The sequence below is a fragment of the Streptomyces sp. NPDC001351 genome (assembly GCF_042896045.1).
GTDB lineage: Bacteria > Actinomycetota > Actinomycetes > Streptomycetales > Streptomycetaceae > Streptomyces.
Genome location: NZ_JBIAWS010000018.1, coordinates 171,539 through 220,691 on the forward strand (window position 1 = coordinate 171,539; position 49,153 = coordinate 220,691).

Sequence of the window (49,153 nt, forward strand, 5' to 3'; positions counted from 1 at the left end):
TTCTCCCCGGAGGACCGCGACGAACTCCTCGCCACCGCCGACGAGTCCATGGCCAAGCTCAATCGGCTGGTCGAGAACCTCCTCGACCTCAGCCGACTGGAAGCCGGAGCGCTCACCCTCAATCTCCGGGCCACCACGCTGGAGGAGGTCCTCCCGATGGCACTCGCGGACACGCCCGGCGTCGAGATGACGGACGCGGAGGAGATCCCGGCCGTACGGGCCGACCCGCCGCTGCTGGAGCGGGTGATCGCCAACCTGGTCACCAACGCCGCACGCCACACCCCTCCGGGAGAGAAGGTGCTGGTGACCGCCAGCACCCTGGCCGGCCGGGTGGAGCTGCGCGTCGTCGACCGGGGGCCGGGCCTTCCTGCCGACGGCCGGGACCGGCTCTTCGAGCCGTTCCAGCGGCTCGGCGACACCGACAACACCACCGGCCTCGGCCTCGGACTGGCCCTCGCCCGCGGCCTGACCGAGGCGATGGACGGGACCCTCACCCCCGAGGACACCCCCGGCGGCGGTCTGACCATGGTCGTGTCGCTGCCCTTCGCGGAACCGGACGACGAACAGGCGACGTGCCTGCACCCCCGTGGTGCGCAGAGCGTAGGAGGGGTCTGATGAGCACCGAGACCGGCACATGGCGTCTGCCACACCGCACGAAGGGGCCGCGTCCCGCGCCCGTGTGGCCACTGCGGGACCAACTCGCCCTGGCGGCGGGTCTGGTCGCTCCTCTCCTGGTGGCGCCGGCGCTGGTGCCGTTCCGCGCGGACCTCTCCCACACCACTGCCGGGCTCGTCCTGGTCGTGGTGGTTGTCGCGGTCGCCGCGCTGGGCAGCCGTACGGCGGGGGTGCTCGCGGTGCTGTCGGCGGCGGCCTGGTTCGACTTCTTTTTGACGCGGCCGTACGAGACGTTCGACATCAGCGCGTCGGCCGACGTCGAGACGGCGGTCCTGCTGCTGGTCGTCGGCGTCATCGTCTCCCAACTGGCCGCACGGGCCCGCCATTTGGAGGTCATCACGGTGACCGACGCGGCTCACCTCTCCCGCATCCACCGCACGGCTGCCCTCGCCCGTCGGCCAACTCCGCCGACACCGTGGTCGACCAAGTCCGCCGCGAACTGACCGACCTGCTCGGCCTCAGTGCCTGCCGCTTCGAGTACGGCACCCTCATCGGCCGGCCACCCAGGCTGCAGAAGGACGGCAGCGTGACGGCCGGCCGACGCCCCTGGGACGTGGACGGCGACGGCTGGCCCGAGGGAGAGATCGAGCTGCGCGCCTACGGCAACGGGCACTACCTCGGCCGCTTCATGCTCACCCCCGGACCGGGGCCCGTAGCGCCGCTGCAGGCCCGTCTCGTCGCGGTGACGCCGGCTGACCAGACGGGTGCGGCTCTGGACACGGCCGGGCCCGTAAGGGAGGGATGGTCCACAGTCCGGTCCACCCCGCCCCTCACTCAAGGCCGGAGGCTTTGAATACGGCGCGGGCGGTCTCCTGCTCGATGCGCAGGGAGATCAGGTGCAATGCGGTCCCGCCGCACAGCAGCACGCCGTCGGCCGCGGACTTCCCGTCCAGGCAGCGAACGGATACCAGCGCATCGGTACGGACCCGGCGGGTACGCAGCAGCCGACGGGACGACAGCCAGCCCTCTCCGGCAGACACGCGGGCGGGGTAGAGCGCGACGAACAGCAGCCCCGCCAGGGCGAGCCAGAGCGTGGTGCGCCAGAGGGAGAGCCGGCCGGTTCCCCAGTCGACGACGAGCAGCAGGGCGAGCAGTACCGCCGCGCAGCGAACGGAGCCCGTCAATTCCTGTGCCCACTGCAGGTCGTTCGCCGCCTCAGCGGGTGGCCCTTCCTGCGCCTCTTCGTGGCGTGCCATGAGAACGACGGTAGGGAGCCGGAGAACCCCAGCCAGTCACCTTGACGAGGCTCTGACGCATCTCTGTTGCTGTCCTGACCGGGGCCGACCGCAGTTACCGGGATCACACAGGCGTCAAGGTCCCGTCAAGGTCGGGCCCTTCGGCGCGAAGATGCCGCAAGGAGCCGTCGGAGAGAACGGGAAACGGACAGAACCTGAGTGCACCGCGCACTCCGCAGCCCTCGTGCGCGGCTTGGATGAAGGAGCACGCACCATGTCCGTCCTGACCACCGAAGCCGGCGCCGTCCCCGTCGGCGAGGAGCCGCCTGATACCGGCGAGCGTCACCGCCTGACCGCTGTCACCGGCCTGGCGGCTCTGTCGCTGGACGCGATGGCGTCGGTGGCTTATGGGCCCGAGGCGATCGTACTGGTGCTGGCGACAGCGGGAGTGCACGGGCTGGGCTTCACGGTGCCGGTGACGCTGGCGATCGCGGGTCTGCTGGCGGTGCTGGTCGCCTCGTACCGGCACGTGATCGCGGCCTTCCCGGACGGCGGCGGTTCGTACGCCGTCGCGAAGACGCATCTGGGCGCGCGTACGAGCCTGGTGGCGGCGGCCTCTCTGGTGCTGGACTACGTGCTCAATGTCGCCGTGGCCGTGACGGCGGGCGTGGCCGCTCTGACGTCCGCCTTCCCCGCCCTGTACGGGGAGCGGCTGTGGCTGTGCCTGGTGGTGCTGGCGCTGATCACAGCCGTGAACCTGCGCGGCATCGTCGAGTCGGCGAAGGTCTTCATCGTGCCGACCGTCGTGTTCGTCGGCTCGATCTTCGTGCTGATCGTCGTCGGGCTCTTCCGCTCCGGGCCGGTGAGCGCTGCGGCCGCGGCCGGGCACGCCTCCGCCCTCGCCGGCAACGCCACGACAGTCGGCGCCCTGCTGTTGCTGAAAGCTTTCGCTTCCGGGTGCAGCGCGCTGACCGGCGTGGAGGCCATTGCCAACGCCGTGCCCTCCTTCCGCGTCCCGCGCGCCAAGCGCGCCCAGCGGGCGGAGGTCGCGCTCGGCGCGGTCCTCGGGGTGATGCTGATCGGCCTGTCGGTGCTGATCTCCCGCTTCCATCTTCAGCCGGTCCAGGGCGTCACGGTCCTCGCCCAATTGGCCGATGCCTCACTCGGTCACAACTGGGCTTTCTACGTCATCCAGTTCGCCACGATGATCCTCCTGGCACTGTCCGCGAACACCTCCTTCGGCGGCCTGCCCGTGCTGCTGAAGCTGCTGGCCCGCGACAACTACGCGCCCCACGTGTTCGCCCTGAAGGCCGACCGGCAGGTCCACCGCCACGGCGTGCTGGCCCTGGCCGCGGTCTCCGGCGCGCTGCTGGTCTTCTCCGGCGGCGACACCAACACCCTGGTGCCGCTGTTCGCGATCGGCGTCTTCGTCGGGTTCACGGTCGCCCAGGTGGGCATGGTCCGGCACTGGCGGCTGGAGGGCGGGCCGGGCCGGCGGGGCAAGGCACTGCTCAACGGGTTCGGTGCCGTCCTCACCGGCATCTCGGCGGTCGTCGTCACGGCGTCGAAGTTCGAGGAGGGCGCCTGGCTGATCGTGATCGCCCTGCCGCTGCTGGTGGCAGCCTTCGAGACCGTCCACCGCGCGTACGCCCGGATCGGCGAGCGGTTGGGCCTCGGCCGCGTCCCGGAACCCCCGCACCGCGACCGCTCGATCGTGATCGTCCCGGTGTCGTCGCTTTCCCGCCTCACGTCCGAGGCGCTGACGGCCGCCGTCTCCCTCGGCGACGAGGTCCGCGCGGTCACCGTCTGCCACCCCGACCCCGAGGACCGCGCCCACAGCCTCACCCTGGCCCGCGACTGGGCGGCCTGGAACCCCGGGGTACCGCTGATCCCGCTGGCCTCCGAGCATCGCTCGCTGGGCCGCCCGATCGCGACGTACGTTCGCGAGACGGCCGCCGCCGAACGGGACGCCAGGGTCACCGTGCTCATTCCCGAGGTGGAGCCGGAGCGGCTGTGGCAGCGACTGCTGCAGAACCAGCGCGGGGCGCTCGTGGCGCACGCAGTGCGACGCGACACGGACGCGGTGATCTGTCGACTGCGCTTCCGGCTTTCATGATCGTCTGACGCGGCCGACGGCCGGTTCTGACCCAGGTCGGCTCAGGTGCCGTCAGAGTTCCGTCAAAGGCGTGCGGGCCGCCGTATGGGACCCGTCAACGGCGCTCGAATCCGGCCAAAGACGGGGTTTCCTCTACTCGTCCGATCCGTTCGCGGATTCCCGAATCTCCTCCAGGAGCTCACGATGGCCGACCTGGCCTTCGTCGTCACCACGATCGCGGTCTTCGCGCTGGTGGCCCTCGTCGCCAAGGGGGTGACGAAGCTGTGACCGCCGAGAACATCGTCGGCCTCGTCGTCGCCGTCGCCCTGCTGGGTTATCTCGTCCTCGCCCTGATCTTCCCGGAGAGGTTCTGAGCCACGACATGGGTCCCGTACTCGCAGGCTTCCTCCAGCTGCTCGCCCTCATAGGCGCACTGGCACTCGCCTACATCCCCCTCGGCAACTACATGGCCAAGGTCTACTCCTCCGACAAGCACTGGCGCGTCGAGAAGTGGATCTACAAGGGCATCGGTGCCAACCCTGATGCCGAGATGCGCTGGTCGGCGTACCTGCGCGGTGTGCTCGCCTTCTCCGCCGTCAGCGTCCTCTTCCTCTACCTGCTGCAGCGGCTCCAGGGCATCCTGCCCGGCTCGATGGGCTTCTCCTCGGTCAACCCGGCGCAGGCGTTCAACACCGCCGCGTCCTTCGTGACGAACACCAACTGGCAGTCGTACTACGGCGAGCAGACCATGGGCCACGTCGTGCAGACCGTCGGTCTGGCAGTGCAGAACTTCGTCTCGGCGGCCGTAGGAATCGCCGTCGCAGTGGCGCTCGTGCGCGGCTTCGCGCGCTCGCGCACCGGTGAACTGGGCAACTTCTGGTCCGACCTGGTGCGCGGCACCATCCGGATCCTGGTGCCCGGCGCCGCGATCGCTGCGATCGTGCTGGTCGCGTGCGGCGCGATCCAGAACTTCTCCGGTATCCACGAGGTCGGCCAGTTCATGGGCGGCCACCAGCAGTGGAACGGCGGGGCGGTCGCCTCGCAGGAAGCCATCAAGGAGTTCGGTACGAACGGTGGCGGCTACTTCAACGCCAACTCGGCCCACCCGTTCGAGAACCCCGGCCCGTTCACCAACCTCTTCGAGATCTTCCTGCTGCTGGTCATCCCGTTCGCCTTGACGCGGACGTTCGGTGTGATGGTCGGGAGCGTGAAGCAGGGTTACGCGATCCTCGCCACGATGGCCACCATCTGGCTCGGCTTCACGGTCCTGATGATGTGGACCGAGTTTGCCCACCACGGACCGGCGTTGCAGCTGGCGGGCGGGGCGATGGAGGGCAAGGAGACCCGGTTCGGTGTCGGCTCCTCGTCGATCTTCGCGGTGTCGACCACGCTCACCTCGACCGGTGCGGTGGACTCCTTCCACTCCTCCTTCACCGGCCTCGGCGGTGGTATCACCATGCTCGGCATGATGCTGGGCGAGATCGCGCCCGGCGGTACCGGCTCCGGCCTCTACGGCATGCTGATCATGGCGGTCATCGCGGTGTTCATCGCCGGTCTGATGGTCGGCCGTACACCCGAGTACCTGGGCAAGAAGATCGGTTCCCGCGAGATCAAGCTCGCGGCCTGCTACATCCTGATCACCCCGGCGCTGGTGCTCATCTTCACCGCGGCCTCCATGGCCCTGCCGACGCCGCCGCACTCGATGCTCAACTCCGGCGCGCACGGCTTCTCCGAGGTGCTGTACGCCTTCACATCCGCCTCGAACAACAACGGCTCCGCCTTCGCGGGCCTGAACGCGAACACCGACTGGTTCAACACCATGACCGGTCTGGCGATGATCCTCGGCCGCTTCCTGCCGATGGTGTTCGTGCTGGCGCTGGCCGGCTCGCTCGCCGAGCAGAAGCCGGTCCCGGTCACCGCGGGCACCCTGCGCACGGAAAAGCCGCTGTTCACCGGCCTACTGGTGGGCGCGATCCTGATCATCACCGGTCTGACGTATTTCCCGGCCCTCGCGCTGGGTCCGCTGGCCGAGGGGCTGGCGTCATGAGCACCCGAACGGAACCCCAAGAGGACTCGATGTCCACAGTCACTCCCACCCGGGCGCCGCACAGCGACGTACCCACCGGGCACAAGCCCGCCGAAGGACGTGTCGGCGCGGGTCTCTTCGACCCCAAGCAGCTGCTCAAGTCGCTGCCGGACGCCTTCCGCAAGCTCGATCCGCGGGTGATGGTCAAGTCCCCCGTGATGTTCGTGGTCCTTGTCGGCTCGGTCCTGACGACGATCTTCTCCTTCAAGGACCCGGGCGACTGGTTCGGCTGGGCGATCAGCGCCTGGCTGTGGCTGACCGTGATCTTCGCGAACCTCGCGGAGGCCGTCGCCGAGGGCCGCGGCAAGGCGCAGGCCGACACCCTGCGCAAGGCCAAGACCGACACAGTGGCACGGCGGCTGTCCAAGGAAGGCAGGACCGAGGAGCAGGTGCCGGGCACCGAGCTGACCATCGGTGACCTGGTGGTCTGCGAGGCGGGGGACATCATCCCCGGTGACGGGGACGTCGTCGAGGGCGTCGCCTCGGTCGACGAGTCGGCGATCACCGGCGAGTCGGCGCCCGTCATCCGCGAATCCGGTGGCGACCGCAGTGCCGTCACCGGCGGCACGAAGGTGCTCTCCGACCGCATTGTCATCAAGATCACGACGAAGCCCGGCGAGACCTTCATCGACCGGATGATCAACCTCGTCGAGGGCGCCGCCCGGCAGAAGACACCCAACGAGATCGCGCTGAACATCCTCCTCGCCTCGCTGACGATCGTCTTCCTGCTGGCCGTTGCCACCCTGCCGCCCTTCGCCAACTACGCCGGCACCCATCTGACGATGGTCGTGCTGGTGGCGCTACTGGTCTGCCTGATCCCGACCACCATCGGTGCGCTGCTCTCCGCGATCGGCATCGCGGGCATGGACCGCCTCGTGCAGCGCAACGTCCTGGCCATGTCCGGCCGGGCGGTCGAGGCGGCGGGTGACGTGTCGACGTTGCTGCTCGACAAGACCGGCACCATCACCCTCGGCAACCGTCAGGCGTCCGAGTTCGTGCCGGTGTCCGGCACCACCGAGGCCGAGGTCGCCGACGCCGCCCAGCTGTCCTCGCTGGCCGACGAGACGCCCGAGGGCCGCTCCATCGTCGTACTGGCGAAGGAGAAGTACGGGCTGCGGGAGCGCCACCAAGGAGAGCTGGCCGGCGCGGAGTGGATCGCCTTCACCGCCCAGACCCGTATGTCGGGTGTGGACGTGGACGGCAAGAAGATCCGCAAGGGCGCGGCCGGTTCGGTCATCGCCTGGGTGCAGGAGCAGGGCGGCACCGTCGCGGAGGACGCGGACACGCTCTCCAACCGCATCTCCGAGGCCGGCGGCACGCCTCTGCTGGTGGCCGTCGAGGACGACCGGGGCGCCCGGGTTCTGGGTGTCATCCATCTCAAGGACGTCGTCAAGGAGGGCATGCGGGAGCGGTTCGACGAGCTGCGGCGCATGGGCATCAAGACCGTCATGATCACGGGGGACAACCCGCTGACGGCCAAGGCGATCGCCGAGGAGGCGGGGGTCGACGACTTCCTCGCGGAGGCGACTCCCGAGGACAAGATGGCGCTGATCAAGCGGGAGCAGGCGGGCGGCAAGCTCGTCGCGATGACCGGTGACGGTACGAACGACGCACCGGCCCTCGCCCAGGCGGACGTCGGGGTGGCGATGAACACGGGGACGTCGGCCGCGAAGGAGGCCGGCAACATGGTCGACCTCGACTCCAACCCGACCAAGCTCATCGAGATCGTCGAGATCGGTAAGCAACTCCTCATCACCCGGGGCGCGTTGACGACGTTCTCCATCGCCAACGACGTCGCGAAGTACTTCGCGATCATCCCGGCGCTGTTCGCGGCCGTCTACCCGGGCCTGGACAAGCTCAACATCATGAGCCTGTCCTCACCGGACTCCGCGATCCTCTCGGCGGTCATCTTCAACGCCCTGATCATCATCGCGCTGGTGCCGCTCTCCCTGAAGGGCGTGCAGTACCGGCCGGTCAGCGCCGACAAGATGCTGCGCCGCAACCTGACGATCTACGGCATCGGCGGACTGATCGCCCCGTTCATCGGCATCAAGCTCATCGACCTCCTCATCTCTCTGATCCCCGGAATCGGTTGATCGCCATGAACAACTCCGTTACGAACACAGCCCGGTTGCTCGGGGCGGGCCTGCGCGCCCTCCTGGTGCTGACCCTGGTGACCGGCGTCATCTACCCCTTGGTGGTCACCGGCGTCGCCCAGGCGCTGTTCCACAACAAGGCGAACGGCTCGGAGATCAAGTCGGACGGCAAGGTCGTCGGCTCGTCCCTGATCGGGCAGTCGTACAACCTGCCGCTGAAGAAGGGCCAGGAGACCCCCGATCCCGACCTGAAGTGGTTCCAGGGCCGCCCGCAGAACGGCCTGGGCAGCAACAGCGTCAACACGCAGTACAAGCTGCTGCTGTCCGGGGCCACGAACCTGTCCGCCGACAACAAGGTCCTGATCAAGCAGGTCGAGGACGCCAAGGCTGCGGTCATCAAGGACAACTCGGTGGCCGGCTACACGGTCAGGGCGTCCGAGGTGCCCGCCGACGCGGTCACGTCCTCCGCTTCCGGCCTGGACCCGGACATCTCCCCGGCCTACGCCGAGATCCAGGTCCACCGGATCGCGGCCAAGAACGGCCTTTCGGTCGCCCAGGTCGAGAAGCTGGTCAAGGACCACACCGAGGGCCGCACCCTCGGCTTCATGGGCGAACCCCGGGTGAACGTCCTCGAACTCAACATCGCCCTCAAGGACCTCGTGGCGAAGACGAGCTGATGGCGTTAGCCACGAAGACACACGGGAGTCGGCGACCGGGAAGGAATCCCGGCTCCGCCGACTCCCGCCGCCATGAGGCCGGTCGGACCGTTCACGGTCCGCACATCCGCCCGTACGACACGAAAGGCGTACACCCATGACCAGGGTGTTGGTGGTCGAGGACGACCCGCAGCTCGTCCGGGCCCTCGTGATCAACATGCAGGCACGCCAGTACGGCGTGGACGCCGCGCCGGACGGCGCGACAGCCCTCCGGCTCGCGGCCGCCCGCCAGCCCGACGTGGTGATGCTCGACCTCGGCCTGCCCGACATGGACGGGGTCGACGTCATCAGGGCGCTGCGCGGCTGGACCCGGGTGCCCATCCTGGTGCTGTCGGCGCGTCAGGCATCGGAGGAGAAGGTCGCCGCGCTCGACGCCGGCGCCGACGACTACATCACCAAGCCCTTCAACATGAACGAACTCCTGGCCCGCCTACGGGCCGCCGTACGGCGCACCGAGGATGTGCCGCTCGTCCCCGAGGCGACCGTGGTGGAGACCGACGAGTTCAGCGTCGATCTGTTCGCCAAGAAGGTCGTACGGGGCGGACATGACGTACGGCTGACCCCGACCGAATGGCACCTGCTGGAGATCCTCATCACCAACCCCGGCAAGCTGATCACCCAGAAGCACCTGCTCCAGGAGGTCTGGGGGGTCAGCCAGTCCAACAAGACCAACTACCTGCGGGTCTACATGGCCCAGCTGCGGCGCAAGCTGGAGACGGACCCCGCCCACCCCCGCTATCTGATCACCGAGCCCGGCATGGGCTACCGCTTCGAGGGATGACATGGCACGCGGAAGCTTCCGGATCTACCTCGGCGCGGCACCGGGCGTCGGCAAGACCTACGCGATGCTCTCCGAGGCGCACCGCCGCCTCGAGCGGGGCACCGACTGCGTGGTGGCCTTCGTGGAGCACCATGGCCGGCCGCGTACCGAGGTGATGCTGCACGGACTGGAAGAGGTACCGCGCAAGGAACTGGAGTACCGGGGCACCACCTTCACCGAGATGGACATCGACGCCGTCCTGGCCCGGCGCCCCCAGGTGGCGATGGTCGACGAACTGCCGCACACCAACATCCCCGGCTCCCGCAACGCCAAGCGCTGGCAGGACGTGGAGGAACTGCTCGCGGCCGGCATCGACGTCGTCTCCACCGTCAACATCCAGCATCTGGAGTCGCTCAGCGACGTCGTCGAGTCCATCACCGGCATCCGCCAGCAGGAGACCGTGCCGGACGAGGTCGTACGGCGCGCGGACCAGATCGAGCTGGTCGACATGGCGCCGGAGGCGCTGCGCCGCCGTATGGCGCACGGCAACATCTACAAGCCGGACAAGGTCGACGCGGCCCTGTCCAACTACTTCCGCCCCGGGAACCTGACAGCCCTGCGCGAGCTGGCGCTGCTGTGGGTGGCCGACCGGGTCGACGCCTACCTGACCGAGTACCGCAGCGCGCACAACGTCTCGACCATCTGGGGCTCGCGCGAGAGGATCGTCGTCGGCCTGACCGGCGGGCCCGAGGGGCGCACGCTGATCCGCCGGGCCGCGCGGCTCGCGGAGAAGGGCGCCGGCGGCGAGGTCCTGGCCCTGTACATCTCCCGCAGCGACGGCCTCACCGCCGCCTCGCCGAAGGAACTGGCGGTGCAGAGGGCCCTGGTTGAGGACCTCGGCGGCACCTTCCACCAAGTCGTCGGCGACGACATCCCGGTGGCTCTGCTGGACTTCGCCCGCGGGGTCAACGCCACTCAGATCGTGCTCGGCGTCTCCCGGCGCAAGAGCTGGCAGTACGCCTTCGGGCCGGGTGTCGGCGCCACCGTCGCCCGGGACTCCGGCCCGGATCTCGACGTCCACCTCATCACGCACGACGAGGCAGGCAAGGGCCGCGGACTGCCCGTCGCCAAGGGAGCGCGACTCGGCCGGTCCCGGCTCATCTGGGGCTGGCTCGTCGGCGTGCTCGGCCCGGTCCTGTTCACCTTCCTGCTGACCAGCGCGATCCCGCACGTCGGACTCGCCAACGACATGCTGTTGTTCCTCACCCTGACGGTGGCAGCGGCTCTCCTCGGCGGGCTCTACCCGGCGCTCGCCTCCGCGGTCGTGGGTTCCCTGCTGCTCAACTGGTACTTCACCCCACCCGTCCACACCCTCACGATCGCCGACCCCGAGAACATCGTCGCCATCGCGATCTTCATCGGGGTCGCCGTGTCCGTGGCCTCCGTGGTGGACCTGGCCGCCCGGCGCACCGACCAGGCGGCCCGGCTGCGCGCCGAGTCCGAGATCCTGTCCTACCTCGCGGGCAACGTGCTGCGCGGCGAGACCAGCCTGGAGGAGCTGCTGGAGCGGGTGCGCGAGACGTTCGGCATGGAGTCCGCGGCGTTGCTGGAGCGGGCCGGCGAGACGGATCCGTGGACCTGTGCGGGCAGCGTCGGCCCCCGGCCCTGCCAGGACCCCGACGATGCGGACGTCGACGTACCGGTCGGCGACCACATGTCCCTGGTACTGACGGGGCGGGTCCTGCCGGCCGCCGACCGCCGTGTGCTCGCCGCCTTCGCCGCCCAGGCCGCCGTCGTACTGGAGCGCCAACGCCTGCAGCACAAGGCCGACCAGGCCAAGGAACTGGCCGAGGGCAACCGCATCCGCACCGCGCTGCTCGCAGCCGTCAGCCACGACCTGCGCACCCCGCTGGCCGGGATAAAAGCGGCGGTCACCTCCCTGCGCTCCGACGACGTCGAATGGTCCGAAGACGACCAGGCGGAGCTCCTCGAAGCCATAGAAGAGGGGGCGGACCGCCTCGACCACCTCGTGGGCAACCTCCTCGACATGTCCCGGCTCCAGACCGGCACCGTCACCCCGATCATCCGCGAGACCGACCTCGACGAAGTCGTCCCCATGGCCCTCGGCGGCGTGCCCGAGGACAGCGTGGAGCTGGACATCCCGGAGACGCTGCCCATGGTCCACGTGGACCGGGGGCTGCTGGAGCGGGCCGTCGCCAATGTCGTCGAGAACGCGGTCAAGTACAGCGCGTCGGAGGAGAAAGTCCTCGTGTCCGCGAGCGCCATCGCGGAACGGGTCGAGGTCCGGGTCGTGGACCGTGGGCCAGGCGTACCCGACGAGGCCAAGGACCGCATCTTCGAACCCTTCCAGCGCTACGGCGACTCCCCGCGCGGCGCTGGAGTCGGACTGGGCCTGGCCGTGGCCCGTGGCTTCGTCGAGGCCATGTGCGGCACCCTGAGCGCGGAGGACACACCCGGCGGCGGCCTCACGATGGTCCTCAGCGTGCCGACGGCACCGGAGCGTCACATGGACCTTCCGGCCGCGGCCAAGTCCTGATGGCTGGTGCTCGAAGAGCTCAGGTACAGGGCGGCGGCGATGACCGTGGCGGTGCGCGGCTGGGAGTCCAACACCGCCAGCTCGCCGGGTAACTCACCGGCGCCGCGCACGGCAAGAAGCGTCCTTTCTCCGGAGGCCCCGGCCAGGGTGATCAACGTTGACCCGGACTCCAGCACGATCACGTGAGTTGCTGGGTCTCCCTGTCGTAGCAGCACACTCCGAGCGGGCCTGACGCGCTGCGGTGCGAGCGCCTTCAGACGCGCCCATAACGTGTCGCCGATCACCGTGGCATGCGGCTGATACACGCGTCCCCCTGTTGTGCGGCCCCAACACACTTAGGTGATCGTCTCAACTAACCAGAATGTTGCTCAATAGACACATTTCAGCCATGAAGAGTGCTGCTAGGGCAAAGTCGACTGCCAGGCGGGCCGCTCGCAGCTTCCTGTCCGCCAGCCAGGCCAGAACCTGTAGTCGGCGGCCCTCGGGAGAAGGCTCCGATTGGGGGCATGCCGTGTGCACTCGACAGCACGGCAACCCCCGCAGCCAGCAAACCACCGGCTATTCCGCACAACGCAGTTGCTTTTGTATCGGCCCTCTGCACCTCGACGAAGGCGCGTTCAGCGTGCCCTTGCAGCCGGTCCATCTCCGTCGGAGTACTGCCTGGCTCGTGCATGCCGTCCCACACCCCTCCGTGGTCGTCGCCTGCTCGTCGTGGCAGTTGCCAGCCTGCGCTCAGCTGGCGAGGATCGATGCCTATCGCAGGGCATGAGGAGCGGTAGGTTCCTCACGCCACGGCCTTCCATGGGTCGTAGTCATGGGGACGTGGGTCGACGCCTGCGGGGCGGCGCGAGAGCCTGCCGCTGGCTGGGCCTCGTTGGGCGGAGGTCAGCTCATGCCTCGGCCGTGACGCTCGTTTGACGCTCCGGGCGTCCGTGGGGTCCTTCGGTGGGGCTACAAATGGCGGCTGACCTGCGAATATGTCAGGTCCTCCCCCCTCTGACGTCTTTCCGATGACGCATCACGTGGAGTGCGTGGCGATCCTCGAACCGGCCGCGAAGGGCTCCTGACCTGCGGTTTTGGGGAATTGTCCCTCAGTTCGACGACCTGGTTCCGGGAGTTGCAACGGGTGGACGTGGGGGGCGTGCCTGAGCTGCGGTTTCCGGGGCTTCGGCAGCGGTCCGCGCGTCGGCGGCGCCGGGCCATGGCGATTTCTTGACGCACGAATGGCGCATGTTCATGCCGAGGAGTTCGTGCAGCTCACGGGATCGGAGCTCCTGGGCGGGGTGCTGGTTGAAGGCGTTCACGATGGCCTGGTAAATGCTGGTCGTCTCCGGCGCTTCGGAGTCTTCTTGGGTCGGTGCGAGTTCGGCGATGACTTGCCGGGTGGTCGCCAGGTCCGTGGGTCGTGCTTCGATCACGGCCGAGGCGGCGGTCAAGTGGTCGATCTGGTCGCGTAGTTCACCGGCCCGGGCCGTGGCCTTCTCGTGCTGCGCCTGGAGGTCTGCCAGGAGCTCGAGGACGTTCACGCAGCCAGCTCGAGGGTGTCGCGCCGGGCCGGACTCGGGGTGGTGAGGCGGCGGGTCATGTTCGCGATGGAGGCCCAGTAGACCCGTGAGGCAGAGGTGTCGGACCGGTGGTCGTATTCACGGGCCAGACGCCGGTGCAACATCAACGACACCAAAGCAACAGCACTGGAGTCAGGGGATGCCTGTCGTTGCTTGCTCGTGGATGTGTAATTATGGGGGATGTTCCGGTGTCCGGTTTGTGTTCTGCTGGTGGTGGTCCGGGGTGTGTTGGGTGAGGGGTGGTCCCGGTGTGTTGGGGGTGCTCCTTTCTTGGCTGGGGGTGGGCGGTCTCCGTGAGCGGGTGTCTGGTTTTCGGCCGGTGCGGCCCGGGTCCGGGGTCTGGCGGGATGGCTGGATCGGCGGGTCCGGGACGCCTGGACTGGCTGTGCCTGTCGGCCAGTGCTGGGCGCGACACGATGACGTCCACTGCGCGGACGGCTGGGGTCGGCTCGGCCCACACCTGGCCCAAGAGATCACCGCACTGCTCGCCACCAAGCCGACCACCGCCACCAAGCCGGCCGCCTGACGTGCCAACGCCAACCAACACCACGCCCGTCGTTCCCTTGCTCGCCACACGCGCATGACACGACCCGATGCCGCCAATCCCCCCAAGACCTGGCCGCGCTGAGCACGGTCGATGACGAAAACGTTCTCAAGACTGCCGCCTCGCGGGCACCGAAGGCGCGTGAGGCGAACCGGTGTCCAGGGGTGGCGTACGAGAGCGCCGCCGCCACCCGTGACCTGCATCGTCGGCTGTGACGGCACGAGAAGCCGCGGACATGAGCTTCTCGCATCAGCAGTCAGACGGTGGCCCGGAGAGCTGGATGGCCCCTCCGTTCGAGCCGCCTCAGACATACAAAGATCAGCCGTATCCGGTTCTCCCACCCCCAACACCATATGGAGACACCATGAGCCTGCGCGACATGCCCGAAACGCAGCGACGACACGCGCTTGAACTGCTCACCGTCAGCGCCATCGGGCTTGTCCCCTGGACCTTCCTGCTGGCTGTGACCCTGCCGACCGACTACCACGTGCATGAATGGCGGGCGGCTTGGGTCGGGTTCGACATCCTGCTGATCGCGGCCATGGCATCCACGGCCTACTTCGGCTGGCGGCAGCGGCCTCGCGTCCTCGCCGTCTCCGCAACGGCCACCGGAGTTCTGCTGATCTGCGACGCCTGGTTCGATGTGTCGCTCGCCATCAACACATCGGATATCTGGCTGTCGTCGGCCCTGGCGGTGTTCGCGGAACTGCCCATGGCGGCCTTCCTCATCCATCGGACGTACTCACTGCTCCCAGCTGCCGTCGCCGCTGATCTCGTCGAGACCGAAGCTGAGACATGACTCCGAGGCTTGTAGTTTGAACATTGGCGCGGTCGGTGCAGTGGGAGCTGCGGTGCTGAGTGGACGTCAAGTCTGATCTTCCTCGGTTCGTGATCGCTCGATCGTGGTGCTGATCGCCAGGTCGACCACTTACTGGGCATGTCCATGCTGTGATGCGGGGCGTGGAGCGAGAGCCATCCCCAGCGACTTGTCGGACGAGCAGTGGATGTTGACCGAGCCGGTGATCACGGCCTGGAAGCAGGACCGGGTGGCCTGGTCGGCGACCGGCGCCCCCGGGGCCTGTGATCTGAGGGAGGTCGTGAACGCGATCTTCTGCCAGAACCGGACGGGCTGTCAGTGGCGCTACCTGCCCCACGATCTACCGGCCTGGTCGGCGGTCCGGCCTGCTGCCGGTCGTTGAGGCCCCTGTGCATACGGTGCTTCCGTGGTCCCCTGGGCGTGCTACCCCGGACACAATGCCCGTCGCGACGATGTCGCGCCGCAGGATAGAAGAGACTGAGCACCATGAACGTCCTGGGTCGTTTGGCGAGGCTGCCGACGAAGCAGTGAACGACGTGGTCCGGTGCGAGCGTCCGGGTGAACCAGCGCTCGCGCAGCTCGCTTTCAGCACGTCGACGACAAGGCCGGCGCGGTGGTGGTCGGCCATCGAGTAGCGACGATCCATCGGGTAGCAGACCCCTGCTCATCTCAACCGTGCTGGATTCGTGCTGGGAAGGACGAGAGCGCCCGTGCTGGGGCTTGCACTGTCCAGAGTCTCGCGGCGGCAGGCCTCATGCCTCCTCGGCGCCGCGGGTCGGCATTGAGTCGTACTGGCTGCGCAGGCGGGCCTTGAGGATCTTGCCGGTGGCGTTGCGGGGCAGGGCGGCGACTAGGACGACCGACTTGGGGAGCTTGTACTTGGCGAGTCGGCCGGACAGGGAGTCCATGATGTCGTCGGGCGACACCTCGGCGCCCGCGCGGGGCACGATCAGCGCTCTGCCGACCTCGCCCCATCGTTCGTCGGGTACGCCGATCACCGCGCATTCGGCGACCGCGGGATGCTGGTAGAGGAGTTGCTCGACCTCTGCGGGGTAGACGTTCTCCCCGCCGGAGATGTACATGTCCTTGATCCGGTCGACGATCGTGACGTACCCCTCCTCGTCGACGGTGGCCGCGTCTCCGGAGCGGAACCAACTTCCTTCGACGAAGGCGTCCTTGGTCGCTTCGGGCCACTGCCAGTAGCCCTTCATCACGTTGAGGCCCTCGATGATCACCTCGCCGACCTCGCCCGGCGCGACATCGGTGAGGTCGGGCCGCACCACGCGTACGTCGGTGAAGAAGCAGGGTGTGCCGGCCGAGCCGGCCTTGCGGATGCCGTCCTGTGCGCGCAGGCCCAGCGCGGCGGGGGCGGTCTCGGTCAGGCCGTACGCCTGGAGGAAGGTCAGGCCACGGTCCTGGTAGGTGTGGATGAGGGCCTTGGGTACGGGTGCCGCCGCGCACTGCAGGATCCGGACCGACGACAGGTCGGCCGTCGCCCACCGCGACGACCGGGCCATGGCCTGGTACATCGCGGGTACACCGAACATCCTCGTCACCCGGTGCTCGGCGATGACGTCGAGCACCCGTTCCGGATCGAAGCCGCGCATCAGCACCGACGTCCCTCCTTTGAGGAAGCCCGGCAGGAAGACGGCGTTGAGGGCGGCGGTGTGGAACATCGGTGCCACCACCAGAGCCACGTCGTCGGAGGCGATGTCCACGTCCAGCAGCATGTTGAAGCAGTTCCAGGCGATGTTGGCGTGGGTGAGCATGACCCCCTTGGGACGGCCGCTGGTGCCCGAGGTGTACTGGATCATGCACACCTCGTCGAGGGCGACCGTCTCGTCCAGGGCGTCGTCCGGCGCGCTCGCGAGCAGTTCCTCGTACGCCGTCCCCACCTCGACGTAGCGCTTCACGTCGACGCCGTCCCTGAACGCGTCGACGATGTCGGTGAGTTCGGCCGCGAACACCAGCGCCGACGCTCCCGAGTCGCCGAGAATGAAGGCCAACTCGGGTGCCGCGAGGCGGGTGTTGAGCGGGACGAAGACGGCCCCCAGCGCATTCGCGGCGAACAGGGTCTCCACCAGGGCCGGATGGTTCGCGCCGAGGTAGGCCACCCGGTCGCCGTGTCCGACCCCCAGGGCGCGCAGGGCGTGCGCGAGCCGCGTCACGCGCCCGGCCAGCTCTCCGTAGGACAGGGATCCGCCGTCGTGCACGACGGCGGTGGCCTCGGGTGCCATGCGGGCGCGCCGCGCGGGCCACGAGCCGAGCCCCTGATTGCGCATGGTGCGTCTCCCTTCTCTCAGGGCTCTCAGAGCCAGTCGGGCCAGGTGTAGTCGGCCGAGTCGTCGTGGTCCCGGCGGGGCGGCAACGGGGCCAGCCGCCCCCGGGAGAAGACCAGCGGGGAGACGCCGGTCTTCTCCACTCCGAGTTCCCGGACGCGGCCGAGGACGAAGTAGTGGTCGCCGAGGGTCCACACGTCGGCGATGTCGCAGTCGATCCAGGCGGCGACGCCCGCCAGGACGGGGCTGCCCGAGGCCGCGCCGCGCCACGGGTGGCGGTCGAAGACGTCGGGTGCCTTGGCGCTGACATCCCGGCACAGGCCCTCCTGACCGGCGGCCAGGACGTTCACGCAGAAGGCGCCGCCGGCCATGATCCTCGGCCAGGTCGTGGAGGAGCAGCCGGGGAAGAACGCGACGAGCGGAGGGTCCAGGGACACCGAGGTGAAGGAGCCGATCACCATGCCGACCGGGGTGCCGTCGGGCTCCTTCGCGGTGACCACCGTGACACCCGTCGGGTAGTGGCCGAGCACGTGCCGGTACCGGCCGGGGTCGTCCGCCGGGCCGCCGCCGGGCGCCGTCGCGGCGGGCGTCGAGCGGTTCACGCCGGGGTCTCCACGCCGAGCAGAGAACGGGCGTAGGCCGTAGCCCACGAACCGTGCTGCGCGTTGATGTGGGTCCTGTACGTGGCGACGTCGCGCAGGTACCGCTGCATGCGCTGGCCGTTCGCCAGCGCGCTGGAGCCACTGGCCGAGGCCAGCATCTCGACGGCCTGACAGGCGAGTTGGCCGGACTGCCGGGCCGTGACGGAGAGGGCCTGGTCGTCCAGTTCGGAGAAGGGCTCGCCCCCCGCCAGGCCCCGGGCGGCGTACGCGAGGTAGTCGTCGGCGACCGACAGGATGATTCGCTGCGCGCTGTCGGCCAGGGCCATGGCCAGGCCGAGGTTGCGCTGATGTTCCGGATCGTGGCTGCGTGGCTTGAAGGGCGGCAGCGTGGTGTTCTTGGTGGTGATGATCCGCCGGTACTCGTCGACTGCGGCCCAGGCGGTGCCCGCCATGATCGAACACAGCTGGATGTTGAAGAACGTCATCAGCCGGCCCGCGTACAGCGGGTTGCCGTGCAGTTCCACCCCCGGCCCGTCGGTGACGTCGCTTGCCGCGAGGTGGGTCCTGGACACGTACTCGTACGGTACGAGGACGTCCTCGGCCACGACGCTGTTGGAGCCGCTGCCGCGGAAGCCCAGGATCTCGCCCCAGTTGTCGAGCATCCGCCAGCCGGAGGGCACAAGCACCATGCCGGGCACGGGCGGTGCACCCTCTTCGTCGAAGATGAGCACGCCACCCAGGAAGTGCGTGGAGACGTTGACTCCGGAGGCGTAGTCCCAGCGGCCGCTGACCAGGTACCCGTCGGGGGTCCTCGTCGCGGTGGCGCTCGGGGCCATCGGCAGCGGGGCCCGGAAGTCACCGTCCGGCCCGAACACTTCGCGCTGGGTGCTCGCGGGGAAGCGGCCGGCCACCACCAGGCTGTGGGAGGCGGCCAGACACAGGTTCCAGCCGCTGGACGGGCAGCCGCGGGCCAGCTCGGTGACCATCCGGGAGTAGGTCCGCAGGTCGAACTCGTAACCGCCGAAGCGGCGTGGCTGGAGGGACCGGTAGAAACCCGCCTTCAGGAACGCCTTGTGCGTGTCCTCGGGGATACCGGTCCGCTGTTCGGTCTCGTCCTGGTGATCACGTAGCCAGCCCCTCATGTCGGCGGCCCGGCGCACCAGTTCCTCCGGTGTCAGATCCGGCTCCGGCTGCGGAATCTCGATGATTTTCTCGGCTGCCTGGGTTGTCTCGGACAATTCGCACCCCATCCGCTGCTGTTCTGGGTCGGCCTGAAGGGAGTGTTGGCAGCGCGGCGAAGGACCGTCCAATGCCGGTATCCGTGGGCTTGATGAGTGCCGTGCATCACAGCAGGTCGAAGGGGGTGACGGGAATGCCGCACATTTCTGCCTGGTGACGTGCGGGGAAGCGCGCTGTAACCTGGCGCGGACCACAGCGCCGTGGACCTCGCCTTTCTGGAGGGCGGAGTGGAACTCCGGAGCCTGCGCCACTTCTCGGCGCTCGCCGAGACCTTGAACTACCGGGTCGCCGCCGAGCGTCTGCACCTCACCCAGCCCGCGCTGACGCGCTCGATCGCCGCCCTCGAGCGTGAGCTGGGCGTCCAGCTGTTCGACCGCGACAAACGGCATGTGGTGCTCACCGCCGAAGGCGCGGAACTGCTCGAACGGGCGGGCGAGGTGCTGGCCGATGCCGACCAACTCGCCGCGGCCGCGGACGCCATCAGGGCCAGGCGACGGGACGAGGTGCGGGTCGCGCTCTACGGGGTGGCTCTCGCGGAGCTGACGCATCCCGTCATCGAGGCGTTCAGCGAGCGGTATCCCAGAGCCACGATCCGGGTGCACGAAGTGGACTTCCACCAGGGGCTCGCCCCGCTGCTGGCCGAGGAGTACGACGTGGCGCTGGTGCCCCTGAACGTCGACATGCCGGGCCTGACACGCGTACCGATCTTCACCGAGCCCCTTTCCCTCGCGCTGTGGAAGGGGCATCCGCTGGCTGGGGCAGCAGCGGTGGACGTGACGGAGGTCTTCGATCAGCCCTGGGTCACCCCCGCGCCGGGCCTCGACTTCTGGGTGGGCGGACGAAACGGGGACGACGCCCCGACGGTCGGCTCCCACGCCCGCTCGGCCCTGGACGTGTCCTTGAAGATCGCCTATCAGCACATGGTGGGACTCATGCCGCTGTCGGCCACCCGTATGTTCCCGCACCCGGGGGTGGAGAACGTCGCTCCTAAGGAGCCCCTCGGCTTGGTGGCCGCCGTCGCCTTTCCGGAGGCGGGTCACTCGCCCGCCGCCCCGGCGTTCGCCGAGCTCGCACGCCGGGTGGCCCGACGCGCGACCGGCGTTCCGTACGCCGAGATCTCCCGGTAGGAGGGGTCAGCCGCCGTACCGGGGCTCGCCCGCCCAGGCCGCGTGCGGGACGGCCCGCAGGTCGTCTGCGGACGCCTCGCGAGGGTTGCCGTATGGTGCCGTGACCGCGAACTTGACGGGCCGGTCGATGTCGGCGGTGGTCAGGTCCAGGTCGGCGAGCGATCGCGGGATGCCCGGCTGTTCGCCCAGCTCGTGCAACTCCCGTTCCGGATCCGGGACATCGAGCGCCCGGCGCAGCGCCGCCAGTGCCTCGGGAACCGCCGGCGCGTTGAAGGCCGGCACATGGGGCAGGACGACGGCGTGTGTCTCGGCGTGCGGCAGGTCGAAGGTGCCGCCGGGCACATGGCAGAGCTTGTGGTGCAGCCCCATGGTGGTGGCGCCGAGACAGGTGCCGCACAGCCGCGCCCCGTACAGCGCGCGGCTGCGCGCGTCATGCGACGATCGCGGCGGAGGTGCAGCGCTGGTTGAGTTCCACGCCGTGGGCGTCGAATTCGTATGCCTTGAAGGCGATCGCCTCCCGCAGCCGCGCCCGCTGCTCCTCGGCCTGCGTAGTGGCGTCCTTGCGGGCGGCGATGTTGGCCCACAGCTGCTCGGGGGTCTGCGGCGCAGGGACGGGGACGCGGTGCCGTCCGGGAGGAGCTTCGGCTTCCACGCCAGGTTGTAGGAGTCCTGGATGGAGGTGTTGGAGCCCAGCCCGTTGGACGGTGGGTGCCGGTGGCAGGCGTCGCCCGCGCAGAACACCCGGCCGCTGGAGTACGTCTCGGCGTACATCTCGTTGACCGTCCACGCGGAGGACGGCTGGGAATCGCTGCCATTGGAGCAAGGGCACGACATCCGCGAGGAACTCTGTGCGAGGCCACCGATGTCACATCCACTTGGCGCGCCAACCATGAGAGCGACCGAGACCGATGACCCGCAGATGCGCCGGGAAATGTGGATCTCCATCGCGAAAGGGCTGGTGAATGCCATGTCACAAGGTGCCATGCATCCGGAAGGGGCCGCGTCCGCCGCGGAGTTCGGCGCGGCCGTCAAAGAGTTCACATCCGCCCTTGGAGAGGACGCCGTACTGACAGACGCGGCCTCGCTGCGCGAGTTCGGTGATCCTTATGCCCCTCCGGAGTGGGCGAATCCGCAGCCCGCGTTGGTGGTGCAACCGGCCTCGCTCGAGGAGGTCCAGGCCGTCGTCCGGATTGCCAACGAGCACCGGCTGGCCCTGTGGACGGTATCGCGGGGCAAGAACAACGGCTACGGAGGCTCGGCGGTCGCCCATCCCGGGTCGGTCTTGGTGCACCTCGGCCGCATGAACAAGGTGGCCGAGGTGAACGAGGAACTGGCGTACGCCGTCGTCGAGCCGGGCGTCTCGTTCTACGACCTGTACGAGGAACTCGGCAGGCACGGCCATCGCCTGTGGGCGGCGGTGCCGGACCTCGGCTGGGGCAGCGTCCTGGGCAATGCCGTCGACCACGGGATCGGGTACGCCCCCAACGGCGACCGTGCGGCGAGCGTCTGTGGCATGGAGGTCGTGCTCGCCGACGGAACGATCGTGCGGACCGGCATGGGCGCCATGGAGGGCAGCCCGAGCCGGCATCTGTCCAAGCGCGGTTTCGGGCCCACGTTCGACGGCCTGTTCATGCAGTCGAACTTCGGCATCGTCACCAAGGTCGGCATCTGGCTGATGCCCAGGCCGCAGGTCTACTCCTCCTGTCTCGTCTCTGTCATCGACGATGGTGATCTTGAGGCTCTCGTGGACATACTCCGGCCGCTGGTGCTCGATGGGACGATCACCGGTCAGCCGGGCATCTTCTCACCGCTGCCTCGTGCCGACTGGGTATCGGGCCCGTGGACGCTCCGTTTCGCGCTCTACGGCCGCGAAGCTGAAGTCGACCTCAAGATCGCGACCATCCGGGACGCCTTCGCGGCGATCGACGGCGCGACGGTGTCCGAGAACCGGTACCACGGTCAGCCGCCGCAGGAGGCATCGCAGACCGACAAGGTGCACGCCGGGGTGCCCAACCAGGACATGATCGACGAGATCGGCCTGGACGACCCGAACCTCCCGCTGGGGCACACCGTCTTCTCCTCGATCGTCCCGAACACCGGCGCCCACGCCCGGGCGATCACCGAACTCTTCCGCAGGCACATGCGTGCGACGGGGTTGCCGGGAGGGCAGTCGCTCGTGGTCCACGGCCGGTACATCACGAATCTGGGCCTCATCGCCTTTCCCCGCGACGATCGCGGAGCCGCCGAGGCGGTCTTCGAGATCTACCGCACGATGGTGCTCGAGGCTACGGCACTCGGATACGGCGAGTACCGGACACACGTCTCGACGATGGACATGGTCGCCGAGCAGTTCGGGTTCAACGACCACGCGCTGCTGCGGACGACCGAGAAGATCAAGGACGCGCTGGATCCGAACGGCATCCTGTCGCCGGGCAAGTCCGGAATCTGGCCCAGCCGCCTTCGTGGCGAGCGGGGGCTGTGATGCACGGCTCGTCGCCGCTGGCATCGAACGCTTCGCAGACGGCTCAGGGAGAGTGCAAATGAGAGAGCTGAACGGCAGGATCGCCGTGGTCACCGGCGCCGGAAGCGGCATCGGACGCGGACTGGCTCTCGGGTTCGCGGGCGAGGGCATGAAGGTCGTCCTCGCCGACATCGACGAACCCGGCATGGAGGAGACCAGGCGGCTGATCGCCGCCGCCGGCGGTGAGGCGAGCGTCCACCGGACCGACGTCCGTGACGAGTCCGCGGTTCAGTCGCTGGCCAGGCACACGATCGACACCTACGGTGCCGTTCACCTGGTGTGCAACAACGCCGGCGTGGAGTGGGGGACTGTGTTCCTGGAGGCCCCGATCGAGGGCTGGAAGTGGGTGATGGACGTCAACTTCTGGGGCACCCTGCACGGCTGCCGCGTCTTCCTCCCCTTGCTCGCCGAGCAGGAGGAGGCACACCTGATCAACGTCGCCTCCTCCGCGGCGCTGAACGCCGTGATGCCCACGTTCGCTCCCTATTCGGTGTCCAAATTCGCCGTGCTGTCGCTCAGCGAGTACCTGGCCGCCGAGCTGAGACTCCAGGGATCGAAGGTCGGGATGTCCCTTCTTGTGCCGGGGTTCGTCAAGAGCGAGTTGCCATGGGCGCAGCGCCATGCCCCCGCCGACGTTCCCGACACCGAGACCAACCCCCTTCGGGCCGCGGTGCAAAAGTCGGTACGGAGTTCCATGGCCGGCGCCAAGGAGCCGAGTGAAGTCGCCGAACAGGTCATCCAAGCCGTCCGGGAAGACCGGTTCTTCATTCTCACCCATCCCGACGAGCAGCTCGATTTTCTTCGCCAGCGTCTGCACTGGATGCAGACCAACGAACCCCCGGAGATCCCCGGAGCCTAGCCCCGGTTTCCTGGCGAGAGACCGCCTGGCGCAGGACCTCCTGGAGGATCTCCTGGACGGGATCCGTGGTTGCTGGCTGGTCTACCCGAACTCGACCAAGCATTTGCCGACGCCGTTCGGACAGAAGCGGCTGCCCAACACGACAGACTGTTCTAGCAGTCCTTCCGCGTGGCGGCCGCACACATCACGGGCCCACTGGCCAGGGTGAGCCCGGATGACCACCGCCAGGTGTTTGCGGCACGAGGTGCGCGTGGCCGTCTACGGCGTCGCTCTGGCCGAACTGACCCATCCGGTTATCGAAGCCTTCTGCCAGCGGTATCCGAACGTCTCGATCCGTGTGTACGACGCGGACTTCCACCGGGGCCTGGACCCTGTACTGGCCGGCGAATACGGCGTCGCCCTGGCGCGTCTCAACACCGACGTGCCAGGGATGACCAGAGTGCCGATTTTCACCGAGCCCGCCTTCGTCGGCCTCTGGAAGGGCATCCGCTGGCCTCGGCGGCCGCGGTGGACGTCGCCGAAGTCCTCGACCATCCCTGGGTCACCCCCGACGCGTGGTCCGACTTCTGGGTGTGCGGAGACCGGCGTGACGGTGCCGCCGCGACGGTCGGGTGCCACGTACGCTCGGCCATCGAGATGTGCTCGACGATCGCCTACCAGCACATGGTGGGGCTGATACCGCTGTCGGGCACTCGGTTGTTCCCGCATCCTGGAGTGGACGGGGTGCCTCCGAAGGAGCCCCTCGCCTCCGTGGCCGCGGTCGCCTGTCCGGAGACCGGTTTCTCACCTGCCGCCCCGGCCTTCGCGAGGTCGCGCGCCGGATGGCCCGGCGCGCGACCGGTGTCCCGCATGCCGAGCCCGTCAGGTGACCAAGGAGCCACCTTCCCTCGGGGGACGCGTCAGCCGTCCGAGACGGGACGCGCTGTTGTCCCCGTCGGAGCGCAATGAGCTCAGGATCGACTCCAGTTGCAGTGCCGCCAGGAGTTCGAAGCGGGCGTCGGGGTCGTCGAGGTCGAGGCCGAGATTCTCCCGGATCTGGTCCAGCCGGTAGCGCAGCGTGTTGGGATGGATGAACAGCGCCCGGGCGGTGTGGGCAGCGCGGCGCTCGTTGACGAGGTAGGCGCGCAGGGTATTGACCAGATCGGACTTCAGGCGCCGGTCGGCGTCCAGCAGGCGTCCCAGCGTCCGCTCGACGGCCTCCCGTTCGGCACCGGAGCCCACGATGTACGCCGCGATCTGGAACACGCCGAGCTCCTGGGCGACCATCACCCGCGACGTGCCGGGAGTGTGCCGTGCCACGTGCATCGCGAACATGCTCTCTCGCAGCGCGTCCCGATAGGCCTCGGGCGTATGGCAGACCCTGCTGATCCCGGCGAAGAGCCCGGACGGTACGGCCGCGTCCAGCAGCCGCGACACTGCGCCGCGCAGATCCTCGCCGGTGCCGTCCGCGGCCATCGGCCACAGGATGATGACGCATCCCCGGAAGGTGCTCAGCAGGCTTTGCGGCGACAGGGCGCGGAGCCCGCCGGCTACGCGGTCGAGCATCGAACGTTCGGCGGGGGTGTCGCCTCCCAACGTCACCAGGGCGTGCGGGGCCTTGAGATCGATCCCCAGCAACCTGGCCCGCTCCGTGGCGGATTCCAGCTGGTCGCTGAGGCCGCTGACGAGTGTTTCGAGGAAACGGCCGTTCATGCGGAGCTCCAGGTCGAACTCCGTCCGCCTGGCGGCGATCGAGACGCCGAGCAGGTCGGCGAGGCGTCCCAGGACCGTCCCGTGCGCGCCGCCACGCGCCGCCGCGCGCAGCGCGAGCCGGCTATGGGGAACGGGGCGGCACGTGTCGTCGTCGGCGGGGTGCCCGGCCGGCGACGAGGCGGCGGCCGGGCTGGCGGGACCCGAAGACACGAATTCCGCCCGGACCTCGGTGCCGAGCGCGACGGAGGCCTGTCGCGCCACTTCGTCGATGCCTGATCCGGTCGCTACGGCCTGTATCGCGCCGTCCAGCAGAGCGGCGTCGCGCCGGAGATTCTCGAGCTCACCGACCACGGGCGCGAACGCGCCGACCATCCGCGCGAGCTCAGCGAGCAACGAGCCGTGCGCGGTGGTGAACATGCCGGGTGTGCGGCTCAGCACGAGTATCCGCGCCGTCGTGGCGCCCTCACTGATCGGCGCGACAAGGCTGTCAGCCATCCTCTCGGTCATCGCGTCGTGGGCGGATTCGGCAAAGCTCTGTGGATCCACCAAACCGACGGAGGCGCGTACGCACGGTATGCCGTCGGCGGTCTCCGCCCAGACGGCGGCGTCGGCGTCCACCAGGCTGCGCGCCGCGTACACCGTGCGTATGCACAGCTCGGTGCGGGATCGCGCACCAGGAAGGTCCCGTACCGCGGTGAGCAGCCCATCGAGGTCGGTATCTGGGCGGTTGGTCGGCTCCGAGGTGCCACCGGCTCCAGAGGCCTGGTCGAGGATGAGAACGGGCAACGCCGTGTCGGGAATGTCGAGTCCATTCGTTCTGTTGCGATGTGCCATGTCGCCTCCGCTGCCGAGTCACCGGTGCGCTGTATGCGGAAGGAGTGCTTTCAGGCGCCGGCAGGCCGCCGGTGTACGCCATCTGCAGGATGGCCCGCAGATCGTCTGCGGACGCCTCGCGAGGGTTGCCGTATGGTGCCGTGACCGCGACCTTGACGGGCCGGTCGATGTCGGTGGTGGTCAGGTCCAGGTCGGCGAGCGATCGCGGGATGCCCGGCCGTTCGCCCAGCTCGTGCAACTCCCGTTCCGGATCCGGGACATCGAGCGCCCGGCGGAAGCGCCGCCAGTGCCTCGGGAACCGCCGGCGCGTTGAAGGCCGGCACATGGGGCAGGACGACGGCGTGTGTCTCGGCGTGCGGCAGGTCGAAGGTGCCGCCGGGCACATGGCAGAGGTTGTGGTGCAGCCCCATGGTGGTGGCGCCGAGACAGGCACCGCACAGCCGCGCCCGGTACAGCGCGCGGCTGCGCGCGTCATGCCCCGAGGGGTCGGCGACGATCTCGGGAAGGGCCGCGGCCATCGCCCGCACACCCTCCTCCGCCATGAGGGAGACGATCGGAGTGGAGTCCGGGGCGTACAGAGCCTCGACGGCGTGCGCGATCGCGTTCATGCCGCTCGTCGCGGACCCCACGGGCGGCATGGTGAGCGTGAGCAGCGGGTCGTGCACGACGCTGCGCGGCAACACCTTCGGGTCGCGCCCGGCGCGTTTGACCGCGCCCTCGGTCAGGCCCCGGACGGGTGTCATCTCCGATCCGGCGTACGTCGTCGGGACGGCGACGATGGGCAGGTCGGTCCTGAGCGCGACGGCCTTGGCCAGGCCGGTCACGGAGCCGCCGCCGACCGCCGCGCAGCCGTCGGCCCGGGCTTCGCGAGCCGCTTCGACGGCCAGGTCGGCGACCTCCACCGGGACGTGCGTCACCGCCCCCGCGTGCAGCCCGGCGCAGGCGTCGCCGAGAGACGCGGTGACGGCACGGGCCCTGTCCAGGCCATGGTCGTCGCACAGCACGAGGACGCGGCGCAGGCCGAGAAGCGCGACCTCGTCGGGCACCGCGTCCGGGACGGCACCCGAGCGGAAGAGGACGCGCATCGGCTGGGCCTGGTAGGTGAAGTCCAGGGCGCGTTCCCTCACGCGATCACCGGTTGCAGCACGATGTCGAAGCGCGCCCGGCGGAAGGGGTTGGCCAGGCCCAACTCCGCGGCCTCCTCGGGTGAGTCCACCTCGACGAACTCCTCGACCAGGCTCTCCTTCACGGCGAAGACGGCGTCCGACTCCAGATAGTCGCTGCCCGCCACGAAGATGTGCGTCGTCACCGGGCTGTACCCCTCGGCGCCCACGATGAAGTGGACGTGGGCCGGACGGTAGGGGTGACGGCCGGTCGCCTCCAGCAGGGAGCCGACCGGCCCGTCCGTCGGAATCGGATACGGGCTGGGAACGCACGAGCGGAACCAGAACCGCCCCTCCGCGTCCGCCGTGAACAGCCCGCGCCCATTGCCCGGCGGCTGCTTCTCCGGCTGCTGGACGTCGTAGAAGCCCTGGTCGTCGGCCTGCCACACGTCCAGCGTCGCGCCGGGCAGCGGGGTGCCGTCGACGGAGACGACCCGTCCGCTGATCACACACGGCTCGCCGCCGCCGACCAGATCGATGTTCGCCCCGAGTTCACGGTCCGGGGACTCGGTCATGTGGAAGGGGCCGAGCACCGTCGAGTCGGTCGCGGCCGCCGCCTTGTGGTCGTTGATCGTCTCGACGAGCATCGACACGCCCAGGACGTCCGACAGCAGGATGAACTCCTGCCGGGTGTCGTCGCACATGTGCCCGGTTGCGGTGAGGAAGTCGATCGCCCGCTCCCACTCGGCCTGGGTCGGCTCGATGTCCCGTACGAAATCGTGCAGGTGATGCGTCAGGGAGGTCAGCACCTCGCGCAGTCGGGGATCGGAGGTGTGGGCGAAGCTTTCCAGCACCGCCGTCGTCGTCGCGGAAGTCGCGGTCTTCGGTATCTTCGCGGTCTTCGCTGTGAGGTCCATGGCCGCTCAGCCCCGCCCGAGGATCGGCCGCAGCGCGTCGCCCAGTGCGGCCGTGACGTCACCGGTGGCGTCCTGGCGGCGGAAGGCCACGTGGTTGTCCGGCCGTACCAGCAGTGCGCCCGAGTCGCCGATCTCCCGCAGCCGGGCCCAGTCCCCGTACGGGTCCTCGTACTCCTGGCCGGGGCCGATGAACGCCGTGGCGATCTCCAGGCCGAACTCCTTGCCGAGGATGCGGGCGGCCTCCGTCCAGGGCTCGCCGCCGATGCCGGTGATCAGGATGAACCGGCCGTTCCTGCCCAGATCCAGGGTGGACAGATTGCGGGTGCCCGCGCAGAGCCAGGCGTGCGGGAGCTTGGCGCCGGGGCGGGTGCTCGGCTGGAAGTGCAGCTCGGGGTCGCGTGCGAAGCCGGGGTCCTCGGTGCCGTCCGGGACGATCGCGGCGGAGGTGCAGCGCTGGTTGAGTTCCACGCCGTGGGCGTCGAACTCGTATGCCTTGAAGGCGATCGCCTCCCGCAGCCGCGCCCGCTGCTCCTCGGCCTCCGTGGTGGCGTCCTTGCGGGCGGCGATGTTGGCCCACAGCTGCTCGGGGGTCTGCGGCGCCAGGCCGCCGATCGCCTCGAAGACGGGTGCCGTCTCACCGATGGACTGATTCGCCCGGGTAACGACCTGCCTGCCGACCGGTGCCCGCTCGTCACTGTAGGTGTCCAGCGGGGACGGGGACGCGGTGCCGTCCAGGACGAGCTTCAGCTTCCACGCCAGGTTGTAGGAGTCCTGGATGGAGGTGTTGGAGCCCAGCCCGTTGGACGGTGGGTGCCGGTGGCAGGCGTCCCCCGCGCAGAACACCCGGCCGCTGGAGTACGTCTCGGCGTACATCTCGTTGACCGTCCACGCGGAGGACGATTTGATGGTCACCGGGATCTCGTCGTCGCCGATCAGCTTGCGGACGACGGACAGGGCGTACTCCTCGGTGAGGTCCGGCGGCCCGGCGTCGACGTCGTAGCCCCACACGATCAGCCACTCGTTCCACGTCCGTACGCAGCGCACCAGGCCGGCGCCGATGCCGCCCACGGTCGCGCCGGGCGCCAGCACCCAGTAGAGGGTGGCGGGTCGGTGCGCCACGTACTGGGTGAGGTCCGCGTCGAAGACGATGTTGATGCTGCCGGCCACGCCCATCTGGCCGCCCATCGGCAGCCCGGCGTCCTCGCCCACCTTGCTGCGGCCGCCGTCCGCGCCGATCAGGTACTTGGCGCGGATGGTGTACGTGTCGCCGCGCAGCCGGTCGCGGACCAGGGCGGTCACGCCGTCGGCGTCCTGCTCGTGCGACAGGTACTCGGTGCCGAACCGCAGTCGGCTTCCGCGTGCAATGGCCGCGTTCACGAGCACCGGCTCCGTGAGGTGCTGCGGCATGTCGCACATGCGGGTGGGGCTCGCCAGCTCGTGCGCGGCCTGCACGAGCGGCTCGTTGCCCCAGGACCTCAGCCGGCCGAGCTCCTCGCCCGCGATGGCGGTGCAGAAGACGGTGTTGCCCATCAGATGCTGCGGGGTGGCCTGGGCGATCACCTCCTCTTCGACACCCAGGTCACGCAGCACTTCCATGGTGCGCTGGTTGGTGATGTGCGCCCGGGGCGTGTCCGCGAGGCGTGAGTAGCGGGTGACCATGACGTTCGGCACGCCATAGGTGCTCAGCGCCAGTGCGGCGCTCGCTCCCGCGGGCCCGCTTCCCACGATGAGCACATCGGTCTCGACGCTCGGCACGGTGGTCACGCTGGTCATCGGGACGTTTACTCCCCGTCTGCCAGTCGTTTGTCCAGCCAGGTCATCAGTGCCTCGGCCACGTCGTCGGAGTTCTTCTCGCCCATGGGCAGGTGACCGTTGCCCGTGAGCCCCAGGTCCGCCAGGCGCAGCAACTCGGCGTCGGCGCCGGCCTGGGCGAGGTAGTCGGCGATACCGTGCTGGAACGCCGCGAACGGCGAGTACTCGGCCGCGACCACGGCAATCGGGAAGCCCTGGAGTCCTGGCAGGGACCGCACGGGGCCTGCCTTCTCGTCCTGGACGAGGCAGTCCTGCAGCCCGTCGCCCCCCGCCTCGCGCAGCTGAAGGCGCAGTTCCTCCGGGGTCGTTATCGGTGGCTCGTAGGTGATTGGGGCGGCGGTGAGCCCCCACTCGAGCTTTCCGAGGCCGGGCAGTTCGGTGAACGGCGGTCCGATCGGCTCGATGGAGACAAGGGCCTTCACCAGCCCGGGCCGGGCGTCGGCGACCAGCCAGCCGAAGGGTCCGCCCATGGAGTGGGTGATCAGCACGGCGGGTCCGATTCGGTCGAGCAACTCGGTCCCGCAGCGCCGCATCTGCTCCTCGTTCTCGGCGAAGGTGGGCAGTGTCGGGCCCTGGCTCGCCATCAACTGGTCCAGTGCGGGGTCGTCGCCGATCTCGCCGCTGCCGGGCCACTGGCTGCCGGGTCGTTGCGCCCCGTCGCAGAACAGCCAGCGGGTGAACTCGTATGTCGGTGCCGCGCCCTGGATGGGTCCGAGGACGTCGGGGTGGTACGGGGAGCGGCCGTGGCCGGGTCGGTCGACCACGTACACGGCGTAACCGGCCTGGAGGAACCGGGTGGCCCAGCCGGGGCGGCCGTCCGGCGTCGACAGGTAGTCCGTGCCCTGGCCGCCGCCCCCGTGGACCATCACCACGGGCAGCGGATGCCGGAGATCGGCCGGGATCTGGTACTGGACGTACATCGCGGCCTCGGCGGCGGTCCCGGCCTCGGTCGGCTTGCGCCCGACACCGACCCAGAACGCGCCTTGCTCGCTGATCGTCAACGGCGCGGTGGCACGGGCCGGCTCGGCGGTTGCGGGTGGGGGGGAGATGGTCATCGGTGAACCTCCGTCACGGCGTCTGCGCCCATCCCCAGCACTATTGGTGACCGGCTCCGGACCGGTCCAATGCCGTTTGGGGACGCCGTGATGCATGGCGCTCATCAGCGTCCCCGAGGGCGGCTGCTTCGGCGGGAGGGTGTGCGTGGCGGGGAGGGTGATCGGGGCGTCGGTGCAGAGCGCGGCCTCCAGCTGCTCGACGAACGGTAGTTTGTGCTGCGGGTCGCGGTCGGAGAGGCCGGTCAGGTGGAAGCTGCCGGTGCCGACCCGTCGCTTGGCGCGCACGACGTCGAAGTCGAGGGGCGCCGGCCGTGGAGCGATCTACCGAACGAGCCTGATGGCACGGAAGTTCGAGCGACAGTCGTGTCCCTCGGTTTGGGAATCGCTTCTCATATGCCGCCATTGGCCTGCGGGAACATGACGAACCCGGGGACCTCGATGCCGGGTGTGAGGCCGAAGGTGTCCTCGAAGAAGGCGACGGTCTTGTCGAACTCGCCGGGGACGACGGCGTTCCAGGTGATGGCCTGCGTCTTCATCACTCTGTGCGTTGCTGTGGTGCCCACGCTCGGAGCGCCGCGTCCACCACACTCTCCACAGTCTCGAGTCCGAGCGTGACACCCACGAGGAAACGCCGATGGACGAGCGGCCCGACGGTCGTCATGGCGAACGTCTCGGCCGTTACGTCGTCGCGCAGGCGCCCCCGGGCGACGGCAGCGGTGACGGCAGGGCGCAGGGAGTCGACGATCTGGGTCAGCATCCCCGCCTGGCGCTGGAGGGCATGCAGGCCTCAACGGCGAGCCCGCGTCCGCTCCTGCGTCCGCTCGCGCAGCTCGGCGGTCACGGGTCCTGGGCACGCCCTGCGGGACGGCGGCGGTCGCCGGCAGTCACACCGCGGAACGCCTCTCTAGGAACCCAGGGCCCCGGCGGTCTCGATGAACAGTTCCGCGATGGCCTTGGCTGACGGCGTCGGTGGATTGTCGCGCAGCCGGGTGAGCAGGATGCGGCGAACCGGGGCCGCGGGGCCCAGGTCGATGGTGGTGACGTCATCCCGCAGGCCGGCCAGGGCGAACCTGGGGGCGAGCGTGATGCCCAGGCCGACCGCCGCCATGGCCTGGGCCTCCTGGTAGTCGTGCGCCCGGTAGGCGATCTTCGGCTCGAAGCCGGCGGCACGGCAGCTACGGGTGAGCAGTTCGGCGACCGGGTGATCGCTCCGGACGATCCAGTTCTCCTCGGCCAGCTCCTCAAAACCGGCGGAGTGCCGGGCGGCGAGCGGGTGGCTGGTGGCGACGACCAGGCAGGTGGGGTCGTCCAGCAGATGGATCACATCGAGGTTGGTCTCGTCCAGGCGCCGCCACGGGTAGTCCCACATCAAGGACAGCTCGATCTCCCGGCTCTCCAGGAGGTCCATCAGGCCGGCGTTGCGGTCGCTGTGCACGGCCAGCTCGACCTGCGGGTACCGGGTGCGAAAGGCGCGCACGACGCGGGGCAGCAGGGATGCGGCGATGGTGGGGAAGGTACCGATGTGCAGGGTCCCGCTGTGCAGGCCCGCGAGGTCATCGAGGGATCGGCGTGCGGCCCGCAACTGGCGATCGATCCGTGCAGCATGCTCGGCCAGCGTGCGGCCGGCCTCGGTGAGCGTGACGCCCCGGGGGTGCCGCGCGATCAGCGGCTGCCCGGCCTCTGCTTCCAGCCTGCTGATCTGCTGGGACACCGCCGAGGGCGTATAGCTCAGGGCAATCGAGGCCGCCGTGATGGACCCCCGGCGAGCCACCTCGGCCAGCACCAGCATGCGGCGTACGTCGAGGCTCATCCCAACCGCCTTAAGCATGTGTGAAAGCAGCTTCAATTTCTTTCGATTGTACTGATGGCGCTGCTGGCGCATCGTCGTACTGACCGGCAGGCGGGCCGCGCGGCCGTCGACCCGCTCACCGGGCCCTCCGATCCGGCCATCTGCCAGGCGAACCCAGGGGAGTACACATGACCGAGCAGTGGGACGTCGTCGTGGTCGGCGGCGGGAACGCCGGCTTCAGCGCGGCTCAGTCCGCCCGACAGCAGGGAGCACGGGTGCTGCTGCTGGAGAAGGCCCCCCGTCAGTGGGCCGGAGGAAATTCCTACTTCACTGCCGGGGCGATGCGCACCAGCCACGGCGGGCTCACCGACCTCACCTCGCTGGTCGAGCCACTTCCCGGGGACCGCGCAGGACGCGTCGACCTCGCCCCCTACACCGACGACGACTTCCTCGCCGACCTGACCCGGGTGACCCAGGGAAGGACCGACCCCGAACTCGCCCGGATCCTGGTCGGTGAATCCCGCGAGACGATGACCTGGCTGCGCAGCCTCGGCCTGCGATTCGAGCTCATGTTCCACCGGCAGGCTTACGAGGTGGACGGGCGCTACCGGTTCTGGGGCGGACTGGCCGTCGGCGTGGTCGGCGGGGGCAAAGGAATGATCGACCAGCACCTTGCCGCCGCCGATCGCAGCGGCATCGAAGTCCGCTTCGACAGCCCCGTCACCGGCCTGGCCACCGGACCCGACGGCTCCGTCCGCGGCGTGATGCTCGCCGACGGGCAGCGCATCGAGGCCGACGGCGTGGTCCTCACCAGCGGCGGCTTCGAGGCCAACCCGCAGATGCGGGCCGGCTACCTGGGCGCGGGCTGGGACCTGGCCCTGGTGCGCGGAACCCCGTACAACACCGGCGAGGGCATTCGCATGGCCCTGGCGGCCGGCGCGCAACCCTACGGCCACTGGAGCGGCTGCCACGCGGTGGCCTGGGACAGCCAGGCCCGAGCGACCGGCGACCGGGAGCTGACCAACCAACTCACTCGCGGCGGCTACCCGTTCGGCATCGTCGTCAACGCCGAGGGGCGCCGGTTCGTCGACGAGGGAGCGGACTTCCGCAACTACACCTACGCCAAGTACGGTGCCGAGATCCTCAAGCAACCGGCAGGCGTCGCCTACCAGCTCTTCGACGCGGCGTCCGCGCCGCTGCTGCGCCCCGAGGAGTACGCCTCGGCGGGCATCACCAGGGTGGAGTCCGACACCGTGGAGGGCCTGGCCAAGGCACTCGGCATGGACGAGGGCCGGCTGGCGGAGACGGTTGAGCAGTTCAACGCCGCCGTTGTCCCCGGTCGCTTCGACCCGACGGTCAAGGATGGCTGCCGGACCGAGGGCATCACCCCTCCCAAGTCCAACTGGGCCCAGCCGCTGACCACTCCTCCGTACGTCGCCTTCCCGGTGACCTGCGGCATCACCTTCACCTTCGGCGGGCTGCGGATCGACGCCGACGCGCGCGTGCTGGACCTGAGCGGCCGCCCCGTCCCTGGGCTGTACGGGGCCGGCGAACTCGTCGGCGGGCTCTTCTGGTTCAACTACCCTGGCGGCTCCGGCCTCACCGCCGGTTCGGTGTTCGGCAGGCGCGCCGGGCGCTCAGCAGCCGCCGGCACGCGTTGACGGCGACGCCGCAACGGGTTGGATCACACGGTGTGTGGTAGATGCGATGACCGCCGGCTTCGTCGTTGAAGTCGGCCCGCGCGCCTCAGCGGTTGCTGACGCACGGCTGTGGTGGTGACGCACGTATCGCGAAGCCGTTGCGGGTCCGGTCGAAGGGCTCTGACGGAGGCAGGGACCCGGCCACCGGCGGTCACCGCCGGGGCCGGCGCTCGGCCGGTCCCGGGCGGGATCCAGGGGTGGAACGGGCCGTCGGCCGGTGCGGCCGACGAGGGGTCAGTGGCTGAGCCGGGCGAACCGGCGCAGGGCCAGCGGGAAGAAGACGGCGAACAGCCCCACCGGCCAGAGCACGGCCGCCAGGACGTGCCCGGACGCGCCGCCGACGCTGCCGAACAGGTCCCGTACCGCCGTCGCGGTCTGGGACATGGGGTTCCACCGCACCACTGTGCCCAGCCAGTCCGGCATGGACGCGGGGGTCGCGAGGGCGTTGGACAGGAATCCCACCGGCCAGACCAGGATCTGCACGGCCTGCACCAGCTCCGGTTTCCCGGCCACCAGGGCCAGGTAGATGCCGATCCACAGCATCGCGAACCGGAACAGCAGCAGGAGGCCCACGGCGCCGAGGAACCCGCCCGCCGTTGTGTGCGCCCGCCAGCCGATCGCGTACCCGACACCGATCATCACGGCGAGGCTCACCGCGGACTGCAGCATATCCGCGGCCGAACGGCCCACCAGCACCGCGCCGTTGGCCATCGGCATGGACCGGAACCGGTCGATCACGCCCTTGTTGAGGTCCTGGGTGACCGCGATCACCGTGCTCTCCAGGCCGAAGGCCATGGTGAGGGCGAGGATGCCGGGCACCAGGTAGTCGATGTAGTCGCCGCCGACGTCCCGGCCGCCGCCGATCAGGTAGCCGAACATCAGCAGGATCATCACGGGGAAGACCACGCCGACGGCCACCTGTACCGGCTGCCGGCCCCAGTGGGCGAGTTCCCGCCGGGTCATGGTCCAGGAGTCGCTCAGCGCGAAGGCGAGACCGCCGCCGCTCTCGCGCACCTCGTGCGTCGTGCTCACCGCGCTCACACCGCCTCCCTGGCCCGGGTCTCGTTCGCCGCCGGGGCCTCCTCGGAGCGCTCCGTCAGCCGCAGGAACACCTCGTCCAGGGTGGGCCTGCGCACCGCGATGTCCTCCGCATCGATGCCCGCCGACTCCAGCACCCGCACCACTTGGGTGAGCGCGCTCATCCGGTCGGTCACGGGCGCGCTGAACCGCCGGCGGTCGGCGTCCACCGTGACGTCGGCGGCGGGGAACGGCATCAGGGCCACCGCGGCGGCCAACTGGGGTGCGTCGCGCAGGACGACGTTAATGCGGTCGCCGCCGGTACGGGCCTTCAGCTCGTCGGCGGTGCCGTCGGCGACGACACGCCCCCGGTCGACCACCGAGATCTGGTCGGCGAGCTGGTCGGCCTCCTCCAGGTACTGGGTGGTCAGCAGCACCGTGGTGCCGCCGCCGACCAGCGAGCGCACCGACGCCCAGACCTCGGCCCGGCTGCGCGGGTCGAGCCCGGTGGTCGGCTCGTCGAGGAAGAGCACCTCCGGCTCCGTGAGCAGCGAGGCGGCGAGGTCGAGCCGCCGCCGCATGCCGCCGCTGTACCGCTTGACCTGCTTGTCGCCAGTGTCCGTGAGCCTGAACCGCTCCAACAGTTCGTCGGCGCGGGCGCGGGCCCGCCGGGCGCCGAGGTGGTAGAGCCGGCCGAACATCTCCAGGTTCTGCCGGCCGCCGAGCTCCTCATCGAGCGCCGCGTGCTGGCCGAGCAGCCCGATGCGGGCCCGCACCCGGTCGGCCTGCGTCAGCACGTCGTACCCGGCGACCGTCACCCGGCCTGCGTCCGGCCGCAGCAGCGTGGTCAGGATGCGGACCGTCGTCGTCTTGCCCGCGCCGTTCGGGCCGAGGAGGGCGTGCACGGTGCCGCGTCCCACCCGCAGGTCCAGTCCGTCCAGAGCGGCTTTTTCCCCGTATCGCTTTCGTACGCCCTCGACGTCGATCGCGTCGGCCATGCGTCTCCTCCGCTCGTGTAGTCAATCTTGACTACTGCTCGTCGGGCAAGTTAATGCCCGCCCGGTCGGTTAGTCAAACTTGACTACGCGCTCCTGTGTGCCGGTGTTCGACGATGAAGCCGAGCGCCGCGCGTGCAGCAGTCCCTGTCTCTCCATCTGCTTCAGGGCGAGGTAGATCGACCCCGGCTCGGCGTTGGACCACTCGTGGGCGCCCCAGTACTCCAGGTCGTTGCGCACCTGATGGCCGTGGGCCCGCCCATGCCCGCGCACCGCGCCCAGCACGAGAAGACGGATGGCTGACATGAGCTCAAGATGACGGGCTCGTACGGCGCCCCGTTGCTGGCGGACCGGGGGACTGCAGATGCCGGCGTGCGAACTGATCGAGCGGGTTGTGGCCCAGGGGTGTGGGGTGGAGCTCCTGGCGACCACGGGGCCGTCGGTGTGGCGATCGGCTTCCGCTCCACCGATGCCACGGCTCTGGAGTGGCTCGCGGCGTTCGGACTGCTCGTGCTCTTCGCCCTGGCGTTCACCTGGATCGCCGTCGGTATGGGCCTGTCCAGCCCGAACCCCGAGGCCGCCAGCAACAACGCGATACCGCTGATCTTCCTGCCGCTCATCTCCAGCACCTTCGTGCCGGTCGACGCGATGCCGGGCTGGTTCCAGCCGATCGCCGAGTACCAGCCGTTCACGCCCGCCATCGAGACCCTGCGCGGACTGCTCCTCGGCACTGGAATCGGCAACAACGGATGGATCGCCGTCGCCTGGTGCGTGGGCCTCGCGGTGTTCGGCTACTTCTGGGCCACTGCGAAGTACAACAGCACAACCGGACGCTGAGAGGCCGTCCTTCGGCTCGGTCGATCCCGTACACACGCCACGGCGGAGGGTCCGATGCATGCGGGCCCTCCGCTCGCCGGGGTCCGGCATCTGGTTCCGTCCGTCATGCGTCGCTGAGCTCTTCGAGTACCTCGGCGGCAGTGCTGTTCGCCTGGTCCGCCAGACGCCGCAGTTCGCCGAGGTCGTCCTGTTCGACGGCGAGAGAGAGCGTTTGTAGGGCTTGTAGGGCTTGTACGGCTTCTGCGGGTCCTGCGTGCGGATCGCTGGCTCCTGGGGACGGACGGCCGGGTCCTCGACGACGACCGACAAGGATCGCGATCGAGGTGGGCCCGGCCGGATGGTCCTGGTTCTGCTCGGTCAGAGGCTGCGGGCGGTGATGTCGCCGGAGGAGGTGGTGGCGTGGATGTCGAGTTCGGTGGTGCCGTCGTTCTTGAGCGCGTTGCTGATGCGGCCGTGGCCGGTGCCGGCGTCCAGGGCTGCGGAGACACCGGCGGCGGCGCCGATCGAGATGTCGCCGGACTGGGTGCGCAGTGTCACCGTGCCGCGGACGGCTTCGGTGATCCGGATGTCGCCGCGTGCGGTGCTGATCTCGGCGGGGCCGCCCAGTCGGCCGACCTCGATGTCGCCGTCGACGGCGGTGAGGCGGAGGCTCGCGGCCTCGTCGATCTTGATGTGGCGGTAGGCGCCTTCGAAGGTGACGTCGCCGAGTCGGCCGACGGCCCGCAGTTCGGCGCTCGCGGCCTTGGCCTCGATCCGGGAGCCGGCGGGCAGCTGGACGGTGACCTCGACGGAACCGGAGGGGCCGAGGTACTGGTTCTTGGCCGGCTTCGCTGCGATCCGCAGGATGCCGTCGCGGTAGTCGACCTCCAGTTCCTCGGCCGCCTTCACGTCGCGGTTCTTGGCGGCGTTGGCGGGTCGGACCTCGACGGTGGTGTCGGTTCGGTCGGCGGCGATGAACTGGATGCGTCCGGCGGGGATGTCGAGGACGGCGGAGACGGTGGCGGGGGTGTCGAACTTCTGCATGGTGCTCTCCTTCGTATGCAGCGGGCGCTTGGTCGGCCCGCTGTTTCTGATGATGGAAAGCTACGTTGCGTTCGCTGATCTGGCAACATGTACGTTGCGCAGATCGGCAATCAATGCAGGTCAATGCCGATAAATCGTTGCAACGGTTCAGAATTTAACGCAACGCCGGATCCGCTTGTCGTTGCAATGGGATGGACATGAACGCTAGAGTGGAATGCCCCGCGCTCCCCGGGGCTGTGGTGCGATCGTCGTCCCCGTTGTCTTCGCTGCCGTCATGCCCGTAGGGGCCGGCCCGGCCTCCGGCAGGGGGACGGGCCGGCCTTCGACGGGTGCGGCGGTCAGTTCACGTGGAGGGTGAGCGCCGCGGTGTGCAGCTTGCCGCCGGTCTGGAACTGCAGGAAGAGCCGCCAGTTTCCGGACTGGGCGAACTCGGCGTGGAAGGTCAGGGTCGGCCCGCCGTGGTCACCGTCGACCTTGGTCTCGGGGTGGAGGTGGGCGAAGGAGAGGTCGCCCTGGTGGAAGGCGGTGAGGTGGGCGTAGGTGTCCAGGTAGGGCTGGAGGTCGGCGACCGGCTTGCCGTTCTTGGTGACGGTGGCGGTCAGCCGGTGGGCCATGCCGGACATCAGGTCGCCCTTCACCGCGATCGTGTAGCCGTCGACGGTGGTGGCGCCGGACGCCTTGGGCAGGGATGTGGTCATCGGCATGCCGGACACCTTCACGGTGCGGCTGAGGACGAAGCCCTTGCCCTTGCCGGAGCCGGTGGCGGGGGTGAAGGAGGTGTACAGCCGCCAGGTGCCCGGCCTGAGCGCGGCGAGCGGCGCGGTCCAGGTGCCGTTCTTCGCCATGGTGGGGTGCAGGTGCTGGAACCCGGTGAGGTCGGTGCGGACGGCGTAGAAGTGCATCCGCTTGGTCTGGTCGACGGTGAAGTCGGTGACCAGCTTGCCGTCCGGGCCGGTGACCGTGAAGTGGTAGTCGGCCGCCCGGTCGGCGGGGAGGCCGACGGTGCTGGAGGTCAGGCGGTAGCCGTCCCGGGCGGCGGCCAGGCCGTTGCCGGTGGCGGCGGTGTCCATGCCGGGCATCGACGCCATGGCGTCACCCGCTGCGGAGGGGGACGGCGAGTTGCCGTGGTCCATGCCGGGCATGGCGGAGCTGTGGCCGGAGCCGGTGCCCGAACCGCAGGCGGTCAGCGCCAGGGTGAGGACCGAGGTGGTGGCAGCCGCGATGAGGAGGCGGCGGGGCGTCCGAGAGCGCTTGGACATGAGGTGTCTTTCCAGGTGGGCGCCGCGACGCGGCGCGAGTGACGAACGTGGACCGGTGCCGGACCGCGGCGGTGAGCCGGTGTCCGGGGGCCTCGTCACGTCCGTGCGATGCACGCCTGGAGGAGCAGTTCGCGTCCGCCCAGGGGTGGTCCCCTGCGGCGGGTGCCCGTGTACGCCCGCGGGGCCCGCGGCAGCAGGGCGGCGACGGGAAGGATCAGGGTGGCCGCGGCGAGCGGCGGCAGCGGGATCGCCGAGCGGGGCGGGGTGGCCAGGCACAGCGCGCCCCGCATCGTCTCGTCCGTGCGCGTGGTTGCCTTGGCGCCCGCGGTCCTGGAGTGGTCGGCCGAGTGCGCTGCCATCGTGGCCGGCGCCGGTTGCATGACCGCCGTGTCCGCCATGTCCGTCATGGCCCCGTGGCAGCCGCCGTCGGCCGCGGCCGGGCCGCCGTGCATGAGGAACAGCCCGAGCAGCACCGCGACCAGCACGGCCGGCCGCACCACTCGGCGGTGGCGGGCCCCGGCCGTGCTCCGGGCGGGCTGCGTGGCAGTCACGGGTTCACCTTACGCAGCCGGGCGCACTGCGCCGTCGTCCGGCAGGGCCCGCACGGTGAAAGCGGCGGTGTGGACCTCACCGGCGTGCTTGAAGTCCAGGAACAGACGGTAGGTGCCGGGGCTGGGCACCGTGGTGGTGAACGCGAGGTCGCCGGAGCGCAGGGCCACCAGGTGGCCGTAGGCGCCGAGGTAGGGCTGGAGATCACGTACCGGCTTGCCGTTCCGGGAGACGGTCAGCGTCAGCTCGCTGCTTCTGCCGGGTGCCGGACGGCCTCGCAGGCTCACCTCGTATCCGTCGGTCACGGCCGTTGTGCCCGGGGCGGGCAGCGGTTCCGGCTTGTATGCGCCTGATGCGGTGAGGTCGGCGCCGAGGGTGAGGCCCTCGCCTCCGCGGGGCGTGAAGTCGGCGAAGACCCGGTAGGTGCCGGCCGCGGGCAGCTTCACGGGCGTGGACCAGGTGCCGTCGGCGGCGCGGGTTGGGTGCAGGTGGCGGTACCGGGTCAGGTCGCGCGAGGCGATGATCAGGTGGAGTTCCTTGGTGTGCTCCCTCCGGTAGGCGGTGAGCGGGCGGCCCGTGGCGTCCCGCACGATCGTGAACCGCAGAATCGTGTTCCTGCCTGCCTCGACGGCCGGGGTCTTCAGGTGGAGCGTGTAGCCCCCGTCGGACATCTGGAGCCCGCCGGGAGGCGCTGCCGGCTCGTGACTTCCGCCGCCGTGCTCGTCGTGCGAGGCGGTCGCGTGCTTCTGGTGTGCCGTGCGCTCGGGTTCGGCGGAGATGCCGCCGACGCTCGTGCCCACGCCGTAGGCGGTGCCGAACGTGGCGGCGAGCGCGGCGGCGAAGACGGTGATCCGCAGTCCGGTGTTCATGGTCGCTCCTCGTCGATGGGCGGTCCCGGGTCGGTTCGGTGCATTTCAACATACCCCCAGGGGGTATCAAGTCAAGTGGGGTCCGGCGCTTGCGCCGTATACGGGAGGGGGGTATACATGGGTTCGCTCCCAGGTACCCCCTGGGGGTATTCGGGCAGTCGAGGCAGTCGGAAGAGGGGCACAGAAATGACCACCACCACGCCCGGTGCCGCCGAGGTCGAACTGGTCATCGGCGGCATGACCTGCGCCTCCTGCGCCGCCCGCGTCGAGAAGAAGCTCAATCGCATGGACGGCGTCGAGGCCACCGTCAACTACGCCACCGAGAAGGCCAAGGTCAGCTTCCGCGAGGACATCGCCGTCGCGGACCTGATCGCCACCGTCGAGGCCACCGGCTACACCGCGCAGCAACCGACGCCGGCCGAACCCGAGGACCGCGTCGAGGAGGCGCCCGAGCCCGGGGAACTCCGTTCGCTGCGGCAGCGGTTGACCACGGCCGTGGTGCTCGCCGTCCCGGTGATCGCCATGGCGATGGTGCCCGCCCTGCAGTTCGAGTACTGGCAGTGGTTGTCGCTGACGCTGGCGGCGCCCGTGGTGACGTACGCCGCCTGGCCCTTCCACCGGGCTGCCTGGACCAACGCCCGGCACGGCGCCGCCACCATGGACACGCTGATATCGGTCGGTACGTCGGCAGCGTTCCTCTGGTCGGTGTGGGCACTGTTCTTCGGAACGGCCGGCACGCCCGGCATGACACACCCCTTCGAGCTGACCGTCGCCCGCAGCGACGGCGCCGGGAACATCTACCTGGAGGCCGCGGCCGGAGTGACCGCCTTCATCCTCGCCGGCCGGTACTTCGAGGCCCGGTCCAAGCGGAAGGCGGGCGCGGCGCTGAAGGCCCTGCTGGAGCTGGGCGCCAAGGAGGTCACCGTCCTCCGCGGCGACCGCGAACAGCTCGTACCCGTCGCGGAGTTGAAGGTCGGCGACCGTTTCCTCGTCCGTCCCGGTGAGAAGATCGCCACCGACGGCACGGTCGTGGAGGGCTCCTCCGCCGTGGACGCCTCCCTGCTCACCGGGGAGTCCGTCCCGGTCGAGGTCGCCGTCGGTGACCCGGTCACCGGAGCCACCCTCAACGCCGGAGGGCGGCTGATCGTGGAGGCCGTCCGGGTCGGCGCCGACACCCAACTCGCCCGTATGGCCAGGCTGGTGGAGGACGCCCAGAACGGCAAGGCCGCCGTCCAGCGGCTGGCCGACAGGATCTCCGGGGTCTTCGTCCCCGTCGTCATCGCCCTGGCCCTCGCCACCCTGGGTTTCTGGCTCGGCGACGGCGCGGGGCCGGCCGCCGCCTTCACCGCCGCGGTCGCCGTCCTGATCATCGCCTGCCCCTGCGCCCTCGGGCTGGCCACGCCGACCGCACTGATGGTCGGCACCGGGCGCGGCGCGCAGCTCGGCATCCTCATCAAGGGCCCCGAGGTGCTGGAGAGCACCCGCAAGGCCGACACGGTCGTACTGGACAAGACCGGCACGGTCACCACCGGCCGGATGGCCCTGCTGGCCGTGCACACCGCCGAAGGTACGGACGAGGCCGACGTCCTGCGCCTGGCCGGTGCCCTGGAGCACGCCTCCGAGCACCCCGTCGCCCGGGCCGTCGCCGACGCGGCCGCCGCCCGGGTCGGCACGCTGCCCACCCCGGAGGACTTCGCCAACGTTCCCGGACTGGGCGTCCAGGGCATCGTCGACGGGCACGCCGTCCTCGTCGGCCGGGAGCGACTGCTGGCCGAATGGGCGATGGAACTGCCGGCCGGTCTACGGCACGCCAAGGACACGGCCGAAGCGTCCGGTCGTACGGCCGTCACGGTCGCCTGGGACGGCGAGACCCGCGCGGTCCTGGAGGTCGCCGACGCCGTCAAGGAGACCAGCCCGGAAGCGATCCGCCGCCTGCGGGCCCTCGGTCTGACCCCGGTCCTGCTCACCGGTGACAACCGGGCCGTCGCCGAGGCCGTGGCCGCCGAGGTGGGCATCGCGCCGGAGCATGTGATCGCCGAGGTCCTGCCCCAGGACAAGGTCGACGTCGTCAAGCGCCTGCAGGGCGAGGGGCGTTCGGTCGCCATGGTCGGCGACGGCGTCAACGACGCGGCGGCACTGGCCCAGGCCGACCTGGGCCTTGCGATGGGCACGGGCGCGGACGCCGCCATCGAGGCCGGCGACCTGACCCTCGTACGCGGCGACCTGCGCGTGGCCGCCGACGCGATCCGGCTCGCCCGCAGGACCCTGGGCACGATCCGGTCCAACCTGTTCTGGGCCTTCGCCTACAACGTCGCCGCTCTTCCGCTCGCTGCGGCCGGACTGCTCAACCCGATGATCGCGGGAGCGGCCATGGCCTTCTCCTCGGTCTTCGTCGTCGGCAACAGCCTGCGGCTGCGGCGCTTTCGCGCGGCGGCTCACTGAGGCCGGAGTTCCGGCCGTCGTGGCCGGTATGCGGTCTTTCCGCCGGTCCTGCCCCTGTTCACACTTCCCGTGAGGGATCGGGGGTGGTGCGGATGGCCGCGCAGCGCAGAGGACGGCGGAGGCGGCGGGCGGCGCGGCGGGACGCGCTGTCGCGCCGGGCAGGTGCCGGTCTGGCAGGCGTGCTCGTGCTGGCCGTGTTCTGGTCGGCGATCTGGATGTACGTCGTCGGGGTCGTCGTCGCGGCGGCTCTCGGCGGTCTCGGCTGGTGGCTGTGGCGTACGGACCGGATCCTGCGCGGGCGGGACCGGGCGTGGCGGCAGCAGGACGCGGTCGCCGCCGGGCATCGGTCCTTGGCCGAAGTGGACGCCATGAGCGGTACGGAGTTCGAGGAGCTGGTCGCCGCGCTGTGCCGGCGGGACGGGTGCCGTGAGGTGCGGCGCGTCGGCGGCTCGGGGGACCAGGGGGCCGATGTGGTCGGGCGGTTGCCGGACGGGCGGGCGATGGTCGTGCAGTGCAAGCGGTATACGCCGAGTGCCGTCATCGCCAGCCGGGAGGTACGGGATCTGCTCGGGTCGAAGGTGCACTTCGGGGCGGACGTCGCGGTGTTCGTGACGACGACCCGGTTCAGCAGGCAGGCCATGGACGTCGTGGTCAGGAACGGCATCATCGCCGTCAGCCGCGACCTGCTCGGGGCGTGGAACAGCGGTGCCTCGTTGCCCTCGCTGATGGGTGTCAGCGGTCATGGACAGGGCGATGCCCGTCACCTGGCGCGGTGGCGGAAGACGTATGGGCGCACAAGGCGACGTCCGGGCCGCCCCCTGCGGGACGGCCCGGACGTCAGTGGCCTTGCTCAGTGACCGAGCTCGCCGGCCGTGCGGATCAGGCGATGTCGAAGCGGTCCGCGTTCGACACCTTGACCCACGCGGCGACGAAGTCGTTCACGAACTTCTCCTTCGCGTCGTCGGCCGCGTAGACCTCGGCGAGCGCACGCAGCTCGGAGTTCGAGCCGAAGACCAGGTCGGCACGGGTACCGGTCCACTTGACCTCGCCGGTCGCGTCGTCACGGCACTCGAAGACCGTCTGGTCCTCGGAGACCGGCGACCACGTGTGGCCCAGGTCGAGCAGGTTGACGAAGAAGTCGTTCGTCAGCTTGCCCGGGGTGTCGGTGAAGACGCCGTGCGCGGTCTGCTGGTAGTTGGCGCCGAGGACGCGCAGACCGCCGACGAGGACGGTCAGCTCGGGGGCGCTCAGGCCCAGCAGGTTGGCCTTGTCGAGCAGCAGGTACTCGGCCGGCAGGCGGTTGCCCTTGCCGAGGTAGTTGCGGAAGCCGTCGGCGGTGGGCTCCAGCGCGGCGAAGGACTCCGCGTCGGTGTGCACCTCCGTGGCGTCCACACGGCCCGGGGTGAACGGCACCTCGATGTCGTGACCGGCGTCCTTGGCGGCCTTCTCCACGGCGGCGGCACCACCGAGGACGATCAGGTCGGCCAGGGAGACCTTCTTGGCACCGGAGTTCGCGTTGAACTCCGCCTGGATGCCTTCGAGGACACGCAGGACCTGCGCGAGCTGGTCGGGCTCGTTGACCTCCCAGCCGGCCTGCGGCTGCAGCCGGATACGGGCGCCGTTGGCCCCGCCGCGCTTGTCGCTGTTGCGGTACGTCGAGGCCGACGCCCACGCGGTGGACACCAGCTGGGCCACGGACAGACCCGACTCCAGCAGCTTGGCCTTGAGCGCCGCGACATCGGCGGCGTCGATGGGCTCGCCCTCCGCCTCCGGCAGCGGGTCCTGCCACAGCAGGGTCTCCGCCGGCACCTCCGGGCCGAGGTACAGCGACTTCGGACCCATGTCACGGTGGGTCAGCTTGTACCAGGCGCGGGCGAAGGCGTCCGCGAACTCCTCCGGGTTCTCGTAGAAGCGGCGCGAGATCGGCCCGTAGACCGGGTCGAAGCGCAGCGAGAGGTCGGTGGTGAGCATCGTCGGGAGCTTCTTCTTCGACGCGTCGTGGGCGTCGGGGATGATCGCCTCGGCGTCCTTCGCGACCCACTGCTTCGCGCCGGCCGGGCTCTCGGTGAGCTCGTACTCGTACTCGAAGAGGTTCTTGAAGAACCCGTTGCTCCACTGGGTCGGCGTGGCGGTCCAGGTGACCTCCAGGCCGGAGGTGATCGCGTCGCCCGCCTTGCCGGAGCCGTAGGTGCTCTTCCAGCCGAGGCCCTGGGCCTCGATCGGGGCGGCCTCGGGGTCGGCGCCGACGTGGTCGGCCGGGCCCGCACCGTGGGTCTTGCCGAAGGTGTGACCACCGGCGATGAGGGCGACGGTCTCCTCGTCGTCCATCGCCATGCGGCGGAAGGTCTCACGGATGTCGCGGGCCGCGGCGATCGGGTCCGGGTTGCCGTTCGGGCCCTCCGGGTTGACGTAGATCAGACCCATCTGGACCGCGCCGAGCGGGCTCTCCAGCTCACGGTCGCCGGTGTAGCGCTGGTCGTCGAGCCAGACCTTCTCGGGACCCCAGTAGACGTCCTCCTCCGACTCCCAGACGTCCTCACGGCCACCGCCGAAGCCGAAGGTCTTGAAGCCCATGGACTCCAGCGCCACGTTGCCCGCGAGGATCATGAGGTCGGCCCAGGACAGGCTCTTGCCGTACTTCTTCTTCACCGGCCACAGCAGACGGCGGGCCTTGTCCAGGTTGCCGTTGTCCGGCCAGCTGTTCAGCGGGGCGAAGCGCTGCTGGCCGGCGCCGGCGCCGCCACGGCCGTCGCTGATGCGGTAGGTGCCCGCGCTGTGCCAGGCCATACGGATCATGAACGGGCCGTAGTGACCGAAGTCGGCCGGCCACCAGTCCTTGGAGTCCGTCAGGATCTCGGCGATGTCCTGTTTCACGGCCGGGAGGTCGAGGCTCTTGAAGGCCTCGGCGTAGTCGAACTCCTCACCGAGCGGGTTCGCGACGGCAGGGTTCTTGGCAAGGATCTTCAGGTTGAGCCGCTCCGGCCACCACTGGCGGTTTCCGCCGCCCTGGGTCGGGTGCAGAGCGCGATCGTGCGCCACCGGGCACTTCGCTTCAGCGGCGTTGTTCTCAGACATGGGAATCCTTCCGGGGTTGGTGCTCAGGCCGTGCGAGCGGTGGAACAGTCGGGGCACAGGCCCCAGTAGATGACCTCGGCCTCGTCGATCGCGAAGCCTCGGTCGTCCGAAGCGGTGAGACAGGGGGCATGACCGACCGCGCAGTCGACGTCGAGGACGGCAGCGCACGAGCGGCACACGAGGTGGTGGTGGTTGTCCCCGACCCTGCCCTCGAACCGGGCCGGGCTGCCCGGCGGCTCGATGCGGCGTACGAGTCCGGCCGTGGTGAGGGCGTGCAGCGCCTCGTACACGGCTTGCAGGGATATGTGGCCCACACGGTCCCGTACACCCGAGGCGATCGCCTCGACGCCGAGGTGGTCGCCCTCGCGGACGGTCTCGAGCAGCGCGACGCGGGCGGCCGTCACCCGCAGGCCGGCACCGCGCAGCTCCTCGGCGGTGCTCGGAGTCCGGGGTGAAGTCATGGGGCCCAAGCTACCCGCACAAACACGAATGATTCAAGAAAACGAACGAGACAGGTTTGGTGGCCGGTCGATGACGTCCGGAGGAATCCCCGCAGATCAAGGGCTGGCAAGGGACTCGCACCACTGTTCACGCCAACGGGTGAATCGGTGAATGGATGTCCGGCCTGCGCCCGTGCCCTGCGCTGTGCTGGAGCGCGTGGGTGTCTTCGTTCTGTGCGCGTGGCTGCTGACCGCGGGGCTCGGCGGCTGTCTGGCCTCGGTGTGGATCCGCCACGGCGGCCTGCGGCAGCGCACGCCGGGGGTGACACGGCTGCCGCTGTGGCTCGTCGTGGGGCATGTCGTCCTGGCCGTCGCCGGTCTGGCCTGCTGGACGGCCTACCTCGCGGGCGCGGTGCGGGGCACGGCCTGGGCGGCCTGCGCCGTGGTGCTGGTCGTCGCCACGTTCGGGTTCATGATGCTGCTGCGCTGGCTGCCCAGCTCGGGACGGCACTCCCGGGGCACACGGACCGCCGAGCGCCACTTTCCGCTGACGGCGGTCGTCGCCCACGGGACGAGCGCGGGCGCGACCGTGCTGCTGGTCGTACTGGTGGTGCTGCGCCGGGCGTGAGGCCGGCCCGGGGCGGGGTCAGCTCGTACCCGCCTCCTCGTTCCGGGACGCGGCGGCGGCCGAGCGGGAGCCGACCAGGAGCAGACACAGCACGGCCACGCCCGCCACGACGCCGGTGAGGAGCAGGAGGGGGCTGAGGGGACGGGTGGCGGAGGCGGCGTTGTCCACGGCGGGTTGCGCCGCCGCGGGGGCGGCGGATGCGGAGGCCGTGGGGGAGGGGGACGGGGTCTTGGCGGCCCCGGGGGCGGCGGCCTCGGCGCTGTGGCCCATGTGCCTGGACGACGGCATCGCGCCGGCGGAGCGGGTTCTGGGTGCGGTGGCCGTCGGGTGCTGGTGCTGCCGGACGGTGGGCGCGGGAGCGGCGGCCGGCTCCACGACGAGCTGGGCCGTCATGCCCGGATGCACGGTGCAGAGGTAGCCGTAGGTCCCCGGCGTGGTGAACGTGTGGCTCCAGCTGCCGCCCTTGCTGAGCATCGGGGAGTGGACGGAGGCGGGGCCGGAGGTGGTCTTGACGTCATGGGGCGCCTGGTCCTGGTTGGTCCAGGTGACCGTGTCCCCGGCGGTGATGGTCAGGGTGCGGGGCGAGAACGCGTAGCCGGACATCAGGACTTGGTGGCCGGCGGCCGCCTGCACCGCGGGGGCGGGCAGGACGAGCGCGGCGCCCGCCAGGAAGAGGGCGCCGAGAAGGGCGGTCAGACGGGGCATGTGAACTCCGCGGCTACGAGCAGCCGGATGCGGTCTGCGGGACGGATGCGGGGCAGGGCGAGGCCGGTCGTACGGCGCAGGGGGCGGTACGGAAGCCGGAGCGTGCCGAGGACCAGGAGCCGGTCGGCGGTGCGCTCGACGACGCGGAAGCCGAAGAGGGCCTGGGCTGGTTCGCCGGCCAGGCCCAGTTCACCGGGGACGTGCAGCCGGGTGGCCTCGTCCGTGGGTGTGAGGCTGGTGCTGACGAAGGTGAGCACCCTGCCGCCCAGCGGCCGGCCGGCCAGTTCCAGGCTCAGCACGCAGTCGTCGGAGTCGGGCGCCACGGTGAGGGTCGCGTCCAGAGCGGTGAGGCGGCGGCGCAGGGTGGTCAACGGGCCGAAACGTGCGGTCAGTTCGGCGATGCAGCGGTCCGGGGCGGCTCCGTAGGTGCCGGGGTCGGGCAGCCAGTCGGGGCCCGGGCGGGCCGGGGGCAGGACGGCGGTGGGGCGGGTCTCGGTGGTCATCTCGGCACCTCGATGGGCGAGCGGAGTGACGGGCGGGGAGAATGGAGCGAGCGGCGGGGGGGGGGGGGGGGGGGGGGGGGGGGGGGGGGGGGGGGGGGGGGGGGGGGGGCGGGGCGGGGGGGGGGCGGGGCCCCCCCCCCCCCGACGTTCCTACGGCCCGTGCGTCAGCCGGTGCGGCGCAGTGCCTCGGAGAGGC

General features: G+C 69.9%; 47 protein-coding genes and 5 pseudogenes (1 of these 52 only partly in view). 24 read left to right on the forward strand and 28 right to left on the reverse strand.

Translation table 11 applies throughout. From position 1 onward, the window contains the following. The 3 genes in view from ACFY1U_RS43905 to ACFY1U_RS43915 are tightly spaced (each overlapping or abutting the next) and all read left to right on the forward strand, a layout consistent with a single transcriptional unit that may run on beyond the window. On the forward strand, positions 1-615 hold the end of the coding sequence (locus ACFY1U_RS43905) for an ATP-binding protein (protein WP_390699692.1). Its footprint begins 1,896 nt before the window's first position; the window shows 615 of its 2,511 coding nt (coding positions 1,897-2,511); its start codon lies beyond the left edge, outside the window; its stop codon occupies positions 613-615. Then, positions 615-1,118: a DUF4118 domain-containing protein gene (locus tag ACFY1U_RS43910; RefSeq protein ID WP_390699693.1), complete on the forward strand. Its 504-nt coding sequence runs from the start codon at positions 615-617 to the stop codon at positions 1,116-1,118. Before ACFY1U_RS43905 ends, ACFY1U_RS43910 begins: the two co-directional genes overlap by 1 nt. Then, on the forward strand, positions 1,091-1,468 hold the full coding sequence (locus tag ACFY1U_RS43915) for a hypothetical protein (protein WP_390699694.1): 378 nt from the start codon (positions 1,091-1,093) through the stop codon (positions 1,466-1,468). The genes ACFY1U_RS43910 and ACFY1U_RS43915 overlap by 28 nt, the downstream gene beginning before the upstream one ends. Here ACFY1U_RS43915 and ACFY1U_RS43920 read toward each other — a convergent pair. Next, positions 1,446-1,871, reverse strand: coding sequence for a hypothetical protein (locus ACFY1U_RS43920; RefSeq protein ID WP_390699695.1), 426 nt, complete (start codon positions 1,869-1,871; stop codon positions 1,446-1,448). The genes ACFY1U_RS43915 and ACFY1U_RS43920 overlap by 23 nt on opposite strands. A 253-nt stretch (positions 1,872-2,124) precedes the next feature. On the opposite strand from ACFY1U_RS43920, the gene ACFY1U_RS43925 reads away from it, so the two are divergent. From ACFY1U_RS43925 to ACFY1U_RS43960, 8 genes are all read left to right on the forward strand, one after another. Continuing rightward, positions 2,125-3,966, forward strand: coding sequence for an APC family permease (locus ACFY1U_RS43925; RefSeq protein ID WP_390699696.1), 1,842 nt, complete (start codon positions 2,125-2,127; stop codon positions 3,964-3,966). 84 nt (positions 3,967-4,050) lie between these two features. Beyond that, positions 4,051-4,233: a hypothetical protein gene (locus ACFY1U_RS43930; protein WP_390699697.1), complete on the forward strand. Its 183-nt coding sequence runs from the start codon at positions 4,051-4,053 to the stop codon at positions 4,231-4,233. Then, positions 4,230-4,319 (forward strand): K(+)-transporting ATPase subunit F, encoded by a 90-nt coding sequence (gene kdpF, locus ACFY1U_RS43935; protein WP_016434100.1) that lies wholly within the window; start codon positions 4,230-4,232, stop codon positions 4,317-4,319. The genes ACFY1U_RS43930 and kdpF overlap by 4 nt, the downstream gene beginning before the upstream one ends. Before the next feature lie 8 nt (positions 4,320-4,327). Further along, entirely contained in the window at positions 4,328-5,992 is a 1,665-nt protein-coding gene (gene kdpA / locus ACFY1U_RS43940; RefSeq protein ID WP_390699698.1) for a potassium-transporting ATPase subunit KdpA, read from the forward strand. Further along, positions 5,989-8,127, forward strand: coding sequence for a potassium-transporting ATPase subunit KdpB (gene kdpB, locus ACFY1U_RS43945; protein ID WP_390699699.1), 2,139 nt, complete (start codon positions 5,989-5,991; stop codon positions 8,125-8,127). The genes kdpA and kdpB overlap by 4 nt, the downstream gene beginning before the upstream one ends. Before the next feature lie 5 nt (positions 8,128-8,132). After that, the gene (locus ACFY1U_RS43950) at positions 8,133-8,804 is read left to right on the forward strand and encodes a potassium-transporting ATPase subunit C (protein ID WP_390699700.1); all 672 of its coding nucleotides are present in this window, start codon (positions 8,133-8,135) and stop codon (positions 8,802-8,804) included. A 136-nt stretch (positions 8,805-8,940) separates the two neighbouring features. Beyond that, on the forward strand, positions 8,941-9,624 hold the full coding sequence (locus ACFY1U_RS43955; protein ID WP_390699701.1) for a response regulator: 684 nt from the start codon (positions 8,941-8,943) through the stop codon (positions 9,622-9,624). A gap of 1 nt (position 9,625) precedes the next feature. Next, positions 9,626-12,160, forward strand: coding sequence for an ATP-binding protein (locus ACFY1U_RS43960; protein ID WP_390699702.1), 2,535 nt, complete (start codon positions 9,626-9,628; stop codon positions 12,158-12,160). Here ACFY1U_RS43960 and ACFY1U_RS43965 read toward each other — a convergent pair. From ACFY1U_RS43965 to ACFY1U_RS43975, 3 genes are all read right to left on the reverse strand, one after another. Next, the gene (locus ACFY1U_RS43965; RefSeq protein ID WP_390699703.1) at positions 12,127-12,465 is read right to left on the reverse strand and encodes a cyclic nucleotide-binding domain-containing protein; all 339 of its coding nucleotides are present in this window, start codon (positions 12,463-12,465) and stop codon (positions 12,127-12,129) included. The genes ACFY1U_RS43960 and ACFY1U_RS43965 overlap by 34 nt on opposite strands. A 786-nt stretch (positions 12,466-13,251) precedes the next feature. Continuing rightward, the gene (locus ACFY1U_RS43970) at positions 13,252-13,686 is read right to left on the reverse strand and encodes a hypothetical protein (RefSeq protein WP_390699704.1); all 435 of its coding nucleotides are present in this window, start codon (positions 13,684-13,686) and stop codon (positions 13,252-13,254) included. After that, entirely contained in the window at positions 13,683-13,829 is a 147-nt protein-coding gene (locus ACFY1U_RS43975) for a hypothetical protein (RefSeq protein WP_390699705.1), read from the reverse strand. Before ACFY1U_RS43975 ends, ACFY1U_RS43970 begins: the two co-directional genes overlap by 4 nt. Before the next feature lie 281 nt (positions 13,830-14,110). On the opposite strand from ACFY1U_RS43975, the gene ACFY1U_RS43980 reads away from it, so the two are divergent. The 3 genes and pseudogenes from ACFY1U_RS43980 to ACFY1U_RS43990 form a co-directional block, all read left to right on the forward strand. After that, positions 14,111-14,251, forward strand: coding sequence for a hypothetical protein (locus tag ACFY1U_RS43980; RefSeq protein ID WP_390699706.1), 141 nt, complete (start codon positions 14,111-14,113; stop codon positions 14,249-14,251). A gap of 382 nt (positions 14,252-14,633) precedes the next feature. Next, positions 14,634-15,068, forward strand: coding sequence for a hypothetical protein (locus ACFY1U_RS43985; RefSeq protein ID WP_390699707.1), 435 nt, complete (start codon positions 14,634-14,636; stop codon positions 15,066-15,068). Positions 15,069-15,273: 205 nt separating this feature from the next. Then, positions 15,274-15,447 (forward strand): annotated as a pseudogene (locus ACFY1U_RS43990) (transposase); the annotation flags it as partial. Positions 15,448-15,838: 391 nt separating this feature from the next. Here the strand turns inward: ACFY1U_RS43990 and ACFY1U_RS43995 are convergent. From ACFY1U_RS43995 to ACFY1U_RS44005, 3 genes are read right to left on the reverse strand one after another with little or no spacing between them, the layout of a single operon-like run. After that, entirely contained in the window at positions 15,839-17,368 is a 1,530-nt protein-coding gene (locus ACFY1U_RS43995; RefSeq protein WP_390699708.1) for a long-chain fatty acid--CoA ligase, read from the reverse strand. Positions 17,369-17,394: 26 nt separating this feature from the next. Next, a complete protein-coding gene (locus tag ACFY1U_RS44000) occupies positions 17,395-17,967 on the reverse strand; it encodes a flavin reductase family protein (protein WP_390699709.1) in 573 nt (190 codons plus the stop codon). After that, positions 17,964-19,205 carry an acyl-CoA dehydrogenase family protein gene (locus tag ACFY1U_RS44005; RefSeq protein WP_390699710.1) on the reverse strand — a complete coding sequence of 414 codons (1,242 nt, stop codon included), beginning with the start codon at positions 19,203-19,205 and terminating at the stop codon, positions 17,964-17,966. Before ACFY1U_RS44005 ends, ACFY1U_RS44000 begins: the two co-directional genes overlap by 4 nt. A gap of 201 nt (positions 19,206-19,406) precedes the next feature. Between ACFY1U_RS44005 and ACFY1U_RS44010 the strand changes: the two genes are divergently transcribed. Next, positions 19,407-20,333, forward strand: coding sequence for a LysR family transcriptional regulator (locus tag ACFY1U_RS44010; RefSeq protein ID WP_390699711.1), 927 nt, complete (start codon positions 19,407-19,409; stop codon positions 20,331-20,333). Between the two features lie 6 nt (positions 20,334-20,339). Here the strand turns inward: ACFY1U_RS44010 and ACFY1U_RS44015 are convergent, their stop codons facing one another. Together ACFY1U_RS44015 and ACFY1U_RS44020 are read right to left on the reverse strand one after the other, a co-directional pair. Next, a complete protein-coding gene (locus ACFY1U_RS44015; RefSeq protein ID WP_390699738.1) occupies positions 20,340-20,747 on the reverse strand; it encodes an iron-containing alcohol dehydrogenase in 408 nt (135 codons plus the stop codon). Between the two features lie 22 nt (positions 20,748-20,769). Further along, positions 20,770-21,128: pseudogene (locus ACFY1U_RS44020) on the reverse strand (FAD-dependent monooxygenase); the annotation flags it as partial. Positions 21,129-21,315: 187 nt separating this feature from the next. Between ACFY1U_RS44020 and ACFY1U_RS44025 the strand changes: the two are divergent. The 3 genes from ACFY1U_RS44025 (at position 21,316) to ACFY1U_RS44035 (ending at position 24,389) form a co-directional block, all read left to right on the forward strand. Beyond that, the gene (locus ACFY1U_RS44025; protein WP_390699712.1) at positions 21,316-22,815 is read left to right on the forward strand and encodes an FAD-binding oxidoreductase; all 1,500 of its coding nucleotides are present in this window, start codon (positions 21,316-21,318) and stop codon (positions 22,813-22,815) included. A 58-nt stretch (positions 22,816-22,873) separates the two neighbouring features. Then, complete coding sequence (locus ACFY1U_RS44030) at positions 22,874-23,713, forward strand: SDR family NAD(P)-dependent oxidoreductase (RefSeq protein WP_390699713.1); 840 nt, start codon at positions 22,874-22,876, stop codon at positions 23,711-23,713. Between the two features lie 214 nt (positions 23,714-23,927). Further along, positions 23,928-24,389 (forward strand): LysR family transcriptional regulator substrate-binding protein, encoded by a 462-nt coding sequence (locus ACFY1U_RS44035; RefSeq protein ID WP_390699714.1) that lies wholly within the window; start codon positions 23,928-23,930, stop codon positions 24,387-24,389. Between the two features lie 185 nt (positions 24,390-24,574). Here ACFY1U_RS44035 and ACFY1U_RS44040 read toward each other — a convergent pair whose 3' ends face one another. The 8 genes and pseudogenes from ACFY1U_RS44040 to ACFY1U_RS44075 all read right to left on the reverse strand — a co-directional run bounded on the left by ACFY1U_RS44040 (position 24,575) and on the right by ACFY1U_RS44075 (position 32,936). Beyond that, positions 24,575-25,912, reverse strand: a complete 1,338-nt coding sequence (locus ACFY1U_RS44040) for a PucR family transcriptional regulator (RefSeq protein WP_390699715.1) — start codon at positions 25,910-25,912, stop codon at positions 24,575-24,577. A 385-nt stretch (positions 25,913-26,297) separates the two neighbouring features. Beyond that, positions 26,298-27,324, reverse strand: a pseudogene (locus tag ACFY1U_RS44045) (maleylacetate reductase); the annotation flags it as partial. A 38-nt stretch (positions 27,325-27,362) separates the two neighbouring features. After that, positions 27,363-28,259 carry an intradiol ring-cleavage dioxygenase gene (locus ACFY1U_RS44050; protein WP_390699716.1) on the reverse strand — a complete coding sequence of 299 codons (897 nt, stop codon included), beginning with the start codon at positions 28,257-28,259 and terminating at the stop codon, positions 27,363-27,365. A gap of 6 nt (positions 28,260-28,265) precedes the next feature. Beyond that, a complete protein-coding gene (locus ACFY1U_RS44055; RefSeq protein WP_390699717.1) occupies positions 28,266-30,032 on the reverse strand; it encodes an FAD-dependent oxidoreductase in 1,767 nt (588 codons plus the stop codon). Positions 30,033-30,040: 8 nt separating this feature from the next. Continuing rightward, positions 30,041-31,411, reverse strand: coding sequence for an alpha/beta hydrolase (locus tag ACFY1U_RS44060; protein ID WP_390699718.1), 1,371 nt, complete (start codon positions 31,409-31,411; stop codon positions 30,041-30,043). A 104-nt stretch (positions 31,412-31,515) separates the two neighbouring features. After that, positions 31,516-31,662: a hypothetical protein gene (locus ACFY1U_RS44065; protein WP_390699719.1), complete on the reverse strand. Its 147-nt coding sequence runs from the start codon at positions 31,660-31,662 to the stop codon at positions 31,516-31,518. Continuing rightward, entirely contained in the window at positions 31,662-31,883 is a 222-nt protein-coding gene (locus tag ACFY1U_RS44070; RefSeq protein ID WP_390699720.1) for a hypothetical protein, read from the reverse strand. Before ACFY1U_RS44070 ends, ACFY1U_RS44065 begins: the two co-directional genes overlap by 1 nt. A gap of 147 nt (positions 31,884-32,030) precedes the next feature. Next, positions 32,031-32,936 carry a LysR family transcriptional regulator gene (locus ACFY1U_RS44075; protein ID WP_390699721.1) on the reverse strand — a complete coding sequence of 302 codons (906 nt, stop codon included), beginning with the start codon at positions 32,934-32,936 and terminating at the stop codon, positions 32,031-32,033. 167 nt (positions 32,937-33,103) lie between these two features. Between ACFY1U_RS44075 and tcuA the strand changes: the two genes are divergently transcribed. After that, a complete protein-coding gene (tcuA, locus tag ACFY1U_RS44080; protein WP_390699722.1) occupies positions 33,104-34,576 on the forward strand; it encodes an FAD-dependent tricarballylate dehydrogenase TcuA in 1,473 nt (490 codons plus the stop codon). A gap of 273 nt (positions 34,577-34,849) precedes the next feature. Here the strand turns inward: tcuA and ACFY1U_RS44085 are convergent, their stop codons facing one another. The 3 genes and pseudogenes from ACFY1U_RS44085 to ACFY1U_RS44095 all read right to left on the reverse strand — a co-directional run. After that, positions 34,850-35,578 (reverse strand): ABC transporter permease, encoded by a 729-nt coding sequence (locus ACFY1U_RS44085; RefSeq protein ID WP_390699739.1) that lies wholly within the window; start codon positions 35,576-35,578, stop codon positions 34,850-34,852. A 74-nt stretch (positions 35,579-35,652) separates the two neighbouring features. Then, positions 35,653-36,630, reverse strand: coding sequence for an ATP-binding cassette domain-containing protein (locus ACFY1U_RS44090; protein ID WP_390699723.1), 978 nt, complete (start codon positions 36,628-36,630; stop codon positions 35,653-35,655). 99 nt (positions 36,631-36,729) lie between these two features. Then, positions 36,730-36,933 (reverse strand): annotated as a pseudogene (locus tag ACFY1U_RS44095) (PadR family transcriptional regulator); the annotation flags it as partial. 126 nt (positions 36,934-37,059) lie between these two features. Here ACFY1U_RS44095 and ACFY1U_RS44100 point away from each other — a divergent pair. Together ACFY1U_RS44100 and ACFY1U_RS44105 are read left to right on the forward strand one after the other, a co-directional pair. Further along, a pseudogene (locus ACFY1U_RS44100) lies at positions 37,060-37,464 on the forward strand (ABC transporter permease); the annotation flags it as partial. Between the two features lie 58 nt (positions 37,465-37,522). After that, complete coding sequence (locus ACFY1U_RS44105) at positions 37,523-37,681, forward strand: hypothetical protein (protein ID WP_390699724.1); 159 nt, start codon at positions 37,523-37,525, stop codon at positions 37,679-37,681. Positions 37,682-37,821: 140 nt separating this feature from the next. On the opposite strand, the gene ACFY1U_RS44110 is transcribed toward ACFY1U_RS44105, so the two are convergent. The 4 genes from ACFY1U_RS44110 to ACFY1U_RS44125 form a co-directional block, all read right to left on the reverse strand. Then, complete coding sequence (locus tag ACFY1U_RS44110; RefSeq protein ID WP_390699725.1) at positions 37,822-38,487, reverse strand: DUF4097 family beta strand repeat-containing protein; 666 nt, start codon at positions 38,485-38,487, stop codon at positions 37,822-37,824. A 338-nt stretch (positions 38,488-38,825) separates the two neighbouring features. Then, positions 38,826-39,746: a hypothetical protein gene (locus ACFY1U_RS44115; protein WP_390699726.1), complete on the reverse strand. Its 921-nt coding sequence runs from the start codon at positions 39,744-39,746 to the stop codon at positions 38,826-38,828. Positions 39,747-39,841: 95 nt separating this feature from the next. After that, entirely contained in the window at positions 39,842-40,297 is a 456-nt protein-coding gene (locus ACFY1U_RS44120; RefSeq protein ID WP_390699727.1) for a hypothetical protein, read from the reverse strand. Between the two features lie 9 nt (positions 40,298-40,306). Beyond that, positions 40,307-41,164, reverse strand: coding sequence for a hypothetical protein (locus ACFY1U_RS44125; RefSeq protein ID WP_390699728.1), 858 nt, complete (start codon positions 41,162-41,164; stop codon positions 40,307-40,309). A 186-nt stretch (positions 41,165-41,350) separates the two neighbouring features. Here ACFY1U_RS44125 and ACFY1U_RS44130 point away from each other — a divergent pair, with 186 nt between their 5' ends. After that, positions 41,351-43,606, forward strand: coding sequence for a heavy metal translocating P-type ATPase (locus ACFY1U_RS44130; RefSeq protein ID WP_390699729.1), 2,256 nt, complete (start codon positions 41,351-41,353; stop codon positions 43,604-43,606). Between the two features lie 92 nt (positions 43,607-43,698). Continuing rightward, entirely contained in the window at positions 43,699-44,463 is a 765-nt protein-coding gene (locus tag ACFY1U_RS44135; protein ID WP_390699730.1) for a restriction endonuclease, read from the forward strand. Positions 44,464-44,485: 22 nt separating this feature from the next. Here ACFY1U_RS44135 and katG read toward each other — a convergent pair whose 3' ends face one another. Next, positions 44,486-46,681 carry a catalase/peroxidase HPI gene (katG, locus tag ACFY1U_RS44140; protein WP_390699731.1) on the reverse strand — a complete coding sequence of 732 codons (2,196 nt, stop codon included), beginning with the start codon at positions 46,679-46,681 and terminating at the stop codon, positions 44,486-44,488. Between the two features lie 23 nt (positions 46,682-46,704). Next, complete coding sequence (locus ACFY1U_RS44145) at positions 46,705-47,142, reverse strand: Fur family transcriptional regulator (protein WP_390699732.1); 438 nt, start codon at positions 47,140-47,142, stop codon at positions 46,705-46,707. 196 nt (positions 47,143-47,338) lie between these two features. Here ACFY1U_RS44145 and ACFY1U_RS44150 point away from each other — a divergent pair, with 196 nt between their 5' ends. Next, positions 47,339-47,749, forward strand: a complete 411-nt coding sequence (locus ACFY1U_RS44150; protein WP_390699733.1) for a hypothetical protein — start codon at positions 47,339-47,341, stop codon at positions 47,747-47,749. 18 nt (positions 47,750-47,767) lie between these two features. Here ACFY1U_RS44150 and ACFY1U_RS44155 read toward each other — a convergent pair whose 3' ends face one another. Beyond that, the gene (locus tag ACFY1U_RS44155) at positions 47,768-48,454 is read right to left on the reverse strand and encodes a plastocyanin/azurin family copper-binding protein (protein WP_390699734.1); all 687 of its coding nucleotides are present in this window, start codon (positions 48,452-48,454) and stop codon (positions 47,768-47,770) included. Further along, entirely contained in the window at positions 48,442-48,957 is a 516-nt protein-coding gene (locus ACFY1U_RS44160) for a hypothetical protein (RefSeq protein WP_390699735.1), read from the reverse strand. Before ACFY1U_RS44160 ends, ACFY1U_RS44155 begins: the two co-directional genes overlap by 13 nt. Positions 48,958-49,153: the final 196 nt, after the last annotated feature.

Coding starts and splice junctions, on each gene's coding strand:
- ACFY1U_RS44050 (WP_390699716.1), bottom strand. CDS start 28,259: ATGGACCTCACAGCGAAGACCGCGAAGATACCGAAGACCGCGACTTCC.
- ACFY1U_RS43955 (WP_390699701.1), top strand. CDS start 8,941: ATGACCAGGGTGTTGGTGGTCGAGGACGACCCGCAGCTCGTCCGGGCC.
- ACFY1U_RS44160 (WP_390699735.1), bottom strand. CDS start 48,957: ATGACCACCGAGACCCGCCCCACCGCCGTCCTGCCCCCGGCCCGCCCG.
- ACFY1U_RS43920 (WP_390699695.1), bottom strand. CDS start 1,871: ATGGCACGCCACGAAGAGGCGCAGGAAGGGCCACCCGCTGAGGCGGCG.
- ACFY1U_RS43910 (WP_390699693.1), top strand. CDS start 615: ATGAGCACCGAGACCGGCACATGGCGTCTGCCACACCGCACGAAGGGG.
- ACFY1U_RS44035 (WP_390699714.1), top strand. CDS start 23,928: ATGACCACCGCCAGGTGTTTGCGGCACGAGGTGCGCGTGGCCGTCTAC.
- ACFY1U_RS43975 (WP_390699705.1), bottom strand. CDS start 13,829: ATGTTGCACCGGCGTCTGGCCCGTGAATACGACCACCGGTCCGACACC.
- ACFY1U_RS44070 (WP_390699720.1), bottom strand. CDS start 31,883: ATGCTGACCCAGATCGTCGACTCCCTGCGCCCTGCCGTCACCGCTGCC.
- ACFY1U_RS44025 (WP_390699712.1), top strand. CDS start 21,316: ATGCATCCGGAAGGGGCCGCGTCCGCCGCGGAGTTCGGCGCGGCCGTC.
- ACFY1U_RS44090 (WP_390699723.1), bottom strand. CDS start 36,630: ATGGCCGACGCGATCGACGTCGAGGGCGTACGAAAGCGATACGGGGAA.
- ACFY1U_RS44115 (WP_390699726.1), bottom strand. CDS start 39,746: ATGTCCAAGCGCTCTCGGACGCCCCGCCGCCTCCTCATCGCGGCTGCC.
- ACFY1U_RS44125 (WP_390699728.1), bottom strand. CDS start 41,164: ATGAACACCGGACTGCGGATCACCGTCTTCGCCGCCGCGCTCGCCGCC.
- katG (WP_390699731.1), bottom strand. CDS start 46,681: ATGTCTGAGAACAACGCCGCTGAAGCGAAGTGCCCGGTGGCGCACGAT.
- ACFY1U_RS44085 (WP_390699739.1), bottom strand. CDS start 35,578: ATGACCCGGCGGGAACTCGCCCACTGGGGCCGGCAGCCGGTACAGGTG.
- ACFY1U_RS43960 (WP_390699702.1), top strand. CDS start 9,626: ATGGCACGCGGAAGCTTCCGGATCTACCTCGGCGCGGCACCGGGCGTC.
- ACFY1U_RS44155 (WP_390699734.1), bottom strand. CDS start 48,454: ATGCCCCGTCTGACCGCCCTTCTCGGCGCCCTCTTCCTGGCGGGCGCC.
- tcuA (WP_390699722.1), top strand. CDS start 33,104: ATGACCGAGCAGTGGGACGTCGTCGTGGTCGGCGGCGGGAACGCCGGC.
- ACFY1U_RS44040 (WP_390699715.1), bottom strand. CDS start 25,912: ATGACCGAGAGGATGGCTGACAGCCTTGTCGCGCCGATCAGTGAGGGC.
- ACFY1U_RS44110 (WP_390699725.1), bottom strand. CDS start 38,487: ATGCAGAAGTTCGACACCCCCGCCACCGTCTCCGCCGTCCTCGACATC.
- ACFY1U_RS43930 (WP_390699697.1), top strand. CDS start 4,051: ATGGGACCCGTCAACGGCGCTCGAATCCGGCCAAAGACGGGGTTTCCT.
- kdpB (WP_390699699.1), top strand. CDS start 5,989: ATGAGCACCCGAACGGAACCCCAAGAGGACTCGATGTCCACAGTCACT.
- ACFY1U_RS44055 (WP_390699717.1), bottom strand. CDS start 30,032: ATGACCAGCGTGACCACCGTGCCGAGCGTCGAGACCGATGTGCTCATC.
- ACFY1U_RS44130 (WP_390699729.1), top strand. CDS start 41,351: ATGACCACCACCACGCCCGGTGCCGCCGAGGTCGAACTGGTCATCGGC.
- ACFY1U_RS44145 (WP_390699732.1), bottom strand. CDS start 47,142: ATGACTTCACCCCGGACTCCGAGCACCGCCGAGGAGCTGCGCGGTGCC.
- ACFY1U_RS44030 (WP_390699713.1), top strand. CDS start 22,874: ATGAGAGAGCTGAACGGCAGGATCGCCGTGGTCACCGGCGCCGGAAGC.
- ACFY1U_RS43985 (WP_390699707.1), top strand. CDS start 14,634: ATGAGCCTGCGCGACATGCCCGAAACGCAGCGACGACACGCGCTTGAA.
- ACFY1U_RS43995 (WP_390699708.1), bottom strand. CDS start 17,368: ATGCGCAATCAGGGGCTCGGCTCGTGGCCCGCGCGGCGCGCCCGCATG.
- kdpA (WP_390699698.1), top strand. CDS start 4,328: ATGGGTCCCGTACTCGCAGGCTTCCTCCAGCTGCTCGCCCTCATAGGC.
- ACFY1U_RS44105 (WP_390699724.1), top strand. CDS start 37,523: ATGCGGGCCCTCCGCTCGCCGGGGTCCGGCATCTGGTTCCGTCCGTCA.
- ACFY1U_RS43950 (WP_390699700.1), top strand. CDS start 8,133: ATGAACAACTCCGTTACGAACACAGCCCGGTTGCTCGGGGCGGGCCTG.
- ACFY1U_RS43925 (WP_390699696.1), top strand. CDS start 2,125: ATGTCCGTCCTGACCACCGAAGCCGGCGCCGTCCCCGTCGGCGAGGAG.
- ACFY1U_RS44135 (WP_390699730.1), top strand. CDS start 43,699: ATGGCCGCGCAGCGCAGAGGACGGCGGAGGCGGCGGGCGGCGCGGCGG.
- ACFY1U_RS44065 (WP_390699719.1), bottom strand. CDS start 31,662: ATGAAGACGCAGGCCATCACCTGGAACGCCGTCGTCCCCGGCGAGTTC.
- ACFY1U_RS44075 (WP_390699721.1), bottom strand. CDS start 32,936: ATGAGCCTCGACGTACGCCGCATGCTGGTGCTGGCCGAGGTGGCTCGC.